Here is a 57,671-nt window from a genome sequence, read left to right as displayed (position 1 = left end):
GATATTCTGCTGCGGGTCCAAAAAAATAATTGCATTTGAAGCCGCAGCCATAAAAGCGATGATAAAGATAATATATAAAATCTGTCTTGCGGTTTTCATTTCTCTTTTTTCCTGTTATCCTGATGTTCTGATGCCTTCTATCTAATTATATGGCTTTATGCCGCAAAATCAAGGCTATTCGATTGCAGGCAGCCCGTGTTATAATCAAGCATGAAATTATCGCGGGAAGCCAAGTTGATATTAGCCCTCAACCAAAATAGAAGAACGCGGGAAGAGGAAGGTTTCTTTGTGGTGGAAGGAGAAAAATCGATCAAAGAAGGGTTAGACATGGCTAAATTCATTTTATACTCCGCCGAATTCGAAATATTGCAAGATGCCGCCAAACGCAAGATCAAAACGATCAAAGTTTCAAGTGAAGCGATGAAAACAATATCAACCGTCGAAACGCCGCCCGGCATCATCGCCGCCGCAAAAATAAAAAAATGGAAATTATCTGATATAATTACAAAAAAGGATCCAGTGATACTTGTCTTGGTCGGGATACAAGATCCCGGGAACTTAGGAACTCTTATCAGGGCAGTTGACGCCGCAAATGCCGCGGGGATTATTGTTTCAAAAGGAACAGTTGATCCTTTTAATCCTAAAGTGGTCCGCGGGACGATGGGATCGTTTTTTAGGGTGCCTGTTGTGCGATCTTCCGATATCAAAAGCGAATTGGCTTTCCTAAAAAACAAAAAATTCCGGTTAGTTGGAACCAGCTTGGATTCGAAGGACGCGCATTGGGATGCGGATTTGAAAGGGCCGATAGCAATTATTATCGGTAACGAATCATCCGGATTGCCGGAAGAAATCATTGATATGTGCGATGAAAAAGTTAAGATCCCGATTCTGGGCAATGCCGAATCGCTGAATGCGGCGATGGCAGGCACCGTCCTTATTTACGAATCATTAAGGCAAAGGATGAAGAATGCCTGAAAAGATAAATAAGATACACGAAGAAGCAAAGATCGCGTTTGAAGCGGCCGATACTCTTCAGAAATTAGACGAGATCCGGATCAAGTATCTTGGAAAGAACGGACTTTTTACGGATCTCATGAAAAACCTGGCAAGTCTAGATCCATCCGAAAAACCTGCATACGGTAAAGCTGTAAATGACGCAAAAAAAGACATAGAACAAGCATTTCAAGATAAAAAATCAAAATTTGAAGGCCAGGAATTATTTAATTTGGTCAAATCCGGACAATTAGATATTACACTTCCCGGAAAATCGTTTCCTCGAGGGAAAAAACACCCCATAACACAAGTCATGGATGAAATGGTCTCAATTTTCGAAAGGCTTGGGTTTTCTGTCGCTGAAGGGCCGGACATCGAAACGGAATATTTTAACTTTGAAGCGCTCAATATCCCGCCGTACCACCCGTCCCGCGATATGTGGTCAACGCTTTGGCTTGAGGATGGGCTTCTTTTGAGGACGCATACGTCTCCAGTCCAAATAAGAGTAATGAAAAAACAGAAACCGCCGCTTGCAGTCATTGCCCCCGGCCGTGTTTACAGGCGCGATGCGGATGTCACTCACTCACCGGTCTTCCACCAGTTGGAAGGACTACTTGTTGATACCGATATTAAGTTCTCGGACCTGAAAGGCGTTTTGACTTTGTTTTTGCATGCAGTATTTGGCCGTGATAAAAAAGTCAGGTTCCGTCCGAGCTATTTCCCGTTTACGGAGCCGTCATGTGAGGTTGATGTCGAATGCGTAATGTGCGAAGGCGATGGGTGCGGCGTTTGCAAACAGTCCGGCTGGCTTGAGATCCTGGGGGCGGGGATTATTGATCCCAATGTCTTAAAAAACGTTAATTACGACCCTGAAAAATATTCGGGCTTTGCGTTCGGGGTCGGCATCGAGCGTATCGCAATGCTTAAGCATGGGATTGGCGATATCCGTCTTTTCTTCGAAAATGATATAAGATTTTTGAGGCAATTTTAATGAGAGTACCGATCGATTGGCTAAAGGAATATGTTGATGTAAAAATTCCGGCATCAGATCTTGCCCAAAAGCTTACTATGTCGGGGCTTGAAACATTGTCGTTAAACGACTCATTGGATGTAGATATCCTGCCAAACCGCGGCGATTGCAGTTCAATTCTCGGTATTGCAAGAGAAGTTTCTTCGATAACAAGCTCAAAACTGAAAATGAAAAGATTAAAACGTTATGAATCGGAAAAGAAAACTTCTCCCGTTGTCAGTGTTGAAATAAGAGAACCGAAGCTTTGCCCTCGTTATATGGCGAGAGTCATTGAAAACATTAAAGTTAAAGACTCACCCGATTGGCTTAAGAAACGGCTTAGCACATGCGGATTAAGGCCTATCAATAACATTGTGGATATTACAAATTATCTTCTGCTTGAGCTTGGCCAGCCGATGCACGCTTTTGACCACGATAAGATACAAGGACAAAAGATCATTGTCAGGCGGGCTGCTCCCCAAGAAAAAATTAAGACGCTTGACGGCGCGGATTTCAAATTGGACAAGGACAGTCTTGTAATAGCGGATGCAAACAGGGCCATTGCGGTTGCAGGGGTGATGGGAGGGGCAAACACGGAGGTTTCGGCAAAAACAAAAACTGTTGTCCTGGAATCCGCATATTTTGATCCGATAAATATTTCTAAAACTTCCAAATCCCTAAAGCTTAGGACAGAATCCTCTGCCCGGTTTGAAAAAACTACAGATTGGAATATGGTTGAAACCGCTTTAGATGCCGCGGCTTCAATGGTCGCGGAATTGGCCAGCGGAGTTGTTTTGAGGGGGCAAATTGATAAGAAAAAACAAGACATTAAGAAAAGAAGGATCGCACTTAGGTTTGAGCGGCTTAATGCAATACTCGGCGTTCCTGTTCCTCAAGGGACAGCTATTAAAATACTTAAAGGGCTTGGCTTTAAACTTCTCAAAAACAGCAAATCTAAAATTATCGTGGAGGTCCCAACCTGGCGTTATGCCGATATTGAGAGGGAAATAGACCTTATTGAAGAGATCGCCAGAATTTTTGGGTATCACAATATTCCAGTCACAAGCCCAAAGATCGGAAAAACAGAGATCACAGAAACGGTGTACTCCAAAGTTTCAAATATCAAAAATATCCTTATAGGGACAGGGTTGTATGAGGTCCAGACCTTCAGTTTGGTCGATCCGTCCGATGCCGAGAAGAACGCAATTAAGATCACTAATCCTATGACTATATCCGAGTCGGTAATGAGAACCAGCATGCTGCCTAGTATATTAAGGGTTGTTTCCTATAACTTAAGGCATCAAGTTGACGAACTTGGAATTTTTGAAGTTGGCAAGGTATTTGGAAATAAAGTGCATGAAAGGCTGGTTCTTGCAGGGTCTATTTTCGCGCCCAAAGCCGGTTTTCGTGAAATAAAGGGCATCATTGAAACGCTGATCAATCAATTCTCTAAAGAGTATACTTTTAATATTATTGAGGAGGGATTAATTGATCAATGGTATCACCCTGTGCAATCAGCATCTTTGTCTGCAGCAGGCATGTATGTTGCCAAATTGGGGCTTATTCATCCTGTGAAAAAGAAAACATATGATTTGAACAGAGATGTTTATTTATTTGAAGTTGAAATTCAAGCTCTTCTCAGTTTAAAAGCGATGAAAGATCACACTGCTCTTTCTAAATTCCCTAAAATTGACCGTGATTTGGCAATGTTTGTGCCGGAGGGGATTACATACGATCAAATCGTCACTTCGATCAAAGAAACAGCCGGTCCATTTCTTGAGGAAGTTAAGCTTTTTGACCAGTACAAAAACAGCCAGGCTTATAGGCTGTCTTTTCGCGATAAGAATTCAACTTTAACAGACGAAGCTGTGAATGAGAGATTTGTTGCAGTGATTTCAGCTTTGGAAGAGAAACTGGGCGTCACAATACGAAAGTCTTAGGCCGGCGCTTTTGAAGACTTGTAGTACCTGCGGCTGAACGCCGCGGTTAAAAAAATCATGCACTATCACTATATATTTAGAACTTATAAAGGTAAATCCACTTTAAAGGATGAAGTACAATGACAGACCAAACCCCGATGATAAAACAATATCGGGAAATAAAATCACAGCACAAGGATGCAATCCTTTTTTTCCGCTTGGGCGACTTCTATGAAATGTTCTACGATGATGCAGAGCTTGGATCGCGCGAACTTGGCCTCACATTAACTGGCAGGGGAATTTCCGAGAACAGAATGCCGATGTGCGGGATACCATTCCATGCGGCCGAAAATTATATTGGAAAACTTGTCGAAAAAGGATACAAAGTTGCTATCTGCGAACAAGTCGAAGACCCAAAGCTTGCTAAAGGGCTGGTTAAAAGAGATGTAATAAAGATATATACCCCTGGGACAATTATTGGTACTTCAATGCTAACCGATAAGACAAACAATTATCTTCTTGTCGTATCTTTTGAGAAAGGCAAGTTTGGTCTAGCTTATACGGATGCTTCGACTGGTGAATTTAAAGTTACAGAAATCGATACTTTAAAAGATCTCCTCGATGAAATAAATAGGATAAAACCATCGGAGATACTTCTTTCCGACATGATTGATGAGAAAAGGAACCGCGAGCCGTGCCTGCCGGCAGGCAGGGTTCACTCGCAGGTTCCGTCTATTAGGATTGAAAGCTACAAAGACAAATACGACCAATCCGAAGCAGAAGAAAAACTTTCAAAATTCTTCAAAATAAAATCTCTTGCCTCATTCGGAATTGAGAACTATTCAGTTGGTTTATCCGCCGCTGCAGCTGCCTTGGATTATCTTGAAGACAACCAGAAAACTGCTCTGGGCCACATTAACAAAATTACGCCTTATGCGATCGGCCAATATATGCTTATAGACGCCCAAACAAGAAGAAACCTTGAACTCGTTCAATCTATTAAAGATAAATCCTTAAAAGGGGCCTTACTCTGGGTGCTTGATAGATGCGAAACAAATATGGGAAGCAGGCTTCTTAGAAATTGGCTTCTTATGCCTTTAATGGAAATAGATAAAATAAATGCCCGTTTCGATGCAATTGATGAACTTATAGGAGATACAATTTTAAAAGCAGAGCTAACACAAAGACTTAAGAATCTCTATGATATTGAAAGACTAACATCAAAAATTGCAACAGAGCAGGGAAACGCAAAAGATATTGTTTCTCTAAATGAATCGTTAAAAGAGATCCCATTCTTTAAAACGTTAACTTCAAAATGCAAATCGAAAATGCTAAAACATGTCAATGATCTTCCGGAACTTCTTGAACTCAAGGAATTAATAAATAAAGCCATAAAGATTGATCCTCCGTTCACTATTAAAGAAGGCGGGATAATAAACGATTCTTATGATAATGAGCTGGATGAATTGAGAAAGATAGCTTATGGCGGAAAAAGCTGGATCGCCGAACTTGAGAACAAAGAAAGGATAGCAAGCGGTATCAAATCCCTCAAAGTAGGTTTTAATAAAGTTTTCGGATATTATATCGAGGTCACAACGGCAAACCTGTCTCAAGTGCCTGCAAATTATATTAGAAAACAAACACTTACTAATTGCGAAAGATATATAACGCCTGACTTAAAAGAAAAGGAATCTCTGATCCTAAATGCCGATGAAAGGATCAAAGAACTGGAATATAAGATTTTCTGCGATGTACGTGAAAAAGCCGCAGGATTTACAAAAGAATTACAATATATTGCGGAGATATTATCCCAACTCGATGTCTTGATCTCATTGGCACAAGTCGCGCAAGAAAACAATTATTGCCGCCCCCTGATATCCGGATCCACTGATATCCTGATAACCGGATCACGGCATCCGGTAGTCGAAAAAATGCTTGGAAACCATAATTTTGTAAAAAACGATATCTTGATGAACAATGAAAGTAGTTTCCTGCTGATCACTGGCCCTAACATGGCAGGTAAATCTACTTACATGAGACAGACCGCGTTAATATGCCTTTTGGCACAAATGGGTTCGTTTGTCCCGGCCGATAATGCAATATTGCCGTTAATAGACAAAATCTTCACAAGAATTGGGGCTATGGATGATATATATTCAGGACAATCAACATTTATGCTCGAGATGACCGAAACCGCGAATATCCTGAACAATGCGACTGAAAATAGTTTGATAATACTTGATGAAATAGGCAGAGGGACGGCGACTTTTGACGGGATGTCTATCGCTGCGGCTGTTGCCGAATTCATCAATAACAACATCAAAGCAAAAACTTTATTCGCGACTCACTACCATGAGATCACTCAGCTTGCGGAAAAACATAAAGGCATGAAAAATCTGAATATCCAGATAAAAGAAGAAGGCGATCAAATAACATTTTTACATAAGATAGTCGAGGGCTCTGCAGATAGATCGTATGGGATCCAAGTTGCGCGGTTAGCGGGGCTCCCGAATGACGTGATTTCAAGGGCTAAAGAGATATATACAACGCTTGAGATGGTTGAAAATGACCTGGGATTTGATCATCGATCGAATGTTCCTGTAATAAATGCCTGACCCAATATTTTTCCGGAAATTGCCGTATTAAAAGCCGAATAATTCATTCCATTTGGCATAATTCTAGTACGCTTGGAAATCAATGTCAACATATGTTATAATTTACATCTCATGGCCGAAGAAAGAATTCCACCGCAAAACCTGCAAGCAGAACAATCAGTAATTGGATCGTTATTGATTGACAAGGCCGCGATTGTAAAAGCAATCGAGATCCTGCACGCGGACAGCTTTTACCGCGATGCGCACAAATATATTTACGAAACGATCCTCGACCTGTTTGACCGAGGCGAACCTGTAGACCTTGTCACTGTGGGCGAAAGCCTTCGGAAAAGCAACAAGCTTGACTCTTCTGGAGGATCCGGTTATATTGCGGACCTTATTAATTCCGTCCCGACAGCCGCAAATATCGAATATTACGCGCGGATCGTTGAAGAAAAAGCGACATTGAGGCGATTGATCGATGCCGGAACGTATATTGTATCGGAAGCGTTCGATGAACCGGACAATGTTGACAGTATATTGGACCATGCAGAAAAAACGATCTTCGATATCGCATTAAAACGGACAAAAGAAGGATTCCACAAGTTAGATTCGATTTTGACAAAAGTTTTAGACAGGATCGACAGGCTATACGGGAAAAAAGAGCACATTACAGGCATTCCAACAGGCTATACCGATCTTGACAATCTGACAGCCGGGTTCCAGAATTCCGACCTAATAATTATCGCGGCAAGGCCGTCGGTTGGAAAAACCGCATTTGCATTGAACATGGCCCAAAATATGGCAATAAAATTCAAGATACCTGTCGCGATCTTCTCGCTTGAAATGAGCAAAGACCAGCTTGCCCAAAGAATGCTGTGTTCAGAGGCGGAGATCGACGCAATAAAGCTTAAAACAGCAACACTCCCTGATACCGGTTGGAAGAAGTTGACGCGCGCCTTGTCAAAACTCTCCGAAGCCCAGATATACATTGACGATTCGGCTTCGATCACCGCAATGGAAATAAGGGCAAAATGCAGAAGGCTCAAACTTGAAAAAGGGCTTGGAATGGTCATGATCGATTACTTGCAGCTTATGTCTGGCAGGGGCAGGATCGAAAACAGGGTGCAGGAAATTTCGGAAATCTCACGGTCGCTTAAGACCCTTGCACGCGAACTTGATCTTCCCGTAATTGCACTGTCGCAACTTTCAAGGGCGGTTGAACAGCGAAACGATAGGATACCAAGGCTATCGGACCTTAGGGAATCGGGAGAAATTGAACAAACGGCTGACCTTGTAATGTTCATCCATAGGGACGATTATTACAATCCACAATCAGAACGCGGGAATATAGCCGAAATTATTATCGCGAAACAAAGGAACGGCCCTGTCGGCACTGTCGAATTGGTCTTCCGCAAAGACATTGCCAAATTCTGCAATAAAGAAAGCCGCTATGAAGAAGTTGGCTAGCAGTAAATCCCAATGACCAAATCCCAACAATGTATTTATTCTATAATCTATTCCTTGTTGGTCATTGGTCATTGGTCATTGGTCATTTTGCTTATTATATTATCAACGCAAGTCTTTGCCCAAGACAAGGATCTCTCGATCAACGCCCAAACGCTCAATTATTCCGATGACGGGAAATATGTCGAAGCGATAGGATCAGTCGAGGTAACATATAAAGACCTCAAGGCATCTGGCGAAAAATTCTTATATTTTACGGCGGACAAGAATATTAAAACGGATGCGGGCTTCAAACTTCTATATCAAGGCCTTTATTTTTCGGGAGATGTATTAGATTTCAATCTAAACACAAGGATCGGTGCTGCAAATAAAGTAAAATTGCTCTACAAAAATGTTACGCTGACTGGAGACCTAGTTAAGATGGACGAGGACAAAATTGACCTAAAAAATGCGGAATTCACGACTTGCGATCTATTTACACCGCATTATCATTTTCAGGCCGATAATATTATTTTATATCCCAAGGACGGATGGCTTATTTGTTATTGGGCCAGGTTTTGGCTGGACGGCGTAGCTACGACACCGGTACCAGTCTATATATACGACCTTAAAGCCGAAGAAAAAGGTTTGGCCCACCAAATGCCTTATCCGGTTTTTGGATCAAACGATCTTGATGGAGCTTATATTTCCCAAAGCTTGCCTTGGCATGTAAGCAGGAGCTTGAGCGGAAATATCGCGGTAAACTATGCTGCGAAGAAATATCTTGGGGCCGGATTAGACCTTAATTATATTAAAGACGCCCAAAACAGCGGAAATTTCAAAATATCCGGGGATTCGAAAGACCCGATCTCTGTCATATTTGCCCATAATTATCTTTTTGGCAATGAAGTAAAGAGCGATGGGCCGTTCGCCCTAAAATTATTTAACATTGATACTGTTAAACAATTCGAGCTTTCGTCCAAAATGGCATTAAATGAAAGGATAAATTATGAAAGGGTAAGCCAGTTCCCGCTTTTATCTTTGTCGCTTAAAAAATGGGCATATGATAAATTTGATATGTCAGGATCTCTCTCTCTCGGGTTTATTTCCGAAGAATCATCTGGGGCATCACAAACTTATTCAAACGCAAAACTTGGCGTTTCGGCATCGCTTCTCGACCTTCAAATCGGCATAATAAAGGTTATTTTGGATAACGACCATTCTTTCTACCTGCCTGCCGGCAGGCAAGGCGGCAACGGGACCCGTTGGCTAAAAACCGTTGGCGGCCTTGAATTGTACAAGACATGGTCCCCATTCTTATCAACCGGTGTGGGATTTAGGACTTTCATCCTAAATAGAGGAACAAGCCCGTTTACTTATGAAATGTATCGCTTTACAGCTTCAAACCAAATAAATGCGGGATTTATGGCAGGAAATGATGGAAGCAAATACGGTATCAACGTTTTATATAATTTACCGGATTTAAGTCCCCGAGAATTCGATTATCTTGTCCGCATCGGGATCCATTGCTTCAATATAACTTTTGCATATCGTGTAATGAGGAATGAATTTAATTTCAACTTCGGCATAAACTAGGAGGGAACATGTTCATCTCTTTTGAAGGCGGGGAAGGCTGCGGAAAAACAACACAGATCGAATTATTATCAAAATACCTTGCATCTAAAGGCCAAGATGTCGTGATAACCAAAGAACCAGGCGGAACATCGCTTGGAATGGAATTAAGAAAGATCTTATTGGAAAAAGAGCCGGAAATACTGTCGGAAATTTTCCTTTTCGCGGCAGACAGGGTAGAGCATGTTGAAAAAATAATTAAACCGGCGCTAGATAAAAAGAAAACAATTATCTGCGATAGGTATATGGATTCAACTCTGGCATACCAATTGGGGGGCCGCGGCCTTCCAGAAGATTTGGTAAGATATGTAAATTGGGTAGCGAGCCGCGGACTAGTTCCCGATATTACTATCCTGCTCGATGTTCCGGTCGAAGTTGGCCTCAAGAGGGCGAAAGAAAGAGGGAATATCGACCGATTTGAAAAAGAGATCGTCGCCTTTCATGAAAGGGTCAGGGATAAATATTTGGAGATCGCCCAAAACGATAAAAAAAGAGTTAAGGTCATTAATAGTACGATGCCGGTTGAAGATGTACAAAATAGAATTAGGGAGGAGATTGAGAAATATTTTTCTACCAGCGGCTAAACGCCGTGGTTATGAAATTCAAACTAACCGCGAGCCGTGCCTACCGGCAGGCAGGGTTTACTCGCAGGTTAGTTTGTTCAAGTAAATAATTATGAAAAGTTCTGAAATTAGAGAACAATTCTTAGAATTCTTCGAGAAAAAGGGGCATAAGCGCCAGCCTTCCGCTTCGCTAATCCCGTCTGACCCGACAGTTTTATTAACTTTAGCGGGAATGCTTCCGTTCAAGCCGATATTCTTGGGAACCGAATCCCCAAAATATAAACGCGTTACAACCGTACAAAAATGCATACGCATGAACGACATAGGACATGTCGGGAAGACGACCAGGCATCATACATTCTTTGAGATGCTTGGGAATTTTTCTTTCGGCGATTATTTCAAAGAAGATGCGATAGCATACGCTTGGGAGCTTTTAACCGAAGCCTACAAGATCGAAAAAGAAAAACTCGTCATCGCGATCTATGAAAAAGATGATGAAGCCTATGATATTTGGAATAAAAAAATAGGAATACCCAAAGAAAAGATCTATAGGCTTGATGAGGAAAACAATTTTTGGTCAGCAGGGCCTACAGGTCCTTGTGGACCTTGTTCTGAAATATATTATGACTCCGGCGTCAAATGCGATAAGCCCGACTGCAATCCTGCTTGTGATTGCGAGAGATTCCTGGAGATATGGAATCTTGTGTTCATTCAATATAATCGCAACGAGGCCGGAGAGTTAAAACCTCTCCCAAAGAAGAATATTGATACCGGTATGGGGCTTGAGAGGATATCGAGAGTTCTGCAGGGAAAAACAGATAATTTCGATACGGATTTATTCACTCCGATCTTTGAAAAACTTCCCGATAGAAGCGCTTCCAGCAAAATAATTGCCGACCATTTGCGCGCGATGACATATTTGATCTCCGATTCAGTATTGCCGTCAAATGAAGGGCGAGGCTATGTTCTACGAAGAATTATCAGGCGAGCGATACTAAACGGAAGAAAATTAAAGATGCAAATGCCCTTCTTATCGGAATTATCAAGGACAGTTATCGAACAAGGAAAGGGAACTTATCCTGAACTTGCAACCCAATCAAAAATAATCGAAGAGACTATCAGATCTGAAGAGATCGGTTTCAATAATACACTTGAATCAGGCATGAAATTACTGGAAGAACTATTTGCAAAGCATGCTACCGACAAAAAGCTTGCCGGAATCGATGTTTTTAAACTTCATGATACTTTTGGCTTCCCATATGAAATAACCGAAGAGTTCGCGATTGAAAGAGGGTATTCGATCAACAAAGCTGAATTCGAAAATTTAATGGGAGAACAAAGAGAACGCGCAAGGGCAGGAGCCTTTAAACTTGAGGATTCGATCTTAAGATTAAAGAATACTTTCGAAGAAAAACACGGTAAAACAAATTTTGTGGGTTACGACAAACTTGAGTCCGACGCAAAGATATTGGAGATCATTCCTGACGAGAACATCGTAATTCTCGATAAGACGCCATTTTATCCGGAGGGCGGAGGCCAAATTGGAGATACCGGGATCATAAACGAAAGCATTGTTATTGGAACATACGGCGAAATTGGCGGAGTGATCCTTCATCGTCTCGATAATATAGATCGCTTAAAGATCGGGGACCATGTTCATGCCAAGGTAGATGAAAGTAAAAGAAAAAATATAATGGCCCACCACACTGGAACTCATCTGCTTCATGCGGCTTTGAGAAAAACCTTGGGCGATATGGCAAAACAAGCGGGATCGTACGTTGGCCCTGACCGTTTGCGCTTCGATTTTAGCTTCAATCGTGCGATGACAAAACAAGAAACAGCTGAAGTTGAGAGGATCGTTAATGAGAATATTAAAAAGGCCATTAAAGTCGAAAAATTTGAAACAAACCTCAATGAAGCAAAAAAACTCGGTGCGATGGCTTTATTTTCCGAAAAATATGGCGACAAAGTTAGGGTAGTAAAGATAGGCGATTTAAGCCTTGAGCTTTGCGGCGGCTGTCATGTTGATAATACTAAAGATATCGTTTTTTTCAAGATCATAAAAGAGGAAGCCTTACAATCGGGAGTAAGGAGAATTGAAGCAATTGCAGGAGATCTGTCCAAAGCTGCCATAGTTTACAAGGCAAAAGATCTCCATATTCAGATCGATGATCTTATGCGCCACCACGCAATACTTCAGGCAAAAAAGCAGTTGCTTGGCGGCGGAGCTTTCCTTGATGAAGGCATTTTTGAAGTTGACCCCACCGAATTAAACACCCTGGGCCAAGCAGTTGATGAAAAAGACTCGATCCGCGTAAACAAATTCCTTGAGCATCTTGAGGGAAGGCTTGAATGGGCAAGAGAGAGGAACAAGAACATCCAAAAAGAAATTGACGATCTTGAAGCAAAAAAATCCTTATTAGAAGCCGACTCTCTCCTATCACAAACTGAAAAGATAAAAGATATCGTCGTCCTTAAGGCATCGTTAATAGAGGTTCCGGTTGATAATATGCGAATTATGGGCGACAAACTCCGTGATTCGCTTAGATCGGGAATAATAATCCTTGCATCAACAATATCCGATAAAATATCGTTCTTGGTGATCGTAACGGATGATCTAGTGAAAAAAGGCTATCATGCGGGCAAGCTTGCAAAAGTACTAGCCGAAACTTGCGGCGGCGGCGGCGGCGGGCGGCCGAACAAGGCCGAAGCGGGTGGGCGCGATATTTCAAGGATCGAGGAAGCTCTGAAGAAGGCAATAGAATTAATATGAGGACCATGGGTATCGATTACGGTGAAGTTCGAATAGGCATTGCGATAAGCGACCCTCTCGGGTTAACCGCTCAAGGAATAGCAGTGGTCTCAAATATTGACGAAGTTAAAAATACGATCAAACAATATGATGACATATCCGAGATCGTAGTAGGTCTTCCCAAAACCATGAGAGGCGAGATAGGGCACTCTGCCCAAAAAGTGTTGGAATTTATTGAAGAATTGAAAAAATCGGTTACTATTCCAATTGTTACATGGGATGAAAGGTTGACTTCATCTCAAGCCAATAGGATGTTTGACGAAGCTGGTGTTTCCGAGAAAAAAAGGCGCAAGTTTATTGATAAGACGGCCGCGGCGCTTATTTTGCAGAATTATATGGAATGCAGGAAATGAAAAAAATACTCGTTCTTTTGCCAATATTATTATTGATACTTGTTATTCTGTCTTTTTTTTCCATCTTTATCCAAACCGGCAAGAACGATCTACTGGTCTCGATATCCATAAACCAGGGGACAAGCGCAAATGAGATAGCGAATATGCTTGCATCCAATAAGGTTATTGAAAATAGCTTATTTTTTAAGCTTGCGGCATTCTCGCTCAATATGCAAAACAAGATACAATCAGGCGAATACACGTTTAATCCTCATGGAACGCTTGTTTCAACACTGATAAAACTAAGGCGCGGCGACACTAACTCGCCCAATCCAATTAAGGTTACATTTCCTGAAGGGACTTCGATCTATAAAATGGGAAGCATCCTTCAAAAGACCGGATTTCTTCACTTCGAAGAATTCAGAAAGCTTACCAACACGCCTTTATCTTTATCACTAGCTCTAAAATATGATTTTCTAAAAGCCAATAATAGCTATTCTTTCGAAGGCTATTTATTCCCGGATACTTACATAATAGAAAAAACAACTTCAACCGAAGTCCTTGCCAATATGATGCTTAAACGTTTTAATGTAATGCTCTGGTTTTACTGGAAAGAAAATGGAAAGAACAGTACGTTTTCCTTCTACAACACTTTGATCCTAGCGTCAATTATTGAAAAAGAAGCAAGACTTGATGCAGAGAGGCCAATCATCTCATCTGTTTTTTATAATAGAATGAAGATGAAAATGCCGTTGGCTTCAGATCCTACGATCAAATATATATTAGAAAATCCGACAAAGCATGTATATTTAAAACAGCTCCAAATCCGATCGCCGTATAATACCTATAAAAACATGGGGCTAACTCCAACGCCGATATGCAATCCGGGGCTTGCGTCATTTAAGGCGGCTATTTATCCCGCGAACACGAATTATATATATTTTGTAGCACGTAAAGACGGCTCGCATATATTTTCTTCTTCATGGAAAGAGCATCAGAAGGCGAGAGGCAGCGTCTTATAGATCAACCGTTTAAGCTCTTGAGATGTAACAATGGGGGTTTTTACTTTACTATTTATTGTTTTTTTCGAGTGAGCTAAGTGACTCTCAAATTCATCTGTATAATATCCTTTGCTTCGCTTATCCCCAACCAATTTTTCAATAAAATCAATGAATATATTCCTTTGGCCGGGAACATTTAGGGTTGAAAGATCGATCCAACCGGATGAAATGACTGCAACACAAGTATCTATCAAAAATCCCTGTTCTTTGGCGGTATAACCCATATTAATTAAAACTGATTTTATTGCATGAAGATCTTTCACTTCTAAAGGTATCTGCGATGGCGCGATCGACAATGATTGCATTTCTATCTTTATCCCATTATAAGGCGGCTTTAAAATTTGCCTGTCTCCCGGGTTTAGCCCCAACAAAACATTGGATATTTCAACTCTTCGCCTTATTTCTGCTATTTCCTTTTTTAAGGCCAAGGTTCTTGGCTTGATGCCTTCACAAACAGCCAATGAAAGGATATCAGCATTTCGTTCTGTCAGCATAATAGGGATATCATCAAAAGGTTTTTTATAGTTAGGGTTTGCCAGGCAATATTTTTCAAAGTCATCGTTATCCGCTTTATGCCTTAATTCGTGGACTAATATGTCAATTATTTTGTTCAAAAAATTAGATTGTTTATATGTTAAGACAATTGGGCCTTTCCCCAAAAAAGTGTATCCTAAAAATAAAGTTTTCTTGTCATTAGGGACCCAATAGATATCCAAGAGAGCTGCATAATCCTTGCAAAAAGCGGTAAATCCGTGTTTTTCAACCGCATCCTTTACCTCTTTTGGCAGACTCTCATACCCCATAGTAAAGAATACCTCCTTCGATCTCAAGTTTTGCATTTCCAACCCGATCTTTAGCTCAGCATAAGGATTTTTCTTGATAAAAATATCCAATTCGTTGTTTGACACTACCTTTGTTTCCAACAAAAACCTGAATATTTGGTTCAGTATCCTAAGCTTATTTTCCATTTCATTGAGCCCGGCATATCGAGGATCCTTTGATATTTCCGATCTTATTTGTCCTACATATTTTTGCAGCCATGCGAATATTTTAGCTTTCGATGCCTCATAATTAGTTTGGATGGCTAAAGATGATTCCAGCCCTTTATAAACAAAAGCTGAAATGAATTTCTTTTTAAGCTCGTCTAAATTATATTGGCCGTCTAAATCGATCAAACCTTGCAAAGATGAATGTTTCAATATCTCATCCACATATTTTTGGTCGATCGGCTCGCCGGTAATTTTCCTGACGGTTAAATGAGTGGCAATAAGATTCCATGGGTCAACGCCAAATTGTTCGGCAGAAGCCTTAATGAATCTCAACAAGCCTTGGTGATAAATAAGGTCATCGTGTGTTTCTGGAGAATTTTCAATCTCATGGGTTTTTCCGGGAATATGAACACCGGTTTTGCGCATATAAACAGATATTTCCATCAGATAACTTGCTCGCTGATAAGAGCCGACAAGCCCAAATAAAAGGCTTGTTAATTGACAATATTTAGCATTTATAGCGGCTCTTTCTTTAGGACTTAATGTTATATACTTGCTGGATAACATTAGATCATATGTTTTCTTAAGCTCTTTTAAACAATTTCCTATTTGCCCTTCATTTGTTCCTATTAAAACCTTCTTGTCGTCATCAGCGAGGCTTTCAAGCGCCGCCATGGCATCGAACGCCAATAATTCTTTTTCGGAAAATCCCGAAGCCAGCAAGGTAAAATACAATGCCTCACTTTTATCCTTTCCCGTACCTATCAAAGGCATATTATCTTTAATCTGCCTTAAGAAATCTTTCGTTGATCGGACATATATTTCCAGAATAAGTTGTACTTCTTTTGGATAGGTCGCAAGCCATGCAGCCAAAGTATATTTTTTGAAAGCTCCGGCTTCAGTAGGCGCTTTCGAAAATAATATCCCTTTCTCGGATAGACCTTTAACCTGTTCGATCAGATCCCTTTCATTCTGCGATAGGGCGGGATTGCTTAATCTGGCATAATATATTATCTTTTTATCCAATATCTTCAATTGTGCGGTGATATGGAGCAATGATTTTAAAGCCTGTTTTTCTGGATTTGAGGGGGTTTCAACATAAGCAGCCTTATATTCAATTCCAATTTCCGCCAGCAATTCATCGATGATCCCCGACAATTTCGCTTTGGCCATTTCATCGTCTTTAATATCCGGCGTTTTGATCGCGGCTTCAAGCTCTTTAGCTATTTTACGGTATTTATTTATTAGGCTTTGGGCTTTATTTGTCAGTCCAGTCAATTCAAGGTTAAGATCATCTTTTGGCCATAATTGCGCCATAGCTTCTGTTTCTCTATTATGGATAGCGGCCAATTTTTTCCCAAATTTATTTGACTTTATTATTTGCAAGAAATATTTATTTGTTTTGGCCCGGATCTGTTCTTGAATGTTCAAATATCTCTGGGCTTCTTCAAAATACATATTTGAGATCGAATATCCTCTCATTGTTTCTGTTCTCTGAAAAAAGATTGTCTCTTCGTAAATCGTCATTTTACCTATATCTTTTCTGCCAATTGCCAAGGGATCTATTATGTGATATTTGTTCAATATTTCATAATATTCCTTAAATACTCGTTCATCCCTAAAAAGGGCTAAGGTTTCCGCAAATGCTCGGGCCAAAATCTTATTTTGATAGCTTTCAAAGGTTTTGAATAGTTCCGGCTGTTGGACCTTTAATGTGGAAAGGATCGCTTCTTTATATTTTTGACATTGTTCGTATTTTTTGATATTTTGTTTGGCTTTTTTTACAGCCGCAGACCCGCTTTTTGCCCCCTTAACTTTCGAAAGCAGAAAAGTTAACCTATCCGTTTGTTTAAGATTGCATATCGCTTTTATTTCCCGAAATTCCACTTTTGTTATCCCAAGCAAAGTGATAAAAGCCTGTTCATCAGCAGAAACAGATTCAATGTCGAGTTGAGCTTGACGAGCTTTTAATGTTTTTGCGGATTCATGGGCCGGAGCTGTCGTTGGAGCAGGAGGTTGTTTTACCCTTCCTGGTTGTGACGATGCAGGCGTTGGCCCCGAAACAACAGGCTTTGGTGACTTTTGATGTGTTATTGGGTCTAGTGATACTTCTGCCATCTAAATAACTATCGAGCTATTTAGGCAAAAACTTGCAGTCTATTCCCACTCGATAGTCGAAGGCGGTTTTGAGGAAATATCGTAAACTACGCGGTTAATTTCAGGGCATTCATTAATGATCCTGCTAGACATCTTTTCAAGAAGTTCATATGGCAATTTTGACCAATCGGCCGTCATTGCATCGGTAGATGTGACCGATCGGATAGCAACTGTGTTCAAATAAGTACGCTTATCACCCATAACCCCAACTGTTCTAATAGGAAGCAAAACGCCAAAAGATTGCCAAACTTTTTTATAATATCCGGCGGCTTTGATCTCAGAAACGACTATATCGTCAACATCTTGCAATATCTTAACTCTTTCTTTTGTAACCTCGCCAATAATCCTTATCGCAAGGCCAGGGCCAGGGAATGGCTGGCGGGATATTATTTCATCCGGAACTCCAAGATCGCGGCCAAGCGCTCTAACTTCATCTTTAAATAGCTTCTTTAATGGCTCTATTAGTTTAAATTTGATATCTTTTGGCAATCCGCCGACATTATGATGCGTTTTAATTCGAACTGCGGTCGTAGCAGAAAGTCCGGGTACCGCTGATTCAATAACATCAGGGTAAAGCGTTCCTTGCGCCAAATATGGTAGATGTCCAAGTTTTTTTGCTTCTTCTTCGAATACACGAATGAATTCGTTGCCAATTCGATGGCGTTTTTCTTCTGGGTCCGAAATCCCTTTTAATTTCTCATAGAATCGTTCTGATGCATTAATGTGGATGAAATGGATCTTAAATTTTGAGGTAAATAACTCTTCGATCTTTTTGGCTTCGTTCTTTCGCATAAACCCTTGATCGATGAACATGCAAGTCAATTGTTCGCCAACGGCTTTGTGGACAAGAGCCGCAACCGTTGTTGAATCAACGCCGCCCGACAGCGCGCATAAAATTCTTTCTTTACCAAGTGTCGCCTGTATCTCTTTTACGGATTGGTCAATGAAATTAGCGGTAGTCCATGTCGGTTTGCAATCGGATACAATATATACGAAATTTTTTATTATTTCGAAGCCTTGCGGCGTATGGACAACTTCAGGATGGAATTGGACGCCGTATATTTTTCTTGTATGGTCGCCGATCGCCGCATTTTGAGTGTGCTCCGTATGTCCTAAGCCTACAAAACCATCAGGCAACTTTACAACCGAATCGCCATGGCTCATCCAAGTTTGTATCTCGTTCGGAAGCCCCGCAAAAAGATTTACTTCATCATTGATCGTTAATTGTGTTTTCCCGTATTCTTTGATCGATCCTTCTTTTACTTCACCGCCAAAAGCTTTTCCGATTAGCTGTACGCCATAACATATACCTAAGATCGGTATGCCGCTTTTGAAAATGTTTGGATCAGGATGGGGGGCGTTTTTCTCGTAAACGGAAGATGGGCCGCCGGAAAGGATAATACCCTTAACATTTCGTTTTTTTAGCTCTTCAACTGTTGTGTTGTAAGGGAGAATTTCGCAGTATACATTGCATTCGCGGACGCGGCGGGCTATGAGCATCGAGTATTGCGCGCCGAAATCGAGGACAACGATCAGATCGTGTTTACTCATTTGTACATGCCAAGAGACTGAGCTTTTTGGTAAACTTTTCCTTCGGTTAAGATCGAAGGAGCGATCACAACCTCAACTTGCTGCATCTCGCGGATGTTTACTGCGCCCAATGTTCCCATAGATGTCCGAAGGGCTCCAATAAAATTCATCGATCCGTCATCGAATTTTGCAGGGCCGTGCAATATCTCTTTTAATGAACCGATCGTTCCGACTTTTATCCTTGATCCTCGAGGAAGTGTAGGCGACGGCGTCGCCATGCCCCAATGGAATCCGCAGCCAGGAGCTTCGGAAGCTTTTGCGATCGGTGACCCGATCATAACGGCATCCGCACCGCAAGCTATAGCCTTGCACATATCGCCCGACACTGCCATACCGCCATCTGCGATGATTGGAATATAAATATTGTTCTCTTTATAGTAAGCGTCGCGCGCCGCGGCGCAATCGGCAATAGCCGTGGCCATCGGCACTCCGACGCCTAAAACCCCGCGCGAGGTGCAGGCGGCGCCGGGCCCGATCCCGACTAAAACTGCCGCAACACCTGTACCCATAAGCGTTAATGCTACTTCGTATGTAACACAATTTCCGACGATCACCGGCACTTTCATCTCATGGCAGAATTTTTTTAGGTCCAAAGGCTCGGATGTCTTTGATTTGTGTTTTGTCGAAAGGACGGTCGATTGGACGACAAAAATATCAACGCCTGCATCGCGTGCGATAGTACCAAATTCGATGGCATCTTGCGGGATAGATGATACCGCAGCGATCCCGCCGGCGGCTTTTATCTCCTTAATTCTTTTTCCGATAAGGTCTTTTTTGACCGGTTCAAGATAAAGTTTTTGCATTAGCGGGACATATTCCTCGCGGCTGACGGAAGCTATTTGTTCCAATACTTTTTCGGCGTTTTCGTAGCGCGTCCAAACGCCTTGGAGATTAAGAACGCCCAATCCTCCAAGCTTGCTCATTAGGACGGCAGTTTTGGGGCTCATAACTCCGTCCATCGCGGAAGCGATGATCGGGATCTGGAACTTCTTTTTGCCGATCTCAACCGAAACATCCGTATCATCCGGGTTGATCGTTATAATTGACGGGGCAAGCGATATCTCGTCAAATCCGTATGCGCGCCTGAATTCTGCCATATTGTTTACTCCTTTTCGTCGACTTGTTCGGGCCTTTCGCCTAATTTCCCCTTAATTGAATAATTTTTTCCGTCCCTGTATATTACCATACTTATTTCTTTCACTGTTTGGCTTTAACTGTGAAACGATCTTTTGTACCTCATCTGAAGTTTTGACCTTTTCCCCATTCACTTGTTTTATGACATCGTATTGTTTAAACCCCATTTGGGCAGCGGGCGAATCCTAAGGTCTTGCAGTACCTCTTTTGCGGAATTAATTGGAATAGCAAAGCCTATACCTTGCGCTTGCGCGACGATCGCAACATTAACGCCGATGACTTCTCCTTTTTGGGGTATGATCTTGTCTTCAAAAAAATTCTTGAAGCGCGGATCGAAATCAAACCCGAAGCCAAAATCTTTTACAAAACCAGAAAAGGGGTTGATGAACCTGGTCTTTTGCATTTTAACGACGTCAATATTTACAACGGCATTGCCAACTTTTTCAACGACATCGGCAATAGTATTGCAGCCGTTCTGCCCCGGAACTTTTTCCTCGAGGATTGCGGGAGCGGCCGCCACATTAAGCGAAAGGGCTTGGACTAGCATTATGAAGCAATAAAGGCATAACAATTTAATTTTGATTTTCAATAATATACACCTCTCCCTTCTTGATGTTTTTGTAAATTGTTGGTTATTTTATCAAGCGCGCAAAAAAAAGTCAAATCTTCCTTGACAATTTCACATACTATGAGTATTATTCTATGAGTATTATTCCATCGGATGTATTAACGGAGGTAAGAATATGAAAAAAAATTATTACTATTCTTTGTTGGTCATTGGGATTTGGTCATTGGTCATTGCCACGCTAGTGGCTGGCTGTGGCGAACAAAAAGGTTCATACGGCGGAGGGGATCAATCTTCTTCCGTTAAAGTATCAAATCTTTTTGATGTTTCAGGAGCTAAAGCGATTGTTTCTGCCGCATCAACTGGAACGAGCGGTTTAGCCCTGGCAAAAGACGTTAAAGCGCTGGTCGCCAACGTAACTGACCTTTTGAAATTAACCGCTTCGGGAGAGTTTTCATCAATATTGAATCTGCCGTCTGGTTCCCGCCCTCCAATTTCCGTAATTGAAAAAAGCCCGGATGGTTCGCTTTACGTCGGTTTCCAATGGGGCGTTTGGATCCAAGACTCTTCAACATCAGAATCCCGCGGAAGGCAAATAGCTTTCTTTAGGATATATCCAACCGGCACGACTGAATCAGTCGATGATACCCTTAATGGCGTTGGCACATGGTACGGGGATTCAAACAATGGTGATCTTCCTGTAAAACAAGTACAATGGGATAATGACGGGAACCTTTATTATCTCGGCACCGCGCAGGGTTCGGGCGGCGGGACAACAGTCCTCAAGAAAAAGACGCCGGCAGGAGTACTTTCGCAGATCGGGAACAGCCAGATGGCTGTCAGGGATTTTTATGTTTGCCCGAACGGGTTCGTTCTTTTTCACGGGTCCGATGCCGGGAATTGGAGCATCGAATGGCTGCGCCTGATCTACAACAATTCGGTCAAAAGTATTTTCTATAACGACGGCTACACCGGATGGCTTAGGTCATACTATTATGTGCCAAGCAATAACAGCATTATATTGGTCGGCACAAATCTACAGATAAAAGACCAAAATGACAATTTCTTGAAATATTCCGGCATCATACAAGTCAAGCTTGATACGACGGGGAAGATCACGTCGGTCAAGTCGTTATATGATGATTCGAACGCATGGGACGATTCAAGGACAATATCAAACCAAATACTTTATGGCTACTGGGATGGGACCGAGCAAAAAAGATTTTTCAAACAGGATAGCTGGGGAGGCACATCCCTTCCTCTGTCCCTTGAAAGCGGAGTTTCGGAAGAAACTGTACGCAATTTCATCAGGGAAAAATATTTTTCAACGACCACCGATACCTTAGGCGGTTTAACATTTGAAGCGATGAACATTACCGGTACCGGCGAATCCGTCCATGGCGCTTGGGTTTCAAATATTGCCGATAAAATAAGCGTTGAAGTAAATGCGCACTTGGCAGGCACAACAAAAAACGAATGGAAAATAGCCAACGGCCTTCAGGGGGTCAATTTCGGCTGGGCAAAACAATTGGTCCTCGCTGACAATGGATCATTATACGCCATATTAAAATTGGACAGCTGGTCTTCGGGGACATCGGCCGTCAAGGGCGACAGGATTTACAGGATAGTGAACTCAAGCGGAGAGCCGAGCATCGAAGCATTTTCCAGGCACTCAAAATACAGGACGATCAATAAGGCCCGCGCTTACGGGGATTATTTGATCTATCTAGCGAACAACGGCGGAGAAAGCAAGATACTTCGCAACGACCTTACAAGCGTTTCAACTAGCCCGGTAGATATGACATCGAGCAAATCAAGCGTAATAATCTACAGCTTTAACTTTAACCCGTTGTCGAGTTTGCTGTATTTTGACGTATACGACATGACCAACAATACATCATACGTGGTTGAACAATTGATCACAAGCGCAACAGCTTCATCTGAAAAATCAACAGCCGGCAAGATCATTACGGATGTAGTGCCATTTACTGTTAATTAATAGCTAACGATTATTTGCGCCGCTTGACCCTGTGGGTAGCTTTTTTGAGAGGAGCCTTTCCGTCTTGATATTCTTTTGCCGTATCCATCATCTTTTCAAACTCAATAAGGGTCGGTTCCGGCACCCACATCTCTCCGCATCCTTCGCAAATGTATGCGGAAACGTTTTCCATTAAATAAAGCTTGCCATTTTCAAACTCCTCAAGGTTGACTTTTTCGGCCTTTAGCACGCCGCCGCAGGCTTGGCACGATTCGGAGGCTTCAGAAAATACTTCTTCCATCTCATTTTCGATATCATTTTCGTTTTTTTCTTTTTTTGGCATGGAGGCATTATAACTTTGAAACTCCGGCTTGACAAGTAAAAAAAATATCTATAAGCTGTAACGAATAGAGGTGGTTATCTAATGAAAAAAACAATTACTTTGATCGTTTTATCCGGGTTCATTTGCTTCTTATCTGTACAGGCTTTCGCCGCGACTGCTCAAGAAAAGATAGATAAGCTCCAAAGCGAGATCACCGCGCTCCAATCAAAATTATCGAATACAAAAAACAAGACGCAGATCGCACGCATGAATAAAACAATTAAGGGGCATCAAGCCAAGATCGAAGAGTTAAAGAAGGAACTTCCTGCCGATTCGCAATTAAAGCTTGAGATCACAAAAGTGCAAATAGTTGAAAAATCCGCAAGATCTTTAACCCTAAAGGGTGGATTAGCAGGAGGAGCGGCGCTTTTTGCGGCAGATTATCTAATGCCGATGGGACCTGTTTTTCTTGGCGGCGAAATCGGTTATGCTATGGGCAGCGGTTTCGGCATAATTGATGCCGGCGCAAAAGTACTTTACCCAATAGGCAATTTCAATGTCGGACTTGAGCTTGCTTACGCTGGTTATTCAAAAGATGTGACAAACGTCCCCGGGCTTTCTGGAGTTATCAAGAGCGGAATAGGATTTGGCATCGTAGGCGGTACAAAGATGGGGCCTGTTCAAGTTGGATTAGGCTATAATACTGGGTTAGGGCTTCGGGTTGACGCTGGCTACAGATATTATTTATAAGGAGAAGAACATGAAAAGATTTAGATTTGGGATTTTGATTTGGATCTTGGTTTTTGGATTTGGGATTTCTGTGTTAACGGTGGGATGTGCCAAGGTTAATGAAACAACAGCAACCTGCGTTGTAAAAGGGATCGTTTATGCTGCGAACGGGACTACTCCTCTTGGAGGGGTCAAAGTTTGGACAACAGGATCTATTATTGAAACTTTTACAAAATCTGATGGCTCTTACACATTAAATGTCCCTGTAACTTCAGCCTCTGTCACAAAAATAGTGACGGTCGAATCAGGATCTTGGAAAATCGATTTCACCGTCACTCTCGAATCCGGCACAACGGTAAATGTTGCTACTTCTGAAACCACTTTTACTCCAGCCAATTTAACTGCTCCAAAAGATATTGCCGTAATAAAAGGATCTTATGATACAATTGAAAATATAATTACAAAATTAGGTTTTACTTATACAACCATAGAAGTTTCGGATTTGGCAAATTATGCCTTCATAAGCACTTTTGAGGCAATTTTCATTAATTGCGGGGCTTCCACTTCCAATTTTACTTCGACTGCTGAAACTAACTTAAAAAACTTCGTGGAGGTCGCAGGAAAATCCCTTTATGCTTCTGACTGGGCAGCTGCTTTCGTAGAACCCTTATGGCCAAGTGCGATCGACTTTTATGGCAGCGATTCTACTGCTACGGCGACCGCTGAATCTATTTCTGCGGCCAAAGTCGGCACGGGATCAAAAACAGTTGAAGCTACTGTTATTGATTCGAACTTAATAAATAATGTTTTAGGCAAATCTACGATAAGCATTTATTATGATTTAGGCGGCTGGGTTGTTATTTCAGGAGAAGGGACGGATACTGCCGTGCTTCTTCGTGGAAGTCCGACAATTTCCGGTTCTTCTGCCAACGTTTTAAGTGAGTCAGTAAGAATTGCATCCGGAATTTCTGCATCAGGAACGGTGTCAGACAAGCCGCTTGCAGTTCAATTCAAGCCAGCAGGCGCTTCTAAAGGCACAGTTGTCTATACCACGTTCCATAATGAGGCGCAAGAAAGCCTTGTAACTGCCGATATGGAAAAAATGCTGCAGTATTTCATTATAACCTTATAGCCGCAGATAAGCATTGTTCTTGTCATGTAAGGCTCCGACGCAACATCGGAGCTTTGTTTTTTTGACGCACAAATTATTTTATGTTAGAATAAATCACGATAATGTGGGAAAAAATTAAATTCGAAATTAATTCGGCGCTTGGCTGTTTGATAAGAACAAATTCACAACACTGGAATCTAATAACAAAAATAAAACATCCGGAAATAGACGGGAAAGAAAAAGAGGTTATTGAATCGATAAAACATCCCGTTGAAATCAGGAGGAGCTTAAAAGATAGATCGGTTTATTTATATTACAAAAAATCAGGGAATTATTATTATTGCGTTGTAGTAAAGCATTTGAATGGCGAAGGATTTATTATTACGGCTTATTTGACAAAAAATATCAAAGAGGGTGAAATAGTATGGAAAAAATAAGAATTATGTATGATGAAGTCGGAAATACGTTGGATATCTGGCTAAAAAAACCGCAAAAAACCATAAATGAAGAAACCGGCAAGGAGATCATACTTAAAAAAGATAAAAAAGGGAATTTGTTAGGTTTTGAAATATTAAACTATCTCCCCATCGGCGGGAAAATAAGCAAAATTCCAGTTGAATTTGTCTTATCGAGTAAATAATAAGGAAATAACAATGCAACATTTCGACCTGGAAAATATCCGCAAATTCGACCCGGAGATTGCAAAAGCTTTTGATTTAGAATTTGACCGCCAGCAAACCCATCTCGAATTGATAGCATCCGAAAATTTCACTTCCCGCGCAGTTATGGAAGCCGCAGGGTCTGTCATGACAAACAAGTATGCCGAAGGATATCCCGGCAAACGATATTACGGCGGATGCCAATATGTCGATATTGCGGAAGACTTGGCGAGAGAGAGAGCGAAAAAACTTTTTGGGGCGGATCATGCCAATGTCCAGCCTCATTCGGGATCCCAAGCCAACATGGAAGCATACTTTGCCTGCTTAAACTATGGAGATACTGTATTAGGATTAAATCTTTCTCACGGCGGCCATTTAACTCATGGAAGCTCTGTTAATATCTCCGGCACATATTTTAAATTCGTTCCCTATGGCGTAAATAAAGAAACAGAAACCATCGATTACGATGAATTAAGAAAATTAGCGCACGAACATAAGCCCAAAATGATCGTTACAGGCGCAACAGCTTATCCCAGAATAATCGATTTTAAAAAGTTCAGTGAAATCGCAAAAGAAGTCGGCGCATTATTGATGGTTGATATAGCTCACATTGCGGGACTCGTTGTTGCGGGTCTTCATCCATCGCCTGTTCCTGTTGCAGAAATTGTAACCACGACAACCCATAAGACTTTGCGGGGCCCAAGGGGCGGCATGATCATGTGCAAAGCCGATTACGCCCAAAAGATAGACAAAGCTGTATTCCCCGGCAACCAAGGCGGACCTCTAATGCATATTATTGCGGCAAAAGCTGTCGCCTTCAAAGAAGCTTCAACTCCTGAATTTAAAAAATACCAGGAACAGATCGTTAAAAATGCTAAAGTTTTGGCAACAGAGCTTACGGCAAACGGCTTCCGGCTTGTGTCAGGCGGTACCGATAACCATCTAATGCTTGTAGACCTTAGGGTAAAGAAGGTTACCGGAAAAGAAGCCGAAAAGGTCTTGGACGAAGTGGGCATTACTATAAACAAAAATACAATACCTTTTGATCCCGAAAAACCGTTTGTAACATCCGGTATCAGGGTTGGGACGCCTGCCATAACTACTCGCGGTATGAAAGAGCCTCAAATGAAAAAGATAGCCGAATTCATAGATCGCGCTATCGAAAATAAAGAAAACGAAACCAAGAAAAAAGAGATCCGCGAAGAAGTCAAGAAACTATGCCTGGAGTTCCCATTATATAGATGATCGAACTTAAGAACGTATCAAAAATATATCCAAACGGCGTTGAAGCGCTATTCGACGTCAATCTCCACATCGGCAAGGAAGAATTCGTTTTTATTGTGGGGTCGTCAGGGGCAGGCAAAACAACTCTCATGAAAATGCTTTACCGCGAAGAATGGCCGACTTCGGGAAAAGTTATCGTCGACAGGATCAATGTTTCGGACTTGACCCCGGAACAGGTGCCTTATTTGCGAAGGAATATCGGGGTTGTTTTCCAGGATTTTAAATTGCTCCAGAGAAGGACCGTTTACGAGAATGTGGCATTTGCACTGCAGGTAACTTCCGTGCCAAGGTCGCAGATAAGGCGCCGCACAATGCAGGCGCTCGAACTTGTCCAAATGTTCAAAAGGTCTTCGTCGTTCCCCGAACACCTCTCCGGCGGAGAGAAACAAAGGGTCTGCATAGCCCGCGCAATAGTCAACAATCCGACGCTGCTTTTGGCTGACGAACCGACAGGAAATCTTGACCCTACGACTTCTTGGGAGATCATGGAGCTATTAGACAAGATCAACAGGCGCGATACAACAGTCCTTGTCTCGACCCATAACAAAAACATCGTCGACAGCATGAAGCGGAGGGTCGTAGCGCTAGACAACGGAAGGGTCATCCGCGACCAGCAATTAGGAGTTTACAACCAGCCATGAAATTCTTAAACAATCTGGAATTCTTTTTTGTCGAAGCTTTCCGCGGGATCAAGCGCTCCGGCTTAATGAGCATTGTTGCGATAGGCATCGTGACCGTATCGCTTTTCATCTTCGGGCTTTTCCTCATCTTTATCGCTAACCTTGGGCATATTGTTTCAAATGTCGGAGCAAGGCTTGACATGGTAGCCTATGTCAATAAGAATTTGAGCAGCGACAACGCGGCATCCCTCCAGCTTTCAATTTCAAAAATATCCGGCATCGAAGAAGTGAGATATATCTCTAAAGAAGAAGCCTGGAAAAATTTCAAGGAAGATTTCGGCGGAAGGCTGAACCTTGACGAACTTGTGCGCGACAATCCGCTTCCTAATACATACGCTATAAAAGTCAGGACCCCGGATCTTCTGCCTCATGTGGCCGAAGAAGTTGCGAAATATTCCGAGATCGAGGAAGTAAGGTACAGCGGGAAACTGATAAAGCAAATACAGACCCTGATTGAAGCCGTCAGGATCGGGGGCGCCGGGCTTATGGTATTATTGTTCGCCGCAACGCTTCTAATCGTAGTTAATACCATAAGGCTGACCGTCCTTGCCCGGGCGACAGACATTTATATCATGAAGCTTGTCGGCGCAACAGAATCTTTTGTAAGGTGGCCGTTCGTGATCGAGGGAATAATTATCGGCATCTTGGGAGGAGGAATAGGCGTATTTGTCCTAAAATCGCTTTATGAAACAATAGCTTACCGCATACAGGCGGCGCTCCCGTTCCTGCCGCTTATTTACAGCGGAGGAGTCCTGGTATCAATTTATATCGGGGTATTTGCAAGCGGACTTATTCTCGGGATGCTTGGAGGGTATATTTCCGTTTCAAGGCTTATAAAAGATAAGGAGTAGAAATGCTGACATTTTTAAGGAAAAAAACAAAAATAATAATGATCATTGTTGCGGTAGTATTTGTGGGATCGATGTTTTACGGCTTGGGCTACGCGGGTATTAAGCAGATCTCTAGCGGGAAAAATGCCGGGTTCATAAAGATCAACGGCAAGGAAGTCGATCCTATGAGGTTCAATGATATCTTTTCAAGGATCAGGCAGAATTTTCCGGAAGCTCTTAAGCCATCCGACCTCCTTTTTGTCCAAAATCTCGCGTTATCGCAAACGATCGATTTTTCAATAATACTTGACGAGGCAAGGAAACGGCAAAGGATATCAAATGATGAGCTAAATGCAACTCTCGACCAAATAGCAAAACAGCAAAAATTCAATTCAATCGGTGAACTTAAAAATGCAATGGAAAGGTCTAATGTGTCTTTTTCCAAGTTCAGGAAAATGATAAGGGATGAAATAGCAGTGCAGAAGATGGTCCAAGAAATAAGAAACCAGGCGCCATTTTCCCCAAACGATTTGAAAGAGATAAAGGCTAGCCACATTTTGATTACTATCAAGCCTAACATCCAGAATTCAGAAGAAAAATCACGGAAATTGGCAGAGGAAATAAAAGCACGCGCGGAAAAAGGCGAAAATTTCGCTGCTCTTGCCAAAAAATACTCTGAAGACCCAGGCTCAAAAGACAGGGGAGGGGACCTGGGATTTTTTTCGACTGGATCAATGGTCAAGCCTTTTGAAGATCTTGCCTATTCGTTAAAGATCGGCGATGTTGGCGGGCCTGTCAAAACGGATTTCGGCTACCACATAATTAAAGTTAGCGATGCGCGCGTTAGGGTAATAAAGGGGAAATCCGATGTCGAGGCGGCTGTCCGCCAAGAAAAACAGGAGAGAGCCTTCCAAGATTGGTTTTATAAATTGAAGCAAAAGGCAAAAGTTGAGATATTAGATTCGAATATGCGCGCGCTTGACCTTCGGTTTAAGGGCAAGGTTTCAGAAGCAATCGCGGAATACAAAAGATCGATCGCCCAAAACCCCCAAAATGCATACCCGCACTTGTTCCTAGGCCTGCTCTTGGAGGATTCAGGGGATATCAAGTCGGCGATATCAGAATACAAAAATGCCGCAAGCATAGCGGCGGCCGACCCGAACATGTATATTGTCCTTGGCCAAGCTCTTGTAAAAAACAACGAAAAAAACCTCGCGGCAGAACAGTTCAGGAAGGCTTCGCTTATTGCGGGCGACAACAAGAACCTGCATAAGGAGCTCCAGAAGACTTATAAAAGCATGGGCATGGGCGGCCTTGCGGCAAAGGAAATGGAAGAAATAATCAGGATCGAAAAGAAAGAGGCTTTTGAGAGGGGCCTTCAGGAAAAGTCGAGCAAGATCAAGACCGAGTAAATAGCTTCTGACCGTATGATAACAACAATTTTACGTTGTCCATCGTTTTGCCTTCGGCGTAGATCCTAAGCAATGGTTCAGTCCCTGATGCCCGGAACAATATCCACGATTCATCTGCAAAATTGAGTTTTACGCCGTCCAACGTCTCAACTTTTGAAACAGAAAGTCCTCCAAATTCCTTGAGTTCAACCAATTCTTTCATTATTGGACCGAATATCTCGCGGCTTAAATGGAGATCGATCCTATCATAATAGAAGAAACCATGTTTCTTCATGATCTCGTTTAGATTTTGCGATAAGGTCTTCTTTGTTATGGCCACAAGCTCGAGCAGAAGCAAAGCGTTAAGAGATCCGTCTCTTTCGGGAATATTGCCGATTATGCCAAGGCCTCCGCTTTCCTCGCCGCCGATCAATACACCTCCTCTCAAGAATTGGTCAGCGATGTATTTGAATCCGATCGGGGTCTCTATTATCTCAAGCCCATATTCTTTCGCCTGGAATTCGACAAGCCTTGAAATATTAAAGGTCTTGACGATCTTTCCCTTTAGTTTTTTATTCTCGACCAAATGCTTCAAGATCAAAGAAAAGACATAATGGGACGAAATATAAGTCCCATCGGGATCGTACGCCGCGATCCTATCGGCATCGCCGTCTATCGCAATGCCAACAGTTAATTTATTCTTATTTTCTCCGTCTTTTACTATCGAACTTAATTCGGAGAGATTAACAGGCAGCGGTTCGGGAGCAACCCCATGGAAAAGAGGATCGCGATTATTATTTATTTCGACTAAATCAGGCAAAAGCTCTTTTAAGAAAGAAGATCCGCTGCCGTTCATCGGGTCAAGGACCATAGTGATCCCCGCGCTCTTTATCTTATTGAGATCAACAAATGAAGCTATGTGCTTTAAATAATCGGGTTTGGGATCGAAAGTCTCAATTTCTCTTTTGATGTTGGACGTTGGAAGTTGGAGGTTTAAAGATTGAAGTTCGGCTTCAATCGCTTGCGTCACTTCCGGCCTTGCAGATCCGCCAAAAGATTCTTTTATCTTAAAACCGTTCCAGGCGCTTGGATTGTGGCTTGCGGTTATCATTATACCGGCGGAAAGTTTTTGCGAATATACATAATATGAAAGAGCGGGGGAAGGAAGCGATATTTCCGATAAGAATGTTTTGATCCCTGCATTTGAACAGATCTCCGCTGATTTCCTTGCAAAATCCTCTGATTGGAACCTGTTGTCGTACCCGACGGCAATGCCTTTATCCGCCAGGCCAGAATTTACAAGGTATCTTATAAATGCATATGTTACTTTTGAAAGGTTTTCAAATGTAAAATCCCGTGCGATCTCCGCCCTCCAGCCGTCGGTGCCGAACTTAATTGATGCCATCAGTAGGTATTCCTTCCGTTTCTTTTAATTGCTCATCTGAACTTCCTTCCGGCTCGTCTTCTTTCTCTTCGACCGCGTCTTTCTCCGTCGGGTGGATATAACATTCGGCTATCGGAATATCCTTTTCAAAATACTTGGCAGAAACGATCTTATCCTTGGGACAGGATGAATTAGGAAGCAGGCCCGAGCTTAAACAGATTTTTACGGCCACAAGCCCTTGAGGTTTCTGGAAATCGACCGCAGGATATACTCCCATGGCTTTAGACATAAACTCCCTCCAAAGCCTTGGGCAGACTGCAACTTCGGCAACTCCTTTCATATGGGCATTGTTGTCGTTTCCGACCCAAACACCGCAAACAAGGTGGGGAGTAAAACCTACAAACCATGCATCGCGGAAATCCTGCGAAGTCCCTGTTTTTGCCGCCGCAGGCCTTCCGATATTCCCTGCAACGCCCGTACCGCGCAAGATAACGCCTTCCATCATCTCATCCATTACTGCCGCGACATTATCAGAAAGCACTCTTTTCCCTCGAGCCTCGTGCTGAAATATCACGTTTCCATTACGGTCGACGATCTTTGTAATGGCAACAGGCTCAAATCTGACGCCGTTGTTCGCAAAAACACCGAAAGCAGATGTCATTTCGTATAACGTAACTTCCGATGCGCCCAAAGCAAGGGATAAGGCAGGCTCAAGCCTGCTTGTTATTCCCATCCTTTGCGCAATTGAGATCGCGGCCGAAACACCGATATCCTGGAGCAACTGAATGGCTGGAATGTTTAGCGACTTTTCAAGAGCGGTCTGCAGGGTAACGTTCCCGTGGAACTTTTTGTCGAAGTTTTTTGGCGACCAGCTTCCGCGAGGGTTCCACTTGTTCCGGTAAACTTTAAAACTTATCGGCTTATCTTCGATCACTGTGCCGGGAGATATCCCTTTTTCGATCGCCGCAGCATAGATGAACGGCTTAAATGAAGAGCCTGGCTGGCGCTTAGCCTGGACAGCACGATTAAATTGGCTTTTAACAAAATCCACCCCGCCGACCATCGCTTTTATATGGCCGGAGCGGGGATCGATCGCTATCAATGATGCCTGCGAGAAATTGTATTTTGGCCCTTCGCCCTCTGCAAAACGCTTAACAGCCTCTTCAGCCGCAATCTGCATGTTAGGGTCAAGCGTCGTGTAAACCCTTAAACCGCCTTTATTGACCATTTCCTCCCCATATTTTTCGGTCAACAATTGGAGGATGTAATCTACAAAATACGGCGCCATGTTGCCGAATTTCCTTAAATTTTCAGGATAAATAGGAAGTATCTCCTGGAAGGCGTTTTGGGCTTCGGTTAAAGATGTAAGCCCCAGGTCGACCATTTTGGCCAGTACCAGTTTTTGCCTCCCTTTTGCAAGCTTCATATTCTTATAAGGGGAAAAAAGCTCCGGCCCTTCAATAATGCCTGCAAGCATTGAAGCTTCGGCAAGCGTCAGGTCTTTTGCATGCTTGTCAAAATAAAGGTCAGATGCCGATTCGATGCCGTAAGCGTTATGCCCGAAATAAATCTGGTTCAAATAATATTCGAGTATTTCTTGTTTTGTGAATCGATGCTCGATCTGCAGGGCAATAATGATCTCTGCGAATTTTCTGACAATGCTTTTTTGCCGGGTCAAGAACAAGTTGCGGGCAAGCTGCTGGGTAATTGTTGATCCGCCTTCAACGATCCTGCCGCATAATAAATTTTTTCCCGCCGCCCTTAGTATCCCTTGAAAATCGACCCCGTTATGGGAATAAAACCTCTCATCCTCGATTGAGATCACGGCTTTCTTAATATACGGGCTTATACTAGACATTTGCACAACGCGCCTGTTTTCCTCTTTGTGGAAGCGGGCCATCGGATTGCTGTCTGACGAAAATAAAGTCGTCGATTCCGATGGGATATAATAATCAAGCGTTTCGACTTTTGGAAGCGTGAGCATTGTTTGGACAAATATGCCAACGATCGCGGCTGCAATAATTAAAATGACAATAAGCAAGGATCGAGGTCTTTTTTTAGGCGTTTTCTTCTGGTTCATTGTGTATAATTATATCATGATTGCATGCAAGTTTATTGCGATTGGATGCGATATACATTGTGGAGGCGAAATTATCATGGCAGAGATCGATCCGAACGGAGGAATGGGGAGAGGTTTTAGTGACGCGGCTTCGGCTAAATCACGCGGGGTCCCATCCGGCAGGCTCGCATTAACAGGCGCAAGAGGTTTGCTGGAAGTTAGCCTAAACGGTGTAGCAGGAGCATTATTGCCAAAAAAAAATATAGCTGAAGTACCGACAATGCCTGTACAAACACCCGGTGCAATTGCGCCGAAAACAAATACGGTAATCTAAGAGGAGAATTATGTTTGATATTAACTGGATTTCATTTTCACTTGGATTTATAGCTATGTTAACATTGATAAATGCTTATCAATTGTTTTCCGCGTATATTAACCGCAAAAAAGCAAAAGCTGAATTGAAGGATATCCGTGAAAGTTTCCAAAAAAAACTCGCACAATTCAGGATTGAATCTTCTAATATTGAAAATTACCTGGGGGTTAAATAATGGCAGAAATCGCGCCAGCGGCGCCAATAACACGCAGGCCGCCTGAACGAATCGGAAAAGCTCCAAGGAGGGAATCTGATGTCCCATCCGGAGCATTGCCTGTAGATGCCGCAATTATTCGCGGAGATATTGCGCCAGGAGCCGGAACTTCAGCCGCAGCTAAAGTCGCCATACCGGACGACAATGAAAAAAGGACGCCCGGCGGGTTTTTAAGGGCAAAATTCAACCGCATGTGCGAACAATCAGAATCATCTCTTAGGCTTTCAAAGAAATTCGCTGACAAGGTGGACAAGCTAATAGATAAAGACGGGAATATCGATCTAAAACAATTGAAGGCATTGATCCTTGAAGACACAGGATTATCTGACGATAATTTCAAGGAAGACAATTTCCTAAAGCTTTTTGGCGATGGGAAAGCTTCTATAAGCTACATAGACCTGAAAAACCGAATAGATTTCTACCAGCAAGTATTATATGCACGGTACCAGTTGACCAGAGAAGGGTTCCTCCAGATCATGAGGAAAGATGAGATCGTATATTATAAATTACATGGTTCCGAGGATAATATTGACGTAACAGGGCTTGGACGAAACGACAAGGAAACATATAATAAATATCTTGATTTGGCATGGCGCGCATATTATACGTCGGCAGCTTCAAGAGAAGAGCAAGTTTCAAGATACGAAGAATGGCAAAAGACCAAAGAAGACCCGCCAAAACATATAAAGACATTGTTGTTTTATATCTATCATGCCGCATACGAATCGTATTGCTTGAGAAACAATATCGAGTTTGATGGTGTCGATCTGAATAATGCCAGAATAAAAGATAGATTTTTAAGAGGCATTTTTTCGGCTTTCATTAAAGAAGGCGGTTTCGACAAAAAAGATCTTAATTCTTCATTTTGGAACTTCTTGAGGCCAAAAGCCAAAGAAAAATACTATATCAATGAAGCGGTTATTAACGCATTTTATCTTAAAAATGTAAAGGATTCCAAGCTGCCGGAAATAGCTGTTCCGACAAAATAAACTCGCCACAAGCCCGCATTACTTCCTGTTTTTAATGCAAGTTTGCCGCATCTTGCCACGATTATATATATGTAATGAATACAAGCGCGCCTATATCCAATCAAAATACGGTCAAAGTTGACGACTACTTCCAAAACAGTGAAAGCGGCCGCATGGACGATTCTGGCTATATCCAAAACTTTGAAGAATATTATGACGCTAAAAAGTCCGCTATCTATGCTGCAGGCGGCGATTTTACAAACTCAAAAGGAAGCTTCCAAGTAGCCGACGGTAAAAACCTTGGAGCGCTTTACGACTTAAACAACACAAGAGACTATTTATCGCTCAATCTCGCGGTTTACAATGAAACAAGAAGAGAATTGAACGAAATGCTTTTCGAAATTAATTTCCAAAAAGCGCAGATAAGCGACGCTAAAAAATCAAAGAAGCCTTCGCAGATTGAAACGGCATTAAAGAGCATCAGCTTAAGGGATGAGATGTATAACCAGGGCGTCTCAAGCATTATGTCCAAGATACAAACATACAACCAGGCAGTATTAAATAATCGTAATGCGGAGATCGACGAGGAAGCCTCGGAATGGCATGATAGTTTGCCGTTCTGTGACGATGAAGATTGGAGAGCGGAAGAAAAGAAAAAAATAACCGATGAATTCAACGCGGCAATGCAGGAAAGCTATTCCCAATTGAACAAGGCCGTGAACCAAAAAGGGCTTGCGGGGCTTAATGGCGATTTTTCCACCCGGGCAACGGATGCTTTTAACGGATTGAATACGGGCCTTTACCAAAACGACGGCAGCGGCGACTATATCGACGTCCCATCGCTTAGAAAATCGATCGACGAATTAAAGAAAAAATTAACCAATATTTTGAATGTCCAAAGGCATATCTTAGCCTCCCGCGAAGTCAAAGCTGATGCGGGAAACCTGATCTTTGAAGCCTCAAACGAGGTCAAAGGCTCGGATTCAAAAGCAAAAGCATACCAGCAATTGTTCGAAAAAGAAGCGGGACGCACAATGTCGGTATTCAATACCCAATCGACAAATTTGATCGCCATTGCAAAACTTACAAACCAGTCTAGATATATGCAAAAGCAGATCGACAAATTGAATTCTGCGGGCTACCAATTCCTCCATTTTATGGGGAGCTTCTTGCAGGTCGCGGCGCTTGTAGTTGCTATTGTCGGAGCAATTTTTTCGTGGACAGGCATTGGCGCAGTATTGACGGTTGCGGCAATTTCTGCCGCGGCAGCTCTTTCAAAATGGGGCGCGTCAAAAATAGCCGACATACAGGACGACGTGCAAGACCCGTCCAATACACGGATAATCGACAATAAAGCGCTGGATAAAGCAAAAGATAAATCTAAAGAATCGCAAATGGAGGCTGTCGAAAATAGGATAATCGCCAATATCGACTCTAAATACCAGGATAGGATCGATGATGGATATAAAGCCATGGATTATGCGGCTATCGGCCTTGAATATAAGGCATTAAGCGGCGTGCAAAATGCCATCAGACTTTTAAACGAAGCAAAAAAAATGAAAGCCAATTTAAATAATCTCGTTTTTTCGGCTCACACCGGATTAAGAGGCATTAATTCGCCTGCAATATTGAATTCTGTCCTCGAATCCCATTTTGAAATAAAAAAAACAGAGTTCCAGTTCACGGTCGCAAACCAGCAGGACATTGTCGACGCGTTCAATATGAAGCATGCCCAAGAGATACAAATGGATAACGCGACTAGGATCATGGGTATATCGCTTGGCTTGGCGGTAGTTTCGGCCGCATTAGGAGCCGGCATAGGGTATGGAGTTTCAAAAGCTTTTGAAATTGGCGCTGAAGCGGCGGTATCGGCGGGTATTAGTATTGGATTTGCTCTTGGACAAGGGATAGGCACCGGAATAGCCGACCTTTACAACAACAAATGGTCTGACACGGCGGCATACGGCATAAACTATTCGGGAAGCATCGGCAAAATAAGAGCCCATTATATGGAACAGAGCGTAAATACGACCGTGGACAAAGTTACAAATGACGCAAAATCGACCAAAGCAAAAAATAGAGAAGCCGCGATACTTGGGAAAGCCGAACAGCTCGAAAATGAAGCTTTGGCCAATTTAGCCGCTAACGGCATAGCCGATGCAGGAGATGGATACAGTACTATAAATACCGAAACTGTCAAAAGATCGCTCGCTATGTTAAATATAGCGGCTGACGTGAGGGCGCTTATTGCCGCGATGCACGAAACAAAAAATGAAATAGCCAATATGTTCTCAGCCGTGTCCGCAAATACGCCAAACACCATATCAGCAATTAACAGGTCAAATCTGCAAAAGAACCTTCAAATATCAAACTATATCAAACAGCATTTGCAGGAGCAAATAACTGTATCGAAACGGGCACACGAAGCCGACAAAGCGGTAACTTCGGCATATTGGAAAATTGGAGTTACAGCGGTCGTGGCAGGAGCCTGCTTAGGCATTGGAGCAGCAGGAGTCGGAGTTGTCGCTTCTCTTACAACAGCCATAGTTGGCGCCGCAAATATCATTACCGACCTTGTAACAAATGCGGCCTATGCGAACAAAGGGAACGGACAGATAAGAGCTCCTCAAGGCAAGCAAAAATCTCCGGATCTACAGAATAAATCTGCTCTTGAGCAAATTGATTCAATGGAAACCGGAAGGGATTTTGACATGAGCATGACCGAAAATTTAGGCGGCGGCAGGATCGGGATCAATTCGGGAAATCTTACTATAATGGAAAATCAAACATTCACAAATATGAGAGTAGCAATAATGATCTCGGACGCTCGACGCGCCCTGTCCGACATCCAAAATACTATAGCCGCCGCATACGGAAGCTCAACAGCTTCGGCCTCTGACGCTGCAAGCAGGCTCGTATCTAACAAGCAAACATTTTTACTTCAAGGCCTGCAAGTAAAATTACAGGCAATGCAGCATTACATCGAGCGACAAAACCAAAAAGCTGATTACACAAGGGCTATTTGGCAAAAATCGTTTGACTTGGGAATGGCGGCTGTTCAAATTGCGGTTGGAACAGTATCGGATTTGAAGCAAAACAAGATCGATAAAATGATCACTGACCCTGTAACCGAAGATAATAAAACAGCGCCCCTGTCAGAAGCCGAGAGAACCGAAGTGGAAAAGTTGGCTGACAGCAAAAAAAGCCTTGCGATCGCATCTGTTGCTATTTCAATTGTCAATACCCTTGCGGATACGCTTATTGGGGCCATTTACGATTCTGGAAGAAGAGGAAAAGAAATTTCAGAAAGGATATCAAAGGATGCTAAAACTTTTGAAGATAACAATAAAGTTGGATCATCATCGAATAATGTTTCTTCAAAAGAAATTGACGGCGCTGCGCAGGATATAATCACAGACGAAACTGAAAAGGAAGCGCTGTTTTCAGGCGACGCGGAACTTTTGAAGGAGACCACAGAAATTAATTATAGGACCTCTCAAGAGATAGCGCAATCAATAATGAACCTTATAAAATCTGGAGCGGACGGATACAAAACTCTTAAGAGCAATAAAGTTCTTGCTAAATTGATCGAATACAGCAAAGCGCGCACGGAACTTAAGAGAAACGAGGATGAAGCCTATAAGAGATTAGGATCAATATCTGTCGATCTCGCCAAGAAATATAAAGATTCGGTCAATATATTCAAGGCCGCGGAAGCCGAATATTCACATACCGCAAACGCTCAAACCCAAGCTAAGCTCCTTATGGCATATGCCGACATGATAGCTGCTATCTCTGAAATAGAAATACAGTTGGCAAGCCTTGAACAGTCATTAGCGTCGCTCCAAGCCAAGAAAGATGCATCGGAAAGAATACTAAAAGAATCAGACAAAGACTCTGATGCGCCGATATTTAATAATCCGGACTTTGAACAGCTAAGGACAGAAGATCAAGTTAAACAGAATATAGATGCGATCAGGAAAGAAATTAAGGCCGCGATCTCTGCAAAAGCCAAGCTCGAAACCGCAAAAACAAAGGAACAGATAGCTGCTGTGACAGCCGAAATGCTTCCACATGAAGCAGCGCTTGCCGCAGCATTAACCGATCTCCCAAATACAGTTGTAAATTCACGGCTTATGGCTTCCGTCGCCGAGAACTTGGCGCCGATCGATTTCAAGGCGCAGATCGAAGCTAAAGAAAAAGTGGCCCTCAAAGAGATATCTCTTGATGACATTAAAGATCCTGACATGCTCCAGCAAATATATCAGGACCTATATATTAATAATTTCGTCCCTGCAAGAGAAACAAAGCAAGCCGCGGCATTACTTAAAAATCTCATAATGAAGAAGCTCAAAGGCGAGGACCTAAGCCAAGAAGAATTGGTTAAGGCGAAAAATGCCATCGAAAAACTTGGGACATTCGCTTCAAAAGAAAATATGCAATTGATAACACCGATGATAGAAGCTTTAGCGGCCAAAGGGCCTGTGAGCGTTTCGGACAGCGGAAGATTGAACATATTGAGAGGAGAAGCGGAGCAGGTTGAGGGAACAGCCAGGCAATCGATCAAATCATTTAACAAGCTTTCAGGAAAGATCGATTCTAAGGTCAAATCATTGGGCAGAAAAGGCGGTTTGACCCCGATAAATGAAGCGATGCTTGCTATCCCTGTTTCGGCCGCATCTGCCGGAACAGATGAAAACGATACAGCAGACCTATCCGATCTTTTCGTAGAAATTGATGGTAAACTTGCAGTTACAGACAAGCTCAACAAAGTATTGCAGAACCAATTGGAGCTTTTAAGCAGCCTATTGGCTGAAGCCGAGAAAGAAGCAGCTTATGCTTAATAAATTAAAACTTAAAATTCAAAACTTAGAACAAGAGATCCAAAAGCTCGAGCACGAGTCAAAGGATATTTCCACCCTCTACAAGAAACGAAAAGACGAGGTCAACAACCTCGTTACAAGTCTTGATAAATACAAAAAAGATAAGCCAAAGATCGCAGGCCAGATGGAATATCTGATCAAGGCAAAGGCACAAGATTTCAACAAATTAAAAAGAGACATGGCGACATTAAACAACAAACAAAAGGCCGTTAGGGAAGAAATCAAAATTATTTTCTCGCAGATCAATAGTTTTGTAAAATACAAAAACAATAAAAGGACGATCCTTGAAAAAGTTGCGGAAAACGCAAAGAATATCGCAAATATTATTGAGGCAAAAAAGCCTATTATCGCAAAAGAACAGCCTATTCCGATCGAAGCATCGGCTAAAAACTCAATGCCTATAGCTAAAGAAGAAATTAAGGCCGAAAGAAAACAAGAGGTCTTGGCGGCTAAAGCGCCTGTAAAGAAGCCGAAAGCCGACGATTTCCACTCTAAAGCCGCGAAAGAAGCCTCCGACCAGGCGAAATACCTCAAGTCGTTATTTTCAAAAACACGCCACTACGGTAACGCTTAAATAATTCTTCAGAATTAATGCAAGTTTTATCCTCTTGACCTCGACTATATAAGTGATGGACGCGATAAACAATAACAAGATCAATCAAACTTCTACAAGCAAACTTGGCTCAATTAATAATTATCTCGAAAATAATATCAGAATGCCTCAAACCGCAAAACTGGATAACGTTTCACCGGATCCATTAAAGATCCACCAAGAATTAGGCAACAAAGGCAATTCAGTCTATACATTGGCATAACTAGGAGATAAGACAATGGTCGAACAAATTAATGGGAAACTGCCTGACAACATAAAAAAAAGAGCTATGAGGGACTTAAACGACCTATTGGCTTCAAAAGGCGCTTCTCCAATCAACTTTGAGAATGCGGACAGCAATGCATCTGGCGCCTCCGTCCAGGCAACGCCAATAATCGACTATTCGCTGGCTAATCAAAAAGGAGTAATAGTCTAATGGACCCGATTGTATTTTCAACAATAAAAAACGAAAAATCGAATGCAAGTTTAAAGCTTGATAGCTCGATTAGTAGTGTGAGGTTCATTGATAGTTTTAAGGAAATTGCAAAGGCCCAGAACATAGTGATAACGAATGGAAGCGGACTCAAAGAACTGGACCTTCTAAAAAATAAAGAGGATTTCTGTGCCGGTATAAAATGGCAAGAGGAAGAAGAGGCAGAAGAGAAGATATTAGGGTTTCTAAAGAAAATCAAAGCTGTTTTACAAAGGAATAAAAAAGAAAAGGAGGTGAGAACAAATGAGTAATCCAACAGGAGTGCAGGAAGGGATACAGACCGCTCTTAAAGCCGCTGATGCCAAAATGGCAGATTTACTCGATATGAAATTTATCGAAGTAGACGGCGGCGCTGTTCAGAATGACGTTGGCTTAACTAACGAACAAATTTCTGCAGCAACAGAAAAAGGCAATGGAACAGGTTTTTATGTCGGGAAAAAAGACATAAGCAACTTAGCAGGCGGACAATGGTTCCAGAACCAAATGGAGAGCGTAACAAAAGGCGCACAGAACGCGGCTACAGGTATATCAACCTATAAGCAAGCGACTGAAACAGTTAAAAGGGCGTATCAGTAAATAACCAAATAAGGGGCCCCGAGCATAGTCGAGGGGCCTTCTTATCAAAGGAAATAAAATGTCTTACGTGCCAAATTCGGTAGTAAAAAGTTACATAAACGCCGGCGGCAGATCGGATATAAAAAGTATCGCCCACGATATTTATGAAGTCCAATTCCCAAAACTTTTAGCCGATTGGCTTGATCCTGACAAAGCAATAGATACCGGAAAGATCAAACTTTCAGCGGCGCAAAAAGTCGGCGTACAAGGCCAATACGTATTCAGCCAATTAAGCCAGCAATATGCCGATATCTTCCAGGGCGCTTTCAGCATATTTAATCTACAGTTAAACGATGTAAAATCAGCTGAAAAATGGCTCGGCTAACGAGGTTGCCTAAATGAGCAGCATATTTGACGATCCATATGGATATTCGATAGGCCTCGTAAAGCCCATTGAATTTCCTAGCATGGACCTGCCTGATACCCAAAAAATATTCCTCCACGAGGGTGAAACAACTACTGCATTTAAATGGGTCGCATCACGAATAAACAATCTGATGAAAATGTCAAAGTTCATGCCGGATTACATGAGCAAGCTTTTTGGCGGAGTAGAGATCACAAAAGAGGACCTGACTCAATTCGGCCAGGCATACACAGATCCGCAGGAAGCCGTGCATAAAGTAACAAATGATAATGGAACTCCGTGGGATGGTCATCACGGGTACAATGATGATATCTTTGGTTATACGCATAATTTGCTCGATCCCCAAGGCAACCAATGGGGCGCGGGATCGGGAATATTTGGATCCAAGAATTTAAATTATAATCCGGGAGCCGCAGAACAGGTCTTATTAAAAGATAAATCTTCGGATATGTCTTTTAACGATACATGGATGGACGATCCAAATCTTTTTAGGCAAGCGATCAATTATAATCCGTCGGGACAATTAATAAATGGCGCGCCGGACGAAACCTTTGGAGATTACAGGAGTTATTTAAATAATGCTTCCGACCTATTGGCGTCATTTGGCGGAAAGAGTTATTACGAGATCGTAATGTCGGGCATGAACAGCACGAACATCGCTTATGTCGATGATCCAAATTCAGACGATCCAAATGACCTTATGATAGATTATGGTCAGACAGCTTTTGGATATTTTGATTATGACAACCTTACGCCATACCAATCCTTTCTCTTGGCGACAGGAATTGTACGCGATAGGCGGGCAATTTTTGCAACAATGTCCGAGATCTTTGGCTCTTTTCGCTATATTTATAACGGCGGCAGCGCAAACGGCCCCAACGACCAAGCAATGATCAACACGATGAATAGCTGGATAAATGATCCAAACAAAGGCAAATATGCCGACAAAACAAGCCTTGCATGGTTCGATTCGGCATTCAAGGCCCAGCACTACCTGCATACGCTGCTTCCTGCTTATTCCGGCGGTGAAAATTGGTCGTTGAACGTAAATATTAGCAACAAAACTCCTTCTTTAGGGGATGGCGGTGAAGCCCAAGGCGAGAACGGAGGGACAAGGGACGCTCAAGACCAAGTCGCTTTTAAGCGCTTCAGGGCAAAAATCAGAACAGGGGCACAGGCTTATATTAATTCTCTTCCAAGCGAGGATAACGAAGATACGGATATTAACGAAAAGGCTGTCAGGAACAACGCACAGCAATTGTTCGACGAATTCACTTTTGACGGATATGACCTTCCTTATGGAAGTTTCGACGCTTTTGATCCAAAAGTAGGATGGGATTTTTATTCGATGCCATGGTGGCACAAAGGACAGGAGAAATACCAAAATGTGAACCCGAATGCTACCGGGCACGCATTCTACGCGATCGCACAATTTGAGAACTTGGAATCAGTCCCTAATGCAAAAGGTCTAAAACAGAATAACTGGGTCTTGAATGAATTAGGGAGGCTCGCCGAATTTAAAACTGCGTCGGATGCAAAAATATCAAATACTATTTTTATGAATATGCTGAACAGCAGGGTATATAGGCGGCAAACAATAACATATAAGAACAAAAAAGAAGAGATCGCGGAACTTATAGCGGAAATAAGGAGAGCAGAAGGAAAAGCGAATGCAAAAGCCATCGCCCGCTATTCATCCGGAAGAAAACTGGCAGCGGCAAAACAAAGCACTCAAACCGCAAAGATTAAAAAAGAAAGTTTGGGCAAGACGACCAGCAAAAAAGACCGTAATGTTCGCCAAAATCAAAAAACAGCATCAAATATAATATCTAAAAAACCCTATTCCGGCAATAAAAAATCATAAAACGCCTCAAAAAACATGCAAGTTTACCTCTAAATAACCCGATATATATGTAGAGCTATGGCGCTTAATTTAACAACTGATTTCGCAAAAGAAAAACTATATGCTGCGCAGAACAAGCAACAGCAAAAGGAGCAATTTGAGGTAAAACAGGACCAGCTAGCAAAACAAGACCCTAACATGTCGACAGGGCTCCAATGGGCAACAAAGCAAACTGCGGGAACACAAGCCGTACAATCGCAGAAATCGACTCCGGAACTTATGCTCCCAAGCATCGAAGATACGGCGATGATCTCAAGTTCGGTCACAACAAGCGAAAAAGCCGTAACGCTTAAATCTCAACTTGGATTGAACATGGGCGCACTTGAACAATCCTTCAAAGAGATCTACAAAAAATCAAAATCGCACAACATGCTCCTTGAAAGGTTTATGGCAAACGTTAAGCTTAGCGGTATCACTGCTTTTATGGGTCTTGTAGGCGCATCGGCAGAGACCTTAGACGAAATAAAAGCTCAAGTCAGGGAAGAGGCTCTAAATGAGATCGAAACAAAACTGTCGCAGGATTGGGCATACACTGTCGCAATGCTCGATATAACAGGATCAAAATAATGGCTAAGAAAACAAAAAAATCACAAAAAAGCATCTTAAACGAGATCAAAACCCAGCTGATACTCCAGGCTGAAAGATGGGGAAGAAAAGATTATTATACCCAAGATAAATTAGAGGAAATGGAGCTTGACCAATGCAGAAAGATCAAAGGCGATCTGCTCTCGGAAAAAAATAATATCGAATACGAACTCAATATGCTTGATACCGACAAAAAAGAAGTATTGATCAAACTTGAAAGGCTTGAAGCATATTTGAAAAGAGCCGATAAGGTCATAAAAAAACACGAGAAGACAATAACTAAACTATACGAAAAGAAAATAGGCGATACCGAAATGATAAAAAAGGCCGCAAGGGGCTACAACGTAAAACCTAAAATTAGCGTTATGGTGGGCAATTAATATGTCAATAAGCGCATGCATGATAGTTAAAAATGAAGAAGAAATGCTTAAAAGAACTCTTCTAGTCCTTAAGCAAGGCGTTGATGAGATAATATTAGTCGATACCGGCTCGACAGACAACACGATTAAGGTTGCCGAAGAGAATAGCGCAAAGATCTTCCATTTCAAATGGATCGATAATTTTTCGGCGGCTAGGAATGAATCTCTTAAACGCGCGAAATCCGATTGGATTATATGGATAGATGCGGATGAAATGATAAAGATCGAAGATTGGGCTAACTTAAAAGAATTTTTAAAAACTGCAAAAGAAGACGCCTACAGTTTAGAAATACGGGAATGCAAGCCCGGAACTTATAATTATGACGATACCTACTCAAGAGTAAAGGTCTTGAGGAACAACAAAGGCATCCACTTCGAAAGAGCGTTCAACGAACAGCTTTATTCAACAGAAGGAAAGGCGGTTTCGGGCGAGGTCATTCCAAATGTTGCAATCTACCATTGGGGGGCAAGGCTTACAAAAGACGCAAAAGAACTAAAGAAAGAAAGGAATATCAGAATCTTGCAAGCTCAAGTTGAAAGCAATCCAAACGATCCATATTTTCATTTCTTCCTCGCTTCAAACTACAATGAGATCGGAAAGACGGAAGAAGCTGTTTCCGAATTCCGGAAGACGATAGATCTAACGCCTTCTGAAAATATATTGATCTCCGCTTATACATCTATTGCTTTTGGTTTATATAAATTAAAAAGGGCAAAAGAAGCCTTTAATATGGCTAAGGCGGCTATGGCTATCGATCCAAATGAAGCCGGAGCATATTGTTTGATCGGATTGATACTTGGGGGAGCAGGCAGCTACAAAGAAGCGATCGATATTTTAGAGTACGCTTCAAAGATCGATCCGACAAAAGCTAGATCGGCAAGCCAAAATCTTAGGAACACGAAATATCTTCCTTTTTATTACGAAGGTATCGTTTATCAAATGGCCCAAGATAAGGTCAAAGCAAAAGAAGCATTCAAGAAAGCTTATGAATTCGAGAAGTCGGAAGAAGTAGTGCAAAAGCTCGAGGAGCTCAAAAATGTCGCTTAACGCTTTAAATACAAATTCACATTTGCACGATATGGCGGCCGCGCAAACGCAGTATGCCGCAACGGATATGGCCAAGCTTGATGACAAAAAACAAGCCGATAAAACATTGGACAAGTCAATAATAGAAAAACTTATCTCGTCCAAGAAAGAACAAGCCGGCGCCCAAAGACAGATGGTTTCCGATCTTGTCTCAAAATTAGCAGGGTCGGGAGTATCTCTTAACGATAATTTGACAGGAAAGGTCCAGAACAAGATCAAGGACGAGTATGACATGATGTTTAAGTCTGAAGGCGAGGAAAAAGAAGATGCCGCAACCTTAAGCCTGCAAACGACAGTACGCAGAAAAAACAATCAGAACGGCAATGGGAACAAGAATGACGGCGGAGAACAGCCGATGCCCCAATCGGAAAAAGTCGCGCCGCTTGTCAAAGAATATGGCGCCTTATATTCCCAATTTTTGTTGACAGGCGGGTCCGAGCTCAAGAAAAAGATCGAGGCGCTTGAAAAAGCCTTGAAGGAAGAAGGGGTAACGGCAAAAGACCTTCTTTCGATACAAAATACCGTGAGCAAAAGCATAAGGCAGGAGATAACGAGCCAAATCAAAGAAATGTATTTAAAACGCGTAATGAGCCCCGAGAACAGCATTGAGTTTTCGATGAACACAAGAGGATTGAACAATTTATTGGACCAATCTTTTGCAAATCAAAAGCTTGGCGGATGGGATTTTGGCGGCCATTTGGGAAATCTCCAAAATGCGCTAAACGAAAAAGCAACTGAAGTTAAAGAAGAATTGAGGTCTTTTGTAAAAGAGGAGATCGAGCAAAAATCCGTCCAAAGAGTGCTCCATGATAATGTAGACCCGAAAGAATTCAACGAAATATTAAAGCTTGGAAGCAAAGTAGGATTTAATCCGCATGATTTCTTGAACACTTGGGGACAAAAAGTTGTGGATCTTGGATTAACGCCTGCACCATTCCAAGGGAATATCGGTAACGGGACAAATACGGACCTGAACGAAAACAATAACAAGAACAAGGATCAAAACACCGGATATGAATTTTCAAAAGACGATGAAAAAGACCTGATGGTGAACCAGCTTCGAGCCTTGTACATGAAGCGCGCTGTCAAAGGCGGCTTAAGATCCATCGTTGAAACCACTTTCAAAATAAGAAAATTAAAGAGCGGATTAATTAGATTGGGCGTAAATTTCGGTGATCTTGAAAAAGTTGAAAAAGAAGGAATGGCAATAGGTCGAATGAAGCTCATAGAAATGCTCCAAGAAGCTTTTTACGAAAGGGCGACCCTATACGACCTATCGAGCGGCGCGTATGCGCTTGTCGAAAGCAAGATCAGGGGTGTCATGAAAAACTTGGAAAAACTTGGATTCTCAGTTTCAAAACCGGAACTTGATTCCATGCGTGATGAAGCGAACAAGAGGATGCTCGATGTTACCGAGTCGGAACTCAAACATGATAAAGCCGTATTTGAATCGAACAGCGATCCTCGGCTTGGAAAGAAGTTGAAGATGCTTACAAAACTGGTCAAAAGATTAAGCGAAGAATCTAAAATATTAGTTGATACCAAACAGATCGAAGATATTGCCTTTATTAGATCACAAGCATAAAGGAGAAAGAACATGAGCGTTGAAATAAATTTAGGGGTCCAGGCGGCAGGAAACCTCAAGTCACCGAAGAATTTGCAAGCGGCATTAAAAACTGCTGAAATAAAAGTTAATGACGATAACAATCCAACCGTTATATTAACTTTTTTGCAACAAAGAGCTGAAGGGAAGTATGAGCTCATAAGAGTAAAACAGGATGTGGCTACATTAAGACGAGTTGCAGTTGAAACAAAGGAAGAAGATACCGCCGTAGCTAGGACATTGGATAGGGTTAGAGGCACAAAGGATGAAGCACAAGCAACAAGGATCGCAGCGCAATATACTAGAACTAGAGCAAAAACACAAACAATAATTGCCGGGCGTCTTCCGGGAATTGACGACAAAACGATAGCTTCAATGATCGCCCAAGATCTGATCGACGGAAGCCAAGCGCTTGCCTGCACATACAAATTCGCAAACAAAGATTCTCTTTCGAACGAAGATAAAAAAGATCTAGAATCAGCAAATCAAGAATTAGTCGCCGCAACCGATTTCTTGATTGATACCTCGATCAAGCTCGGTTTAAACATTAAATTTGAACCAGTAAACAAGGCATCGGAAAATGGAGAACATTATGAATCGCAATCCTTCTCTTTAAGCGCTGCATCAGATTGGCTTTCAAATGTAATAGCTGCTGCAAGAAAAGAAATAAATGAAGCTTTATCTAAAGCAAATAGGCCCGATGAAAAAGAGGATGCATTACTTGCAAGAAAAAGAGAAGAAAAAATATTTTATGCAAAAAAACTCCAAGGAAAAATAGATAACATAATTGCGGCAATGAAATCCGCAACGAGCAAACAGCAAATAATGGCTTTAGTTGATGAAGCAAAACAGGCAGCCTCTTCAGCAAGAGAAGTCCTCTCTTCAGGCGTGCTGCCGGCAGAGATAAAGGCCGGCGTTGAAAGCTCCGTTGCAGTAATTGAATACAAGATCGAAGGCATTAATCCAAAAATAGTTTTCACAGCCTAATATTTCTCTCCTTATGATATAATTCCCCTAATATGGAATTAAAAAGGCCCGACCTCGAATATTTTATAAAAGAGACGACCGGAACACCGGATCTCTATGAAATATTCGAAAAAACAGGATTTTACGGAAGCCAAGAAGCGCTCTATTCCGACCTGAATAAAAGGCTTGTTTTCTGCATGAATTACCTGAACTGCGACCTCAAATTCCTTATAGAAACTGTTAAAGAATCACTTTCTAAAACATCTGAAAAAGACTTCGAAAAAATAAACGAAACTTTTTACCAGGATAAGATGCACCCGATCGTCATGACCCTCTTTTATTCGATTTCGGAGCCATTTTTATTGAGGTCCATCGTTAAAAGAGAAATTCTTTATCTCGCGTTCAAGCTGGAGAAGATCGATAAAATGCTTATCGGAGGAGTAGGGTGCGGCGAGATAATCGATACTATTGAAAAGCTCCCGCTGGTTTTACCGGAAGACCTTCGTATAAAAGGCGTGGATATCAGCCGATCGGCAATAGATTTTTGCAATAACAAATTCAAGGGCTCAAAAATAAAAATGCAATTCGAGCTAAGCGACCTGGACAAGTCTGATTATTCGGAAAATTATGATCTTGTCGAGCTTTCGGAAGTATTGGAGCATATACGCGATCCGAAAGCACTGCTTAAAAAGATAGGTGAAAAGGCAAAACTGACTTTCGTTACAATCCCTATAATGCTTAACGTTCCTGAACATATTCACTTATTCAATATCAAGGATATAGTCCAAATGGTGAGGGAAGCAAATCTTGATATGTTGTACTTTACGGTCCGAAGCAGCCTCTATGTGAAGCAACATTTCTTCTTTGGGCTTTTACGCCGCGCAAATTAATGCTAAAATAGGTAAGTAATGCCGACAAAACACAAAAAGATCAATCAATGGATAAAAGAATGCGCAAAACTGTGCAATCCGGACAAGATCGTTGTTTGCGACGGATCGCTTGAAGAAAAAGCGCGTCTTGAAGCGGAAGCCATTAAAACCGGGGAACTTATTGAATTGAACCAAAAGAAGATGCCCGGATGCTTTTATCACAGGACGGCAGTGAACGACGTCGCCCGCACCGAACATTTAACATATATCTGCACGAAAAATAAAAATGACGCGGGACCAACGAACAATTGGATGCCCCCAAAAGAGGGCTATAAAAAATCTAGGGAGCTTTTCAAGAATTCGATGGTCGGGCGTACTATGTATGTTATCCCATTTTCAATGGGGCCCGTTGGATCTCCATTCTCCAAATTAGGCGTTGAAATAACAGATAGCATTTACGTTGTTCTTAATATGCGAATAATGACGAGAATTGGAACTGAAGTCACAGAAAAGCTCGATCTTGACGGTGATTTTACAAAATGCCTCCACAGCAAAGCCGACCTTGATATAAACAAAAGGCTCATCCTTCATTTCCCGGAAGATAATACGATCTGGAGCGTAGGGTCTGGCTACGGCGGCAATGTTCTTCTTGGCAAGAAATGCCTCGCTTTAAGGATAGCCTCATGGCAAGGCAGACAAGAAGGCTGGATGGCCGAGCATATGCTTATTATGGGAGTTGAAGATCCGACTGGTTATATTGCCTATGTTGCGGCCGCGTTCCCATCGGCTTGCGGAAAAACAAATCTCGCAATGCTCATCCCTCCGGAAGGTTTAAAACGAAAAGGGTACAGAATATGGACCGTTGGCGACGATATCGCTTGGATGAGGATCGATTCTGACGGACAGCTTTGGGCAATTAATCCTGAATACGGGATGTTTGGCGTTGCCCCTGGAACAAACACAAAAACCAACCCAAACGCGATGGTAACTATCAAAGAAAATACGATCTACACAAATGTCCTGTTAAAAATGGACGACACAGTTTGGTGGGAAGGCGGCGATCCGCCAACTCCAAATGAAGGGATAGATTGGCAGGGAAGGCCTTGGAAACCGGGAATGCAGGACGAAAATGGAAAAGTTATAAAAGGCGCGCATCCAAACAGCCGGTTTACAGCTCCTTTATCGCAATGCCCGTCGATCACTAATAGGCTTGAGCACCACCACGGCGTTCCAATTTCTGCAATAGTATTTGGCGGAAGAAGGGCTCATTTGGCGCCTTTAGTTTATGAAGCATTCAATTGGCAGCATGGCGTTTTCGTTGGCGCCACTATGGCATCAGAGGTCACAGCGGCGCAAGTAGGGAACCAAGGCGTTGTTAGGCGCGATCCAATGGCCATGCTTCCGTTCTGTGGATACAATATGGGCGATTATTTCAAACATTGGCTAGAAATGGGAAAGAAAATGGAAAAAGCCCCAAAGATTTTCAATGTCAATTGGTTCAGGACCGATCCTAAAGGCAAATTCTTATGGCCTGGATACGGCGAAAACTTACGGGTTCTTGAATGGATAATCGACAGGTGCAGGGGCACGGCAAAAGCCGCAAAGGCTCCAATTGGCTTTATCCCGAAACAAAAAGATCTTGATTTGACAGGGCTTAAGATCAATAAAGGTAATATGGAAAAACTATTGACTATCGATAAAAAAGATTGGGTGGATGAAATTAAAGATCAAAAAGAATTCTTTAAGATGTTTGGAAAAGACCTTCCTGATGAACTATGGGACGAACACAACGCATTGAGAAAGAGGCTGGGGCTTTAAAGAATATCTTCTAGCTTGATCGCTCCAATATAGAGCGCTTGCCCTATAACGCAGCCTTCAACTTTTAGAGCTCGAAGTTTGTCGACATCTTCTTTTTTTGTTATTCCGCCTGAAGCGATAACTGGGACATCCACAGATGAAGCGAACTTTTGGATCGCATCAAAGTTTGGGCCTGCCATCATGCCGTCGCGGCTTATATCGGTGAATATAAACCTCTTAACGCCAATTCTAACCGCTTCTTGTGCAAGAGAAGTTGCGCTTTTTTGTGAAACATTTGTCCAACCGTTGGCCATGACTTTACCGTCTTTGGCATCAACTGCAACTACTATTTGGTCGTCATATCTCTCGCAAACATTCATAATTAAGTTTGGATTGAATATAGCGGAAGTCCCAAGGACTACGCGAGAAATACCAAGAGAGACCAAAGCTTCGATATCTTCCATCTTCCTGTACCCGCCGCCGACTTGGATCGGGATCGTTATATTTTCGGAAATGGTCTTTATTATTTCAAAGTTCTTTGGAGTCCCGGTCCTTGCGCCGTCTAAGTCAACAATATGGAGGCGTTTTGCGCCTTTTTCGACAAAATGCTTTGCGGCATCAAGAGGGTTTTGAAAGAATACAGTCTCCTTGTCAAAGCTTCCTTGTTTAAGCCTTACGCACTTACCATTTAAAATATCTACCGCAGGTATTATTTCGAACATAACGCTCCAAAGTTCTTTAAAATTTTAAGCCCGACTTCTCCAGATTTTTCGGGGTGGAATTGGATGCCGAAAATATTCCCCTTAGAAACCGATGAAGCAAATTCTATCCCATAATCGGTCGAAGAAGAAATTATCATATCATCAACTGGCACGGGATAGAATGAATGAGCAAAGTATACCATAGAGCCGGAAATAATTCCAGAAAATATGGGCGATCTGTGTTTTAAAAGCAATCTGTTCCAGCCCATGTGCGGCACAGATAGGTTTACAAAAGAAGAATTATTAAAATCAAACCTCTTAACTTGGCCTTTAAGTATTCCAAAACCCTTTAGATTCCCTTCTTCGGACGAATCAAACAACATCTGATAGCCGAGACATATGCCCAAAAATGGCTTTCCAAGGCCTATAACTTCAAAGATCACTTTTTCAAGATTTTCTTTTCGAAGCTCGGACATTGCAGCATCAAATGCTCCGACTCCGGGAAGTACGATCCCATCGGCGTTTTTTATTGCAGTATTGTCTTTGGTTATTTCAGCGTGGAACCCAAGTTTTTCAAAAGCCTTTTCAACACTTCGCAAATTCCCCGCGCCGTAATTGATGATGGCTATAGGCATAAGGCTATCGCCCCCATAACACCCGAATTTGAGCCGAGCTTGGCCCTAACTATTTTTACAGATGAGTAGGGCAAGGGGAGGGAATATTCTTTGGCATATTTGCGCGTAGGTTTTAATAATAACTCGCCCATATTTGAAAGTCCGCCCCCGACTACGACAAGTTCGGGATTAAATATGTTAATAAGATTAGCTAAGCCCATACCCAAATATTTTGTCGTTTCATCTATGACTTTCAGCGCTTTCTTATCGCCTTGTCCTGCTTTGATATGGATCGCCATTGCATCATCACCGGATCTTTTCCTTATTGAAGTGCCCGAAGCCATTGCCTCAAGATCACCGTAATTCCCGCACCCGCATTTATATCCGCTAGGATCGATTATCATATGGCCGAACTCTCCGGCTGATCCGTTCTTGCCGCGATATATCTTTCGATCGATAATAATGCCGCCGCCAATTCCAGTTGATACCGTTATATATAGAAAATCTTTCGCATTAACACCGGCGCCGAACAATGCCTCGCCAAGAGCAGCGCAGTTTGCGTCATTATCGACATAAACGGGCATATTAAACTCATCTTCGAGGATGCTTTTTAAGTTGACTTTCTTCCAGCCGGAAAGGTTGGGCGGGTTAATTATTATTCCTTTATCATATATTATAGGCCCCGGTGCACCGATGCCGATCGCAGAAACTTTTACTTTATTCCCCGCGATCAAAGTCTTGACTGATTTAATGATGTTGGCTATTACTTTTGTTTTACCCTGATCGGCATGGGTCGGCACATTGATATCGGAAACTATTTTTCCATTGGAATCAGCTATAGCAGAGGCAATTTTGGTACCCCCGATGTCGATGCCTGCGAAATACTTCTTCATTTGAAAATTATAACATATTGACATTAAAATGCCGAGTTGTTATAATTAGCACTCGAGTGTCAAGAGTGCTAACATTATAAAAGGCCCGCCAAAGGCGGGCAGGGAGGTGAAAGTGTAAAATGTCAGTAAACAAATTGACCCCATTAGGCGACAGAGTCGTGATCCAGCCCGCGCCATCCGAAGAAAAAACGCGTTCGGGGATAGTGATCCCAGATAGCGCAAAAGAAAAGCCTTCGGAGGGAACGGTAATAGCTGTAGGTTTCGGAAGAATACTCGATAATGGCCAAAAGGTGCCAGTTGAAGTTAAAATTGGCGATAAAGTAATTTATAGCAAATATGGCGGCACAGAGGTTAAGATCGACAATGTGGAATATATAATTCTACAGGAAAGGGATATATTAGCAGTTAAAGGATAAACTATAAGGAGGTGGAACTTTAATGGCATCTAAACAAATGAAATTCGGCGATGAAGCTTGGCGCGCGGTCGAAAAAGGCGTAGCCAAAGTAGCTAACGCCGTAAAGATAACACTTGGACCAAGAGGACGGAACGTAGTTCTAGAGAAGAAATGGGGATCACCGACGATCACAAATGACGGTGTAACTATTGCAAAAGAGATCGACCTTGAAGATCCGTTTGAAAATATGGGGGCCCAATTATTAAAAGAAGTGGCTTCCAAGACCAACGACATTGCAGGTGACGGAACAACCACGGCAACTGTATTGGGACAGATCATATTTAAGGAAGGGTTAAAGAATGTTGTATCAGGCGCTAACCCTATGGCGCTTAAAAAAGGGATACAGCTAGCAGTTGAGACAGCGGTTGCCGAGCTTAAAAAGCAAAGCAAGCCTGTTGAAACAAAAGAAGCTATCGCACAGGTTGCGACAATTTCCGCGAACAATGATCTGGAGATCGGGAACTTGATCGCCGATGCAATGGAAAAAGTCGGAAAAGACGGCGTTATAACCGTTGAAGAATCAAAGGGAATAGAAACAACCCTTGATGTAGTGGAAGGCATGCAATTCGATAAAGGATATGCCTCTCCTTATATGGTAACCGACCGCGATCGTATGGAATCGGTGCTTGAAGACTGCTTGATGCTTATTACAGATAAGAAAATATCAGCAGTCAAAGATCTTCTTCCTTCGCTTGAAAAATCGGTCCAATTAAGCAAGCCATTGCTTCTTATTGCCGATGATATCGAAGGCGAAGCATTGGCAACGATCGTCGTAAACAAGCTCCGCGGCACCCTTAACTGCGTTGCGGTTAAAGCTCCGGGATTTGGCGACAGAAGAAAAGCCATGCTTGAAGATATAGCCATTTTGACCGGCGGCGAAGTCGCATCCGAGGACAAGGGTTTAACTTTGGAGAATGTGCAGGATAATTGGTTCGGAAAAGCCAAGAAAGTCGTGATTAAAAAAGAAACCACAACGATAATCGAAGGCGCCGGATCGCAGAAGTCGGTAAAAGACAGGATATCCCAGATCAAGAAAGAGATCGAGGCATCCGATTCGTCTTACGACAAGGAAAAATTACAGGAAAGGCTAGCGAAACTTTCCGGTGGTGTCGCTGTTGTTAAAGCAGGCGCCGCCACAGAAACCGAGCTTAAAGAAAAGAAGCACCGCATCGAAGATGCACTTTCGGCGACCCGCGCGGCTGTCGAAGAAGGCATCATTGCTGGCGGAGGTTCAAGCTTGGTGCATATAATCCCATTCCTTGAAAAACTTGAAGCCGGAACTCAAGGTGACGAAAGAGTAGGCGTATCGATAGTTAGGCGCTCGCTCGAAGAACCTCTAAAGCAGATCGCGACGAACGCGGGATGGGAAGGATCTGTTGTTGCCGAACGCGTCAGAAAAGAGAAGCCAGGAACAGGATTCAATGCCCAAACCTTTGAATATGTTGACATGTTCAAAGCAGGCATTGTTGATCCTCTAAAGGTCACTCGTTCCGCATTGCAAAATGCCGCATCTATTGCTTCACTGCTATTAACTACAGACGTACTGATAGCTGAAAAGCCGGAAGAAGACAAGAAAATGCCTCAAATGCCAGGCGGCGGCGGAATGGGCGGATACGGCGGGATGGAAGGGATGATGTAGTCCTTCGCTCTCCATAGCCTTCGGCGTCGGAGAGCTTCGGACTATTATTCGATTAGATTTAAGAAGGGCTGTCCTCCGAAGTCCCGATTTATCGGGACGAAGGAGGAGGCCCTTTTTGTTGATAGGTGAGGGTTAAGGTGAGGAAGCCAGTTTGGGTTAGGTTTTTTGGCTAGGGCCGGACTAATTACCCTTACCCAACTACTAAACCGGCATCCTAACCCTCACTTCAACCTATCTGCGGGAAATATATTGCCCAATCCCAAAACGCAAGCAGGATCAAATAGCTTCTTTATTCGTATCATTTCAGCAATGCCTGAATCCCCAAACATCTCATGCAAATAAGGATACTTGATCTTGCCGATACCGTGCTCGGCAGAGCAGGTGCCTCCTAAAGAAATAGCCTTTTTAACAAATAACATAATGAGCTCTTTTGCGAGCGGAATATCTTCCTGCGTTCTCGGTACTAAATTGACATGAAGATGGCTTTGTCCGATATGGCCGAATTTTACAAAAAAGAGATGCGTACTGCGAGACGCGAGACGCGTATTGTAATAATCCAACATCTCACGAAACCTATCGTCAGGAACGGCAATATCCGTCGCAAGCTTGACGGTATTGTGTTTTCTAAACTCTTCATTCAAATGCTCCGGCATACTGTGGCGAAATTCTTTTAATTCTGCTTTTTGCTTCTCATTCATTCCAAGCCAAGATGTTTCCAAATTGGCGCCATTACTTTCCAAAATAGCTGCCCATTTATCTAAGGACGTTGAACCTGTTGAGCCCGTTATGCCTGTTGTTCCTGTTAATTCTGTTTCTAAATATATTGCAGAGCCGGCATCTTGCGGGATATTTGGATGATCAGACCTTAATAGTTCAAGTGAATTGCGATCGAAATATTCAAGAGTTAAAACATCTTTCTGCTTCTTTGCCGATTCAACGAATTGAATGACTTTTTCTTCCGACGGGAAAAAGGCGATAATATCAAAAGTATCGAACATCTTTGGAATAAGCCCGACTTCGATCTCCGAAACAACTCCAAGCGTTCCTTCCGATCCTATAAATAGATCGATCAAGTCCATATTGGGTGATGAATAGTAACCGGCGGAAGACTTGACGTTTGGCATTTTATACTTTGGTAATTCGAATTTGTTTCGGATTTCGGATTTAGGATTTCGGATTAATTCCAAAACTTCTCCATTTGTCAAAACTACTTTCAACCGGCGAACCCAATCTCGTGTCGACCCAAATCGGTAGCTTCTGGAGCCTGAAGCGTTTGTAGCGACATTTCCTCCAAGAAAGGCTGATGTTTCGGTCGGGTCTGGGGGGTAGAACAAACCTCGTCCTTGTAATTGTCCTTGAAAATTTCTCAATGAAACCCCCGGTTGAATTATTGCGAACTTCTTTTTTTCATCGATGGTGATGATTTTGTTTAGCTTTTCAGTCCCAAGCAACCAGCCACCATATGGTATGCATCCTCCTGTTGTCCCCGTACAACCCGCTGAAACCGTAATCGGCACCTGTTTTGACGCGCATTCCTTTAGCGCTTCGCCAATTTCCTTTTCATTATCAGGAAAATAGACGCCTTCAGCAAAGCATCCCTTAAGATTTGAGCTGTCTTCGAGGTATGATTTTATAGCACTTTGGTCGGTTTTCTTTAGCATTACATAATTATTATACACTAAATCCCAATGACCAATGACTTAAGTCGTACCTTTTGCATCAAGAACAAATAACGATCTGCCGCCATAAACCAAAATACAGTCATCCCCATCAATGGCAATACTTTGGAAATGACCCAAAATTAAGGATGGGAACAAAGGGTTGTCTTTTTTTGCTTTTTAATAACTGTCGAATTAATTTTTCTGGGACAATACATGATCTTTTGGATACTTCATTTAAAAAATTTATCTGCTGCTCAAAATCAGGATATAAAGCTCTAGCTGCTATTCCTACAAAGAATTCTTGTTCAGAAATATCTTCAGGATATAAAGCTATAGCTGCTCCTCCTACAAAGGTTCCTTGTTTAGAAATATCTTCAGGATATAAAGCTATAGCTGCTCTTCCTACAAAGGTTCCTTGTTTAGAAATATCTTCAGGATATAAAGCTCTAGCTGCTCCTCCTACAAAGGTTCCTTGTCTAGAAATATTTTCAGGATATAAAGCTCTAGCTGCTCCTCCTACAAAGGCTCCTTGTTTAGAAATATCTTCAGGATATAAAGCTCTAGCTGCTATTTCTACAAAGGCTCCTAGTTTAGAAATATCTTCAGGATATAAAGCTCTAGCTGCTATTTCTACAAAGACTCCTAGTTTAGAAATATTTTCAGGATATAAAGCTCTAGCTGCTCTTCCTACAAAGGCTCCTAGTTCAGAAATATCTTCAGGATATAAAACTATAGCTGCTTCTGCTGTTAATCC

53 protein-coding genes (1 of these 53 running past the window's edge) are annotated in these 57,671 nt (G+C 42.3%); 39 read left to right on the top strand and 14 right to left on the bottom strand.

Annotation, left to right across the window (positions count from 1 at the left end):
* On the bottom strand, positions 1-99 hold the start of the coding sequence (locus HZC34_02050) for a gliding motility-associated C-terminal domain-containing protein (protein ID MBI5700614.1). It extends 2,352 nt beyond the left edge of the window; the window shows 99 of its 2,451 coding nt (coding positions 1-99); the start codon lies at positions 97-99; the stop codon falls past the left edge of the window.
* Between the two features lie 111 nt (positions 100-210).
* Here HZC34_02050 and HZC34_02045 point away from each other — a divergent pair, with 111 nt between their 5' ends.
* From HZC34_02045 to mltG, 10 genes are all read left to right on the top strand, one after another.
* On the top strand, positions 211-975 hold the full coding sequence (locus HZC34_02045; protein MBI5700613.1) for an RNA methyltransferase: 765 nt from the start codon (positions 211-213) through the stop codon (positions 973-975).
* A complete protein-coding gene (gene pheS, locus HZC34_02040) occupies positions 968-1,984 on the top strand; it encodes a phenylalanine--tRNA ligase subunit alpha (GenBank protein MBI5700612.1) in 1,017 nt (338 codons plus the stop codon). Before HZC34_02045 ends, pheS begins: the two co-directional genes overlap by 8 nt.
* The gene (gene pheT, locus HZC34_02035) at positions 1,984-3,942 is read left to right on the top strand and encodes a phenylalanine--tRNA ligase subunit beta (protein ID MBI5700611.1); all 1,959 of its coding nucleotides are present in this window, start codon (positions 1,984-1,986) and stop codon (positions 3,940-3,942) included. Before pheS ends, pheT begins: the two co-directional genes overlap by 1 nt.
* Positions 3,943-4,061: 119 nt before the next feature.
* Positions 4,062-6,536 carry a DNA mismatch repair protein MutS gene (mutS, locus tag HZC34_02030; GenBank protein ID MBI5700610.1) on the top strand — a complete coding sequence of 825 codons (2,475 nt, stop codon included), beginning with the start codon at positions 4,062-4,064 and terminating at the stop codon, positions 6,534-6,536.
* 111 nt (positions 6,537-6,647) lie between these two features.
* Positions 6,648-7,985 carry a replicative DNA helicase gene (dnaB, locus tag HZC34_02025; protein ID MBI5700609.1) on the top strand — a complete coding sequence of 446 codons (1,338 nt, stop codon included), beginning with the start codon at positions 6,648-6,650 and terminating at the stop codon, positions 7,983-7,985.
* A 12-nt stretch (positions 7,986-7,997) separates the two neighbouring features.
* A complete protein-coding gene (locus tag HZC34_02020; GenBank protein MBI5700608.1) occupies positions 7,998-9,557 on the top strand; it encodes an LPS-assembly protein LptD in 1,560 nt (519 codons plus the stop codon).
* Positions 9,558-9,565: 8 nt separating this feature from the next.
* Positions 9,566-10,177: a dTMP kinase gene (gene tmk / locus HZC34_02015; protein ID MBI5700607.1), complete on the top strand. Its 612-nt coding sequence runs from the start codon at positions 9,566-9,568 to the stop codon at positions 10,175-10,177.
* 91 nt (positions 10,178-10,268) lie between these two features.
* Complete coding sequence (gene alaS, locus HZC34_02010) at positions 10,269-12,929, top strand: alanine--tRNA ligase (GenBank protein ID MBI5700606.1); 2,661 nt, start codon at positions 10,269-10,271, stop codon at positions 12,927-12,929.
* Positions 12,926-13,321 carry a Holliday junction resolvase RuvX gene (gene ruvX, locus HZC34_02005; protein ID MBI5700605.1) on the top strand — a complete coding sequence of 132 codons (396 nt, stop codon included), beginning with the start codon at positions 12,926-12,928 and terminating at the stop codon, positions 13,319-13,321. Before alaS ends, ruvX begins: the two co-directional genes overlap by 4 nt.
* The gene (gene mltG / locus HZC34_02000; protein ID MBI5700604.1) at positions 13,318-14,322 is read left to right on the top strand and encodes an endolytic transglycosylase MltG; all 1,005 of its coding nucleotides are present in this window, start codon (positions 13,318-13,320) and stop codon (positions 14,320-14,322) included. Before ruvX ends, mltG begins: the two co-directional genes overlap by 4 nt.
* Here the strand turns inward: mltG and HZC34_01995 are convergent.
* From HZC34_01995 to HZC34_01975, 5 genes are read right to left on the bottom strand one after another with little or no spacing between them, the layout of a single operon-like run.
* A complete protein-coding gene (locus tag HZC34_01995; GenBank protein ID MBI5700603.1) occupies positions 14,295-17,468 on the bottom strand; it encodes a hypothetical protein in 3,174 nt (1,057 codons plus the stop codon). The two genes, mltG and HZC34_01995, sit on opposite strands and share 28 nt — an antisense overlap.
* Positions 17,469-17,507: 39 nt before the next feature.
* Positions 17,508-19,058 carry a glutamine-hydrolyzing GMP synthase gene (gene guaA / locus HZC34_01990; protein MBI5700602.1) on the bottom strand — a complete coding sequence of 517 codons (1,551 nt, stop codon included), beginning with the start codon at positions 19,056-19,058 and terminating at the stop codon, positions 17,508-17,510.
* Positions 19,055-20,194, bottom strand: a complete 1,140-nt coding sequence (locus HZC34_01985; GenBank protein MBI5700601.1) for a GuaB3 family IMP dehydrogenase-related protein — start codon at positions 20,192-20,194, stop codon at positions 19,055-19,057. The genes guaA and HZC34_01985 overlap by 4 nt, the downstream gene beginning before the upstream one ends.
* A gap of 51 nt (positions 20,195-20,245) precedes the next feature.
* The gene (locus HZC34_01980) at positions 20,246-20,398 is read right to left on the bottom strand and encodes a hypothetical protein (GenBank protein ID MBI5700600.1); all 153 of its coding nucleotides are present in this window, start codon (positions 20,396-20,398) and stop codon (positions 20,246-20,248) included.
* Positions 20,371-20,778 (bottom strand): hypothetical protein, encoded by a 408-nt coding sequence (locus tag HZC34_01975; protein MBI5700599.1) that lies wholly within the window; start codon positions 20,776-20,778, stop codon positions 20,371-20,373. Before HZC34_01975 ends, HZC34_01980 begins: the two co-directional genes overlap by 28 nt.
* A 196-nt stretch (positions 20,779-20,974) precedes the next feature.
* Between HZC34_01975 and HZC34_01970 the strand changes: the two genes are divergently transcribed.
* Entirely contained in the window at positions 20,975-22,795 is a 1,821-nt protein-coding gene (locus HZC34_01970) for a hypothetical protein (protein MBI5700598.1), read from the top strand.
* A gap of 10 nt (positions 22,796-22,805) precedes the next feature.
* Here HZC34_01970 and HZC34_01965 read toward each other — a convergent pair whose 3' ends face one another.
* Positions 22,806-23,117, bottom strand: a complete 312-nt coding sequence (locus tag HZC34_01965; GenBank protein ID MBI5700597.1) for a YgiT-type zinc finger protein — start codon at positions 23,115-23,117, stop codon at positions 22,806-22,808.
* Between the two features lie 81 nt (positions 23,118-23,198).
* On the opposite strand from HZC34_01965, the gene HZC34_01960 reads away from it, so the two are divergent.
* From HZC34_01960 to HZC34_01925, 8 genes are all read left to right on the top strand, one after another.
* Positions 23,199-23,846: a hypothetical protein gene (locus tag HZC34_01960; protein MBI5700596.1), complete on the top strand. Its 648-nt coding sequence runs from the start codon at positions 23,199-23,201 to the stop codon at positions 23,844-23,846.
* Positions 23,847-23,856: 10 nt separating this feature from the next.
* Positions 23,857-24,957: a hypothetical protein gene (locus HZC34_01955; protein MBI5700595.1), complete on the top strand. Its 1,101-nt coding sequence runs from the start codon at positions 23,857-23,859 to the stop codon at positions 24,955-24,957.
* A gap of 101 nt (positions 24,958-25,058) precedes the next feature.
* Positions 25,059-25,373 carry a DUF4258 domain-containing protein gene (locus HZC34_01950; GenBank protein ID MBI5700594.1) on the top strand — a complete coding sequence of 105 codons (315 nt, stop codon included), beginning with the start codon at positions 25,059-25,061 and terminating at the stop codon, positions 25,371-25,373.
* Positions 25,361-25,576 carry a DUF2283 domain-containing protein gene (locus tag HZC34_01945; GenBank protein ID MBI5700593.1) on the top strand — a complete coding sequence of 72 codons (216 nt, stop codon included), beginning with the start codon at positions 25,361-25,363 and terminating at the stop codon, positions 25,574-25,576. The genes HZC34_01950 and HZC34_01945 overlap by 13 nt, the downstream gene beginning before the upstream one ends.
* A gap of 13 nt (positions 25,577-25,589) precedes the next feature.
* Complete coding sequence (locus HZC34_01940) at positions 25,590-26,840, top strand: serine hydroxymethyltransferase (GenBank protein ID MBI5700592.1); 1,251 nt, start codon at positions 25,590-25,592, stop codon at positions 26,838-26,840.
* A complete protein-coding gene (gene ftsE / locus HZC34_01935; protein ID MBI5700591.1) occupies positions 26,837-27,520 on the top strand; it encodes a cell division ATP-binding protein FtsE in 684 nt (227 codons plus the stop codon). Before HZC34_01940 ends, ftsE begins: the two co-directional genes overlap by 4 nt.
* Positions 27,517-28,410: an ABC transporter permease gene (locus HZC34_01930; GenBank protein ID MBI5700590.1), complete on the top strand. Its 894-nt coding sequence runs from the start codon at positions 27,517-27,519 to the stop codon at positions 28,408-28,410. The genes ftsE and HZC34_01930 overlap by 4 nt, the downstream gene beginning before the upstream one ends.
* 2 nt (positions 28,411-28,412) lie before the next feature.
* Positions 28,413-29,801, top strand: a complete 1,389-nt coding sequence (locus HZC34_01925) for a peptidylprolyl isomerase (GenBank protein ID MBI5700589.1) — start codon at positions 28,413-28,415, stop codon at positions 29,799-29,801.
* Here the strand turns inward: HZC34_01925 and HZC34_01920 are convergent.
* Both HZC34_01920 and HZC34_01915 read right to left on the bottom strand, forming a co-directional pair.
* Entirely contained in the window at positions 29,788-31,185 is a 1,398-nt protein-coding gene (locus HZC34_01920; protein ID MBI5700588.1) for a phosphoglucomutase/phosphomannomutase family protein, read from the bottom strand. The two genes, HZC34_01925 and HZC34_01920, sit on opposite strands and share 14 nt — an antisense overlap.
* Positions 31,172-33,244: a penicillin-binding protein 1A gene (locus tag HZC34_01915; protein ID MBI5700587.1), complete on the bottom strand. Its 2,073-nt coding sequence runs from the start codon at positions 33,242-33,244 to the stop codon at positions 31,172-31,174. The genes HZC34_01920 and HZC34_01915 overlap by 14 nt, the downstream gene beginning before the upstream one ends.
* A 16-nt stretch (positions 33,245-33,260) precedes the next feature.
* Here HZC34_01915 and HZC34_01910 point away from each other — a divergent pair, with 16 nt between their 5' ends.
* The 18 genes from HZC34_01910 to HZC34_01825 all read left to right on the top strand — a co-directional run bounded on the left by HZC34_01910 (position 33,261) and on the right by HZC34_01825 (position 50,975).
* Entirely contained in the window at positions 33,261-33,557 is a 297-nt protein-coding gene (locus HZC34_01910; GenBank protein ID MBI5700586.1) for a hypothetical protein, read from the top strand.
* 10 nt (positions 33,558-33,567) lie between these two features.
* Positions 33,568-33,771: a hypothetical protein gene (locus HZC34_01905; GenBank protein ID MBI5700585.1), complete on the top strand. Its 204-nt coding sequence runs from the start codon at positions 33,568-33,570 to the stop codon at positions 33,769-33,771.
* Positions 33,771-34,799 (top strand): hypothetical protein, encoded by a 1,029-nt coding sequence (locus tag HZC34_01900; protein ID MBI5700584.1) that lies wholly within the window; start codon positions 33,771-33,773, stop codon positions 34,797-34,799. The genes HZC34_01905 and HZC34_01900 overlap by 1 nt, the downstream gene beginning before the upstream one ends.
* Before the next feature lie 74 nt (positions 34,800-34,873).
* Positions 34,874-39,622, top strand: coding sequence for a hypothetical protein (locus tag HZC34_01895; protein MBI5700583.1), 4,749 nt, complete (start codon positions 34,874-34,876; stop codon positions 39,620-39,622).
* On the top strand, positions 39,615-40,235 hold the full coding sequence (locus HZC34_01890; GenBank protein MBI5700582.1) for a hypothetical protein: 621 nt from the start codon (positions 39,615-39,617) through the stop codon (positions 40,233-40,235). Before HZC34_01895 ends, HZC34_01890 begins: the two co-directional genes overlap by 8 nt.
* A gap of 52 nt (positions 40,236-40,287) precedes the next feature.
* Complete coding sequence (locus HZC34_01885) at positions 40,288-40,476, top strand: hypothetical protein (protein MBI5700581.1); 189 nt, start codon at positions 40,288-40,290, stop codon at positions 40,474-40,476.
* A gap of 15 nt (positions 40,477-40,491) precedes the next feature.
* Positions 40,492-40,689, top strand: a complete 198-nt coding sequence (locus HZC34_01880; GenBank protein ID MBI5700580.1) for a hypothetical protein — start codon at positions 40,492-40,494, stop codon at positions 40,687-40,689.
* The gene (locus HZC34_01875) at positions 40,689-40,997 is read left to right on the top strand and encodes a hypothetical protein (protein ID MBI5700579.1); all 309 of its coding nucleotides are present in this window, start codon (positions 40,689-40,691) and stop codon (positions 40,995-40,997) included. The genes HZC34_01880 and HZC34_01875 overlap by 1 nt, the downstream gene beginning before the upstream one ends.
* Positions 40,990-41,322: a hypothetical protein gene (locus HZC34_01870; protein MBI5700578.1), complete on the top strand. Its 333-nt coding sequence runs from the start codon at positions 40,990-40,992 to the stop codon at positions 41,320-41,322. Before HZC34_01875 ends, HZC34_01870 begins: the two co-directional genes overlap by 8 nt.
* A 58-nt stretch (positions 41,323-41,380) precedes the next feature.
* Positions 41,381-41,686: a hypothetical protein gene (locus HZC34_01865; protein ID MBI5700577.1), complete on the top strand. Its 306-nt coding sequence runs from the start codon at positions 41,381-41,383 to the stop codon at positions 41,684-41,686.
* A gap of 13 nt (positions 41,687-41,699) precedes the next feature.
* A complete protein-coding gene (locus HZC34_01860) occupies positions 41,700-43,589 on the top strand; it encodes a hypothetical protein (protein MBI5700576.1) in 1,890 nt (629 codons plus the stop codon).
* A 57-nt stretch (positions 43,590-43,646) separates the two neighbouring features.
* Positions 43,647-44,195, top strand: a complete 549-nt coding sequence (locus HZC34_01855) for a hypothetical protein (GenBank protein ID MBI5700575.1) — start codon at positions 43,647-43,649, stop codon at positions 44,193-44,195.
* Positions 44,195-44,593 (top strand): hypothetical protein, encoded by a 399-nt coding sequence (locus tag HZC34_01850; protein MBI5700574.1) that lies wholly within the window; start codon positions 44,195-44,197, stop codon positions 44,591-44,593. Before HZC34_01855 ends, HZC34_01850 begins: the two co-directional genes overlap by 1 nt.
* A gap of 1 nt (position 44,594) precedes the next feature.
* Positions 44,595-45,680 (top strand): glycosyltransferase, encoded by a 1,086-nt coding sequence (locus HZC34_01845; protein ID MBI5700573.1) that lies wholly within the window; start codon positions 44,595-44,597, stop codon positions 45,678-45,680.
* On the top strand, positions 45,670-47,304 hold the full coding sequence (locus tag HZC34_01840) for a hypothetical protein (GenBank protein MBI5700572.1): 1,635 nt from the start codon (positions 45,670-45,672) through the stop codon (positions 47,302-47,304). Before HZC34_01845 ends, HZC34_01840 begins: the two co-directional genes overlap by 11 nt.
* Before the next feature lie 12 nt (positions 47,305-47,316).
* Complete coding sequence (locus HZC34_01835) at positions 47,317-48,309, top strand: hypothetical protein (GenBank protein MBI5700571.1); 993 nt, start codon at positions 47,317-47,319, stop codon at positions 48,307-48,309.
* Positions 48,310-48,341: 32 nt separating this feature from the next.
* Entirely contained in the window at positions 48,342-49,178 is an 837-nt protein-coding gene (locus tag HZC34_01830; GenBank protein ID MBI5700570.1) for a class I SAM-dependent methyltransferase, read from the top strand.
* A gap of 18 nt (positions 49,179-49,196) precedes the next feature.
* Positions 49,197-50,975: a phosphoenolpyruvate carboxykinase (GTP) gene (locus HZC34_01825; protein MBI5700569.1), complete on the top strand. Its 1,779-nt coding sequence runs from the start codon at positions 49,197-49,199 to the stop codon at positions 50,973-50,975.
* Here HZC34_01825 and hisA read toward each other — a convergent pair.
* From hisA to HZC34_01810, 3 genes are read right to left on the bottom strand one after another with little or no spacing between them, the layout of a single operon-like run.
* Positions 50,972-51,676 (bottom strand): 1-(5-phosphoribosyl)-5-[(5-phosphoribosylamino)methylideneamino]imidazole-4-carboxamide isomerase, encoded by a 705-nt coding sequence (hisA, locus tag HZC34_01820; protein ID MBI5700568.1) that lies wholly within the window; start codon positions 51,674-51,676, stop codon positions 50,972-50,974. The genes HZC34_01825 and hisA overlap by 4 nt on opposite strands.
* Positions 51,664-52,290 carry an imidazole glycerol phosphate synthase subunit HisH gene (gene hisH, locus HZC34_01815; protein MBI5700567.1) on the bottom strand — a complete coding sequence of 209 codons (627 nt, stop codon included), beginning with the start codon at positions 52,288-52,290 and terminating at the stop codon, positions 51,664-51,666. Before hisH ends, hisA begins: the two co-directional genes overlap by 13 nt.
* On the bottom strand, positions 52,281-53,162 hold the full coding sequence (locus HZC34_01810) for an ROK family protein (GenBank protein ID MBI5700566.1): 882 nt from the start codon (positions 53,160-53,162) through the stop codon (positions 52,281-52,283). The genes hisH and HZC34_01810 overlap by 10 nt, the downstream gene beginning before the upstream one ends.
* Before the next feature lie 119 nt (positions 53,163-53,281).
* On the opposite strand from HZC34_01810, the gene groES reads away from it, so the two are divergent.
* Positions 53,282-53,578: a co-chaperone GroES gene (gene groES, locus HZC34_01805; protein ID MBI5700565.1), complete on the top strand. Its 297-nt coding sequence runs from the start codon at positions 53,282-53,284 to the stop codon at positions 53,576-53,578.
* Positions 53,579-53,600: 22 nt separating this feature from the next.
* Positions 53,601-55,256: a chaperonin GroEL gene (groL, locus tag HZC34_01800; protein ID MBI5700564.1), complete on the top strand. Its 1,656-nt coding sequence runs from the start codon at positions 53,601-53,603 to the stop codon at positions 55,254-55,256.
* 221 nt (positions 55,257-55,477) lie between these two features.
* Here the strand turns inward: groL and HZC34_01795 are convergent, their stop codons facing one another.
* Both HZC34_01795 and HZC34_01790 read right to left on the bottom strand, forming a co-directional pair.
* The gene (locus tag HZC34_01795) at positions 55,478-56,917 is read right to left on the bottom strand and encodes an FAD-binding oxidoreductase (GenBank protein MBI5700563.1); all 1,440 of its coding nucleotides are present in this window, start codon (positions 56,915-56,917) and stop codon (positions 55,478-55,480) included.
* 109 nt (positions 56,918-57,026) lie between these two features.
* Positions 57,027-57,671, bottom strand: a 645-nt coding sequence (locus HZC34_01790) for a hypothetical protein (GenBank protein MBI5700562.1), incomplete at its 5' end; no start/stop codon positions are given.

The organism is Candidatus Saganbacteria bacterium, from assembly GCA_016223245.1.
GTDB lineage: Bacteria > Margulisbacteria > WOR-1 > XYC2-FULL-46-14 > XYC2-FULL-37-10 > JACRPL01.
Note: the sequence above shows the minus strand (reverse complement) of the source record. Positions and strands in the feature narration are given on the sequence as shown.

Coding starts and splice junctions, on each gene's coding strand:
- HZC34_02045 (MBI5700613.1), top strand. CDS start 211: ATGAAATTATCGCGGGAAGCCAAGTTGATATTAGCCCTCAACCAAAAT.
- pheS (MBI5700612.1), top strand. CDS start 968: ATGCCTGAAAAGATAAATAAGATACACGAAGAAGCAAAGATCGCGTTT.
- pheT (MBI5700611.1), top strand. CDS start 1,984: ATGAGAGTACCGATCGATTGGCTAAAGGAATATGTTGATGTAAAAATT.
- mutS (MBI5700610.1), top strand. CDS start 4,062: ATGACAGACCAAACCCCGATGATAAAACAATATCGGGAAATAAAATCA.
- dnaB (MBI5700609.1), top strand. CDS start 6,648: ATGGCCGAAGAAAGAATTCCACCGCAAAACCTGCAAGCAGAACAATCA.
- HZC34_02020 (MBI5700608.1), top strand. CDS start 7,998: ATGACCAAATCCCAACAATGTATTTATTCTATAATCTATTCCTTGTTG.
- tmk (MBI5700607.1), top strand. CDS start 9,566: ATGTTCATCTCTTTTGAAGGCGGGGAAGGCTGCGGAAAAACAACACAG.
- alaS (MBI5700606.1), top strand. CDS start 10,269: ATGAAAAGTTCTGAAATTAGAGAACAATTCTTAGAATTCTTCGAGAAA.
- ruvX (MBI5700605.1), top strand. CDS start 12,926: ATGAGGACCATGGGTATCGATTACGGTGAAGTTCGAATAGGCATTGCG.
- mltG (MBI5700604.1), top strand. CDS start 13,318: ATGAAAAAAATACTCGTTCTTTTGCCAATATTATTATTGATACTTGTT.
- HZC34_01995 (MBI5700603.1), bottom strand. CDS start 17,468: ATGGCAGAAGTATCACTAGACCCAATAACACATCAAAAGTCACCAAAG.
- guaA (MBI5700602.1), bottom strand. CDS start 19,058: ATGAGTAAACACGATCTGATCGTTGTCCTCGATTTCGGCGCGCAATAC.
- HZC34_01985 (MBI5700601.1), bottom strand. CDS start 20,194: ATGGCAGAATTCAGGCGCGCATACGGATTTGACGAGATATCGCTTGCC.
- HZC34_01980 (MBI5700600.1), bottom strand. CDS start 20,398: ATGGGGTTTAAACAATACGATGTCATAAAACAAGTGAATGGGGAAAAG.
- HZC34_01975 (MBI5700599.1), bottom strand. CDS start 20,778: ATGCTAGTCCAAGCCCTTTCGCTTAATGTGGCGGCCGCTCCCGCAATC.
- HZC34_01970 (MBI5700598.1), top strand. CDS start 20,975: ATGAAAAAAAATTATTACTATTCTTTGTTGGTCATTGGGATTTGGTCA.
- HZC34_01965 (MBI5700597.1), bottom strand. CDS start 23,117: ATGCCAAAAAAAGAAAAAAACGAAAATGATATCGAAAATGAGATGGAA.
- HZC34_01960 (MBI5700596.1), top strand. CDS start 23,199: ATGAAAAAAACAATTACTTTGATCGTTTTATCCGGGTTCATTTGCTTC.
- HZC34_01955 (MBI5700595.1), top strand. CDS start 23,857: ATGAAAAGATTTAGATTTGGGATTTTGATTTGGATCTTGGTTTTTGGA.
- HZC34_01950 (MBI5700594.1), top strand. CDS start 25,059: ATGTGGGAAAAAATTAAATTCGAAATTAATTCGGCGCTTGGCTGTTTG.
- HZC34_01945 (MBI5700593.1), top strand. CDS start 25,361: ATGGAAAAAATAAGAATTATGTATGATGAAGTCGGAAATACGTTGGAT.
- HZC34_01940 (MBI5700592.1), top strand. CDS start 25,590: ATGCAACATTTCGACCTGGAAAATATCCGCAAATTCGACCCGGAGATT.
- ftsE (MBI5700591.1), top strand. CDS start 26,837: ATGATCGAACTTAAGAACGTATCAAAAATATATCCAAACGGCGTTGAA.
- HZC34_01930 (MBI5700590.1), top strand. CDS start 27,517: ATGAAATTCTTAAACAATCTGGAATTCTTTTTTGTCGAAGCTTTCCGC.
- HZC34_01925 (MBI5700589.1), top strand. CDS start 28,413: ATGCTGACATTTTTAAGGAAAAAAACAAAAATAATAATGATCATTGTT.
- HZC34_01920 (MBI5700588.1), bottom strand. CDS start 31,185: ATGGCATCAATTAAGTTCGGCACCGACGGCTGGAGGGCGGAGATCGCA.
- HZC34_01915 (MBI5700587.1), bottom strand. CDS start 33,244: ATGAACCAGAAGAAAACGCCTAAAAAAAGACCTCGATCCTTGCTTATT.
- HZC34_01910 (MBI5700586.1), top strand. CDS start 33,261: ATGATTGCATGCAAGTTTATTGCGATTGGATGCGATATACATTGTGGA.
- HZC34_01905 (MBI5700585.1), top strand. CDS start 33,568: ATGTTTGATATTAACTGGATTTCATTTTCACTTGGATTTATAGCTATG.
- HZC34_01900 (MBI5700584.1), top strand. CDS start 33,771: ATGGCAGAAATCGCGCCAGCGGCGCCAATAACACGCAGGCCGCCTGAA.
- HZC34_01895 (MBI5700583.1), top strand. CDS start 34,874: ATGAATACAAGCGCGCCTATATCCAATCAAAATACGGTCAAAGTTGAC.
- HZC34_01890 (MBI5700582.1), top strand. CDS start 39,615: ATGCTTAATAAATTAAAACTTAAAATTCAAAACTTAGAACAAGAGATC.
- HZC34_01880 (MBI5700580.1), top strand. CDS start 40,492: ATGGTCGAACAAATTAATGGGAAACTGCCTGACAACATAAAAAAAAGA.
- HZC34_01875 (MBI5700579.1), top strand. CDS start 40,689: ATGGACCCGATTGTATTTTCAACAATAAAAAACGAAAAATCGAATGCA.
- HZC34_01870 (MBI5700578.1), top strand. CDS start 40,990: ATGAGTAATCCAACAGGAGTGCAGGAAGGGATACAGACCGCTCTTAAA.
- HZC34_01865 (MBI5700577.1), top strand. CDS start 41,381: ATGTCTTACGTGCCAAATTCGGTAGTAAAAAGTTACATAAACGCCGGC.
- HZC34_01860 (MBI5700576.1), top strand. CDS start 41,700: ATGAGCAGCATATTTGACGATCCATATGGATATTCGATAGGCCTCGTA.
- HZC34_01855 (MBI5700575.1), top strand. CDS start 43,647: ATGGCGCTTAATTTAACAACTGATTTCGCAAAAGAAAAACTATATGCT.
- HZC34_01850 (MBI5700574.1), top strand. CDS start 44,195: ATGGCTAAGAAAACAAAAAAATCACAAAAAAGCATCTTAAACGAGATC.
- HZC34_01845 (MBI5700573.1), top strand. CDS start 44,595: ATGTCAATAAGCGCATGCATGATAGTTAAAAATGAAGAAGAAATGCTT.
- HZC34_01840 (MBI5700572.1), top strand. CDS start 45,670: ATGTCGCTTAACGCTTTAAATACAAATTCACATTTGCACGATATGGCG.
- HZC34_01835 (MBI5700571.1), top strand. CDS start 47,317: ATGAGCGTTGAAATAAATTTAGGGGTCCAGGCGGCAGGAAACCTCAAG.
- HZC34_01830 (MBI5700570.1), top strand. CDS start 48,342: ATGGAATTAAAAAGGCCCGACCTCGAATATTTTATAAAAGAGACGACC.
- HZC34_01825 (MBI5700569.1), top strand. CDS start 49,197: ATGCCGACAAAACACAAAAAGATCAATCAATGGATAAAAGAATGCGCA.
- hisA (MBI5700568.1), bottom strand. CDS start 51,676: ATGTTCGAAATAATACCTGCGGTAGATATTTTAAATGGTAAGTGCGTA.
- hisH (MBI5700567.1), bottom strand. CDS start 52,290: ATGCCTATAGCCATCATCAATTACGGCGCGGGGAATTTGCGAAGTGTT.
- HZC34_01810 (MBI5700566.1), bottom strand. CDS start 53,162: ATGAAGAAGTATTTCGCAGGCATCGACATCGGGGGTACCAAAATTGCC.
- groES (MBI5700565.1), top strand. CDS start 53,282: ATGTCAGTAAACAAATTGACCCCATTAGGCGACAGAGTCGTGATCCAG.
- groL (MBI5700564.1), top strand. CDS start 53,601: ATGGCATCTAAACAAATGAAATTCGGCGATGAAGCTTGGCGCGCGGTC.
- HZC34_01795 (MBI5700563.1), bottom strand. CDS start 56,917: ATGCTAAAGAAAACCGACCAAAGTGCTATAAAATCATACCTCGAAGAC.